The following is a 56,512-nucleotide window of genomic DNA, read 5'->3' as shown; positions in this document are numbered from 1 at the left end:
TCCACATAATTCATTACCGTTTTTTGGCTTTTGGAAAGAAGAGACGGCGATTTTGTCATAGGAAAAATCCTGGATCATTTCAAAGCCTCCGATGGTTCCACCCGAATCGCTTCACGAAGCTTCTCAAGTGCTCTCCTCTGCAGACGTGAGACATGCATTTGAGAGATATTCAGGCGCTCCCCTGTTTCTTTCTGGCTCAAATTCTCAAAATACGTGCATTTAAGGATTTCCTGCTCTCTTTCAGAAAGAACCGCAAATGCTTTCTGCAGAAGCATTCTCTTGTCAATTTGATCATAGCCGGCATCCTGTGTTCCCACGAGGTCCAACAGGGTTACTGTGCTGCCTTCCTGATCGGCTTCAATGGAACTGTCTACGGATAGGGCCTGGTAACTCTTGCCCATTTCCATCGTTTCCAGAACTTCTTCCTCCGTAACCTCCAGGTAATCAGCAATTTCCTGGATTTTCGGGGAACGCTGAAGCTCATTTGTCAGATCTTCTACAGCTTTTTTTATGCGGGGTCCAAGTTCCTTAATTCGTCTTGGCACATGGACGCTCCACGTTTTATCACGGATAAACCGTTTAATTTCACCTATGATGGTAGGGACCGCAAACGATTCAAACGAACGTCCAAAGTCGGCATCGTACCTTCGCAATGCAGCGAGCAGGCCGATCATTCCCACTTGGACCAAATCGTCATGAATGCTTTTTCCCTTGGAAAATTTTCGCGCTAGTGAGTGAACGAGATCTTCGTACTGATGTACGAGTTTCGTTTGCAATAGTTCATTTTGCGGATCGTTTTGCAGCTCGTGAATCCATTTATAAACTTCTTCTTTATTGTGTAGGTGCTGGTGAGGTCCTGTCGACATTTTCCTCCACCTCATCTCTGTGAAGATACTTCGTCATCATAACGATCACACCCGCCTCACCGCTGATTTCCACTTTGTCCATCAATGACTCAATTAGGAAGAGGCCCAGACCTCCTTCGTTCAATTGTTCTACGGATTTCCCTTCTACAGGTCCGAGTGATTGGTTTACATCATCGTAATCAAAGCTCTTGCCGTGGTCCACAACCATAATTTCGAGCCGGTTATCATACACCCCGCATCCGACGCGGATCTGTCCTTTTTCCAGCTCCGTATATGCATGATTTACAACATTGGTACAGGCCTCTGAGACAGCAATTTTGATATCCTCAATTTCGTCAAATGCAAATCCCATCCTGTTGGCAATACCAGAAATCGTCAGACGCACCACCCCGACATAATCGGTTTTGGCGGGTACCGTCATTTCGATAAAATCAGAGGCTTTATTACTCATCTGGCCTCCCCCTTTACCTCGTTGTCAATGTCCATTACCTCTGTCAGGCCGGTAATTTCAAATAAACGCTTAACCCTCTCGGTCATTCCGCGCAGCTTTAATGTCCCGTCGTTTTTCTTCGTGGACTTTAATGCTCCGACAAAAATGCCGAGCCCTGTACTATCCATATAATCAATGTTAGCCAGATCAATGACAATCTGGGTATTTTTCACCTCGGTCAGAGGAACCAACATCTCTTTTAGTTTTGGTGCGGTGTACGCGTCTACTTCTCCAGCTAGTGTTAAATAATGAACTCCATTCGTTTCTTCGTGTCTAATTTGCAAATTCATTTTTTTCCCCCCAGGATATTATCATAAACCCATAACACTAATTACCCGTTCTTAAAGGAGATTAAACCATTCTTTTTAGAATGAGCAAGGTAAAGTCATCTCTCAATTCAAATTCCTGAAGTCGCTCGAGCTCGTGAAATACCGAATCCACGATTTCCTGAGCCGGTTTGTGCATATTTTCACGGATGAGTGCAACAATCTCGTCTCGTTCAATAAACCCTTTGCTGGTCCTGCACTCCGTTACCCCGTCCGAAAGGAGAATAATCATATCCCCAGGATCGAGCTGCTTTTCATATTCTTTGTATTTCGTCGTTCTTGATACACCCAGCACAAGGCCTTTGGCAAACATGTCCTCAAACTCATCGGTTGCTGCTTTATAAAAAAAGCCGGGCTCGTGTCCGGCCCCGGCATAGTAGAATTTATGGACATCGGTGTCATAAAGCCCATATAGCATGGTTATAAACATGTTCGGGTGCACGTTCTGTTCAACGACTCTATTCAGATTTTCAAGAAGAAGGTTAGGCTGCATCCTTTGCTCGGGAAGACTGTCCATCGCGTATTTAATCATCGACATGCACAGCGCGGCAGGAATCCCCTTACCGATAATATCCGCTACAGCCACGCTGATTGACTTGTCATCCTTTACAAAATTAAAATAGTCCCCGTTCATTTTCTTGGCAGGAACGCTTTTGACACCAATGTCAAGAGAATCCACCGTCGGCACATCACTGATTAAAAGTGTCTGCTGCATGCTTGCCGCCACTTCAATTTCCGATTCCAACTGTCGCTGGCGGGTCCTCAGACTCTGATGTTCGCGATACGCAAAACCGTACCCGATCATGACCTCCAAAAGAAAATCAAACGCGTCCTTCATTTCCTCGGTCATGTCAGGAAATAACTCATTTAGTACATTTATATGATGGCTGACCACATCTTCAGGCGAGATCTGCTGTTCAATCAGCTTTCGGCTGAACTGCTGTCCTTTGTATAGGGCTGTCTCGTTTTTCCCATTAAGATACGTTGTCAGCAAGTCTTTATATCGATCTATGATGAAATCTCGGTCGTTCATTTAATACCTCCTAACGAAGCCACTTCGTCGCAAGGATTTCAGTTCCGGAGTCAATCGTGGAATCAATGGTAAACTCGTCCATTAAACGCTTTACCCCCGGCAGTCCGGCTCCAAGTCCCCCGGAAGTTGTATATCCGTCTTCCATTACCTTACGAATATCCCTGATTCCAGGGCCATTGTCCACAGCAATGATGCGGAGGCCTTTTCTTCCCATTTGTTCCACGGGCTCAAGGCAGATCTTTCCGCTTCCTGCATATAAATAAATGTTACGTGCCAACTCTGAAATGGCGGTAGTGATACGAGCCTGGTCTACGTTGCCAAATCCGAGTTCTTTAGCCATATTTCTTCCCAATTGCCTTGCGCTTACGATATCCCATTCATTGCAAACCTCTACACAGGATTGGATGTCCATGCTCACCCCTCCAGTTCCAGCTGCAATTTATCAAGCCCTTGTTCCAGGTCAAGAGCCGTCGGAACCTCTCTCATTGAAATCCCCAGGTCGATCAATGTAATTGCTACTGCGGGCTGGATACCGGTCAATACCACTTGCGCTCCCATCAGTTTTGACATGCGGACAACGTCTCCCAGTACTTTTGCAATGAAGGAGTCAATCATGTCTACAGAGGTCAGGTCAATTACTACACCTTTAGCACCGGTGTCATGTATTTTGTTTAACAGGTCTTCCTGAAACTGCAGAGCGGTCTGATCATCGAGCTCTACCTGAATGGTAATAAGAAGATACTCATGCAGCTTCAAAATAGGAATTCTCATTTTCCCCACTCCCTATTTTTCATTAACAATTTGTTGGTTTGTAACTTCCAGAGCTTTTGCCATCCCTTTTTGCAGCGTGCTTTTGGTAGGGAACAGGCTGAGGTCAATCCCAAGGCTTACAATCGTTTGCGCAATTTCAGGACGTATCCCGACCAAAATGCAGGTAGATCCCAAAAGCCGGACGGCATCCGCCGCCTGAATGATGTGGTGGGCTACCATTGTATCGACAACGGGCACACCGGTTATATCAATAAGAACCACCTGTGAACGGTATTGAATAACACCTTCCAGAAGGTTCTCCATTATTAACTTCGCGCGTTCCGTATCAATGGTTCCGATCAATGGCATCACGCTAATATGCTGAAAGACCGGAATAAGCGGTGCCGATAATTCCAGCAACGCGGACTTTTGAATGGAAACGGTACGCTCCCAAAGCCGGGATGAATTTTCAACCACTGAATTTAGAATGGGATCCATCCAGCGGTCCACTTGCCTATATATTTCAAACGCCGCATCTTTTTGAATATCTTCTTCGGTGATGATTTCCAAAACTATACGGCGAAAGGATTGCAGCCCTTGTGTTAAATATTCAAGCGGCATATTCGCACGCAAAACTTTATCGAAAAAACGTTTCAATGTCCCGTCCTCAGAAATATCTCCCTGGCTGATATGGCTAAACAGGAGCGATAAAAACTCCTTGTTCAACTGTTCACGCATATAGGGTGTTATGGCGCTTGTTGTCGATTTGTACTCATCAATTTCGTCAGACCACAACCCATCTATTTCCGTGCGTTTATTCAGGATCATATCGATGATGGCCGCATTCAAATTCTATACCCCCTTACGTCGGTACACTACTTTCATTATTCCACTTATCATTCATTCTTGCAATCTTTTGCTATATAGTTCGCTTGTAAACTGGATTTCCTGTTCCAACTTTCTCTGTAAGTTGTTTCCATTAAAAAAACCGCCACTTTCCCAGAAGAAAACGGCAGTTTTTAAAAGTCAATAAGACCAAGACTGATTTGTAACGCTTCATCAACGCGACGCATCATTTCATCGTCCAGATGCGTAATTTTGTCAGTTAGCCTTTGTTTATCAATTGTTCGAATTTGCTCCAGCAAGATAACGGAATCCCGTTCAAATCCGTACTTTTTCGCATTGATCTCTACATGCGTCGGCAGCTTCGCCTTTTGGATTTGTGCTGTAATGGCTGCAACAATAACTGTAGGACTAAATCGGTTACCGATATCATTTTGAATAATTAGAACAGGTCTGATTCCCCCTTGTTCTGATCCAACAACCGGGGAAAGGTCTGCAAAGTAAACGTCTCCGCGTTTTACGATCAAAGGCCTACACCCCGCTAACTAAGCGGTCTACGGTAATTTCAGCTTCCTCCTCTAAAAGAAAGGCTTCTGATGCAATGTTCAAATTAATTTTCGCCATTTCCATATAACCTTGTCTCATAGATTCACGAATGTGACGTTTCTTCTTTTCGCGAATATACATCTTGGTTGCCTGATGGATAAATTCGCTACGGTCCAAATTCTCATTCTTAATCATCCGGTCAATTTCATTGATAATCTGTTGAGGAAGACTGATAACGATCCTCTTTGTGTTCGCCAATTCGGACACACCTACACCTCCAGAGCAAAGCTTCTGCGATTTGCTACGATCATTCTTAACCACATATAATCTTATCATTTCACCAAAGGGTTTGCAAAACGATTTCAAAGTAAAATATTCTTCATGTTTTTTAATAGTCCTGCTAATATTCTGCTAAAAATTTAAAATTACATTCACTTTTTCTAAAATTCGACCCTGTTTCTTATAAATCCGGGGTACTCGTGATGTAATTAAACAAGGAATTTCGTAGTTTATCGTATCATTTTGAAGTGCTACATCATCCATGGAGATCTTTTCGCTTCCCTGTTCCCCAATGAGGGTGACAAGGTCACCAACCTTCATTTCAAACGGCAGGCGCACCATGCATTGATCCATGCAGATTCTGCCCACGAACGGAACCTTGATTCCGCCCGCAATCGCATGGCCCTGATTCGCGTAACGCCTTTGCCAGCCGTCGGCATATCCGACTGGAAGGGTGCCGATCCATTCTTCCTCTGTGGCCGTATAGGTGGCACCGTAGCTAACCGTATCTCCCGGCTGCACTTTTTTCACATGAACCAGCCGTGTATTTAGCGTAAACGCCTCTTTCAGCGGAAACGGCAATACATTCTTGAGTTCGCCAGAAGGGGCCAGTCCGTACATTGAGATTCCGATTCTCGCAATATTGAAGATTTGCTTTGGAAAGCGGAGACTCGCCGCACTGTTCCCACAATGGATGTACCTTGGCACAGCTCCCAATTCCTTCAGCCAGGCCAGACTTTCGGAAAACCGTTCAAATTGCTGTTCCACCAGAGGAGATTCCAGTTCATCCGCTGTGGCAAAGTGCGTAAATACTCCTTCCAATTGGAGGGAAGGATACTTTTCTATCGTTAAGACAAGTTCCTGTGTTTCCTCTTTATCTCTTGTTCCAATCCGCCCCATGCCGGTATCCACTTTCAGGTGCAGTGCTACCGGCTGGCCATCCTGCAGGTGGGCCGAAGCTTCCCTTGCCCAGGACGCCTGAAACACAGTGAGCGCAATATTATACTTGGCAGCAAGAACTGCATCTTCCGGCCTTGTTCTGCCCAATACAAGAATGGGTGCCTTGATTCCTTGTTGTCTGAGGGACAATGCCTCATCCAATAGCGCCACGGCAAGATATGTGGCGCCGGCCTCCAGCGCGGTTTTCGCCACCGGCACAGCTCCATGTCCATAGCCATTGGCTTTAACTACCGCCATAATCTCGGTGGTGTCTGGCAGCAGGCGCCGGAACGAGCGGATATTTTCTTCTATGCAGGATAAATCAATCTCCGCCCAGGTATCTCTATAAAACTCTTCAGTATCCAAACCTATCCGTCCCATCTATCTATATCATTTCATTCTAATCATTGGTCTATTCGTTATTCTACAACATCCACGGCAATTGTGTAAGAGCAAATAGAATAAAAATGGCTGATTCACCATTAAGGAATCAGCCGGCCACTTCTTTTATTATTTTGACCCTTGCGCGGAAACAGAACGGGCGATAGCCATCAGTTCTTCCTGATCCAGTGAGTTGGAGGCTAAAAAGAAATCAGTGCCTTTATACGTCCAGGAGATTGATTTGTCATTCATCGCACCCACCGTGAAGCCGAGATCGACCGGTTCTCCACCCGGCATCGTCAATCGTTCTCTCTTGGCGGCGGCTGTTTCTACCGCTACATTTTTTCGTTCAATCAATGTAAACGATTTTTTCTTTTCATCCGTGTAGCCGAGGACCACTTGTTTTTCCCCGTCGGCCATGACTTCTTTCTCATTCGTCAATTCAATATTTCCAGGACCCATATATTGCGGGTACAGCACTTCCATTTCTTTTTTTGGCTCACCGGCCTGGCTCATTGCCGGCAGCTCCAGCTGGGCGCCTGTCATGTTCGTTTCCATATCGAAGGCACCTTTATCAAACTTGGCATTGAACTTGACGTTTTTGAACTCCAGTTTAACCAGTTCCTTAGCATCCTTATCCATAATCCGGACCGAGCTCGGATCCAGGTCCTTATTTAAAATAATTTCCTGCTGATACAGGTTTTTGTTTTGATAGTTGGTTTTGGTATGGAAAACATACGAGTTTTCTTTTGCCTTAAACCCGCGGTCCGTGTCATTTAAAATATCGGCAGCTAGCGACTCAAACAAGTAGACCTGACTATTATTTTCCGGCCAATCGCTCTGAAATCTGAAACTTTTATTCAGCGCAGGCGTTAATACAAATACACCCTCTTTGTTTCTCAGGATCATCTGGCTCTGGTCCTTTTTGGCGTTTTTCAGGTTCACCCGGTAAAAGTTAGGTTTCTTGTGCCACACTTCAAGATTATACTGTAACGGTTTTTCGCCAGTATTCAGCGTCATGACGGCGTCCGCTTTATAGCCCGTCATTTCTTCCATTTTCTTATCCAGTGACGCTACAACATCTTCCTGGCTTTTTGCTCCGCAGCCTGCCAATCCGAATATGAACAGAAGCGCCATCAAGGATAATGATAGTGTCTTCTTCATTTTCTTATCCCCTTTGCCCTTTATTTTACAAAGGAGGTTCACCGCTGCTGTGTCCGACGCCAACAGGATGTCCCTCCCCACCGCATTACACTATATGTGGACAAAAGGGACATTATGCAGACTAGCTTGACAAGCAAACCAACTTACAGGACGGTTTCAAGAATAACCTGGGCCACTGCAAAGTCCTTGGAATGGGAGATGGAAAGATGAACACGTGCCTCCGAACCTGCCACAATGACCGGCTTTCCATTATCATTTTTGGTAATTTCGATATCCTGCCATGAAAGGTGCCTGCCGATTCCTGTGCCGAGCGCTTTGGCATAGGCTTCTTTAGCGGCAAAGCGGCCGGCCATAAATTCCGCCTGCCGTCTGCCGCTGAGCTTTTCAAACACAGCAAGCTCCCTTTCCGTAAGGATCCGTTCGGGAAAGCGGTGCTGCTTCCGGCATACTTCCTGGATTCTTGTGATTTCAACAATATCGATCCCTGTTCCTATAATCATCAGTCATTTCCTTTCCGGCATGGTATTTCTTATTTGTATTACCGTTATGCTAAGATTAATATACTACATTCAGGTGGTGATGCTGGTTGTTCGTAAGAGAGGAGAATTTCAAAACATTCATCAGGCTATATCCGGTAATATCGATCATAACAGCCGTTCATTTGATCGTTTTCCTGCTGGCTAACCTCGGGCCGCAGGCGGATTTTATTTATTATTACTTTACCGGGTCCAATTACTTTATTTCACAGGGAGAATACTGGCGTCTGTTCACGCCGATTATTACTCACGTCAGTCTCAGCCACGTGCTGTTCAACACGTTCTCTCTTGTTATTTTCGGTCCCGCTTTGGAACGTATACTGGGAAAAGGAAAATTTATCATTGGCTACTTAGGCGCAGGCATTATTGCCGATATCGCTACCTATTTTCTTCTTCCACTAAACTATGCCCACATCGGGGCCTCCGGTGCCATTTTCGGACTGTTCGGCATTTACCTGTATATCCTGTATGCCCGAAAAGAATATTTGGGGCGCGCGAATAAACAGATTCTCATCGTTGTTTTGGTTTTCAGCCTGATTACCACCTTCACAACGCCTGGCATCAACATCCTTGGCCACTTGTTCGGGCTCATTGCCGGCGCAGCTCTGGCTCCTGTATTAATGGCGTTTGTTCCACGACGGAGATAAAAGCAAAAAAAGACACCAAGCCAGCATGCTTCGGTGTCTTTTATTATAGATATTTTTTCATCGCTTCCTGAAGGGTGGACAAGAAAGAGAATTCCACTTCTGAATTCAGCTCATGCATTTGTCGGGCATGCCCGGGTTTTACACCGACAATTACTGATGCGATGCCGCCCATATAGGAAAGCACCCTGAACAAACTCTCCATTTGTTCCAATCCTTCGAGTGTAATAGAACCCACACCGGTAAAATCAAAAAGGATGGTATCAAGATCTTCACGATACGCACTTTTCAGCGTATTTCCTCTGATTGAATTGATTTTGCGGGGAGTGATGTCGCCAAACATGGGAATCAAAGCCACCTCATCCGACAGCGGAATAAAAGGACCTGAGAGTCTGTCAATCTCCTCTAACGCCTGTTGAAGCTCTTCCTTTTTTTCAAACAGTTCAAAATCCGTGCTGGACAACCTGCTCTGCAATCGATATACCATGTTTTCAAGATTTTTGTTTTGCTCGTTTTTTTTGATGCAGATCAAGTGGCCGTTCAAGTAATGATCCCAAGAAATGTAGAGATCGAAAAGCTCCAGCGGGTAGTTTTTGGTTTTCATGCTGATCTCCATGGGTTGTGCCCCATCAGAGGTCTGAAGAAAATTTTTCAGCTTTGCCACACTTTCCTCGTCCACAATCGAGGTAATGTTTTCAGTAATTGTAAAAAGGGCCTCCGCTTGTTTTGAAAAATTAAGGATGTGGAAATCGGTATTAATTTTAAAATATGGAACCGGTAATACATAATCAGTAACGGGCATTTTGCTTCTCTCCTGTACTATACACACTCAGCCAGCTGTGAAGCTCCTCCACATCTTTTATAATCACTGTTTTGTCAGAACAGTAGGGCCTGAGATCATACTTTTCTGCCAAACGGCCACCGACTAGGACAGTGGGACCATAATTCAAATCCTCCAATGCTTTTACATAGGTTTGCAGATTAGGCAGGTTATAGGCAATAGAAACCGAAAGCCCAATCACATCCGGCATCCATTTTTTTGCCGTATCCACCGTATATTCGAGCGGCAGATCCGCACCCATGAATCGGGAATGCCAGCCTTCCTCTTCAAATAATCCAGAAACCATTTTAAGGCCAAGGGCATGCTGCTCCCCTTCAAGGCATGAAAACATCGCTTTATGGTTTACACTGTGACGGTTCATTGCAAGGCTTTTGCCGGGACTGTAATGATATTGGGCCAGGACGAAATCACAAACGGCAGTAGCCAGATGTTCTTCTGCCACCGTAATATCATTTCGTTCCCACAATTCGCCAATATAGCGCATGGCCGGTGTCAGCAGCTCGTTATACAGTTTATATCTCGGGGTGTGCTTAGCAATCTGACGCAAAAGTTCGGTCGCACGCTGCTGATCTCCATTTAAAAGAAACTCCGCAAATTGCTGCGGTGAATGTTGTTGCACCGCAATCCCCCCTTTATGCCTTTTCTTTTAATACCCTTATTCCTTCTCCAAGATAGGACCGATAAGCTGAAACCCTGTCATCATCAGGCATATCGGCTAAAATCTTATCAATTTCATCAAAGTTATAAATTAAAAGTTCGGCTGTCATCCCGAACTTTTCAAGAATTCCATTGAGCCAGCTCGCATAGTCCGAAAAAAAGACTGGGTTTTTCAATTCGTAGGCTGTCTCTAAATGCTTCATATGGTGATAATTGTCTTCGATGGCTTTTTTCTTTCCCTTTTCTCCGTATCGGTTCTGGAGATCGGGATAATCTTCGTACATCTTTGTAACTACCTTATTAACAATATCATCTACTGGAATTTGTGTCATGTGGCTACCACCTTGTATTGTTTAACTGCCGGGATAACGGCGGCCAGCTCCTGGTCAGGGTACTTCTTTTCCATGTCATGGATGTCCTTGAACTGCTGGCTTCTTACCCATTCCAAATAATGCTCCTTTGTATCAAAGGTCAATTGAACGGTAATTTCCCCCGGCTTTTTTTCATTCTGAAGCAGCAGGAAATCCAAAAAGCCCACTGCGTCATCTACAAGACGGGATCGATTTCTGTATATGTTAATGACTTCTTCCGCTTTTTGTTCCGGTACATCGAATGTTGAGTGGACAATATACATGCTATACCCCATTTCATGAGTTAGTTACCATTTGTTTTATAACGTTCAACCAGAATAATCGTTTCCCCTTCCCAATTTATAGAAAACAAGCCTGTTCCCTATAACTTTCGCCCACGTATAACAAAAACAGGGAATAGCAGCTATGCTTTGCCACTAGTTGCACAAACAAGGAAAAATATGAGAAGGAAGGGGCGCAAAAAAAGAGAGGACTCTACCTCTCTTCTTCCGTGATCCTCTTTTTTCCAGTTAAACCAAGGATAAAATGGCCGTCATCATCAGTAAGATGAAAAGCGTGACTACCAATATCCTTACTTTCGTATTAATATCCATAAAAATCCCCAATCTGCCCTATTTGATAAAGGTATAATTCTTTTCGTATCTTCTCATCCGCTGCAAGGCTCTACGTCTTTTGTTCCTCATCCGGATCATCACCATCAAAGCAGTAAGCATAAGAAACCCGCTGTAAAAGAAAAGGGCTGTTCTTGTCGTTAACTGAAGGGCCAGTTTGCTGCCGGTCGCTTCTCCTGAAGAATGGGCAGCCATTTGACTGGCTTCCTTTTTCGGACTCGGCTGGAACAGCTGGACAGCAGCCAGTGAGTCACCCGCACTGTTTTTTAGTGTCAGCTCTCCCGAAGCTGATACATTTTTAAGCACATGCTCTCCAACCGGCAGGGTTACTTCAAGGTCCTCTTTTAAGGCGTGTTTCCTGCCGGCCGGATCTTCAATGAGTGTGCCTTTGGAAATCTTCTGCCTTTGGAAATGGCTGAAACCGTAATCAAATAATGATGTCGTATCGCTGTATGCCACCTTGGAGGTAGAAGCTTTTAAAACAACCGCAATAAATTCCATGCCATCCCTGGATACCGAGGTTACCAGTGTATGCTTAGACTTGTCCACATAACCGTTTTTCACCCCGGTCGTTCCCGGATAATCCCAAAGCAGACGGTGATGGTTCACGAGTGTGGTATCCCATCCCTTTACATGCCAGGGAAGGTTCTTGATTTTTACAATCCTTCGAAATTCACTGTTTTTCATGGCGTATTGCGTGATCTTTGCCATGTCTTCGGCCGTGGTGTAGTGATCCGGATTAAACAGGCCGTTCGGCGTCACAAAATGGGTATGCGTGGCTCCGGCCTTTTTGGCGAATTCATTCATTTTGTCGGCAAATGAAGGTACATCTCCAGCCAGGTATTCTGCAATGGCAACCGCCGCATCGTTACCGGAATTCACCATCATTCCTTCAACAAGTTTTCGTAATGGGATCTGTTCACCCTCGTTTAAATAGACGCGGGTCCCTTCAGTTAAGGTCGCATTTTTGCTCACTGTCACGGTTTCATCCATTTTTCCGGAGTCGATGGCAAGGATGGCTGTAACAATTTTGGTAACACTTGCTGGATACATTTTTTTATTATCCTTTTTATTATAAAGGACATTTCCTGTTTTTTGGTCAATTAAAATGGCGCTATTACTCTTAATGTGGGGTGCTTTATCTTGTTCAGCAAACACCGGCGCAACCGGCGCAAGCAGTCCTGAAAGAAAGCAGAGGTAAACAATAGTGTGGAAAAACTTCTTCATTTGCCGCGAACAACTCCCGTCTTCATACTACTCCCTTACTAAAGGGTTCGAACTAAACCTTACACTAATAATGGTCAGGCGAACAGTTTTCGTGTTATTTTTTCATAACATGTTAACATTCGACTTAACATTCGACAAAAGACGGCAAACCTCTTCTTTTTTTGTAGAAAATTAGCGGCAAATTTTTCAATGGTTTATTTAAAGCGGCTCTTTCGGCTGCGGCTCTTTAGCAAGTCGCCGGTCCATCCTTTCATTCTTAACCAAATATAAATGCTGGCGATTGAAAGGCCGATGAGACCCAGGGCAATCGCGTATCCTGCTTTCCAGTCGAGTTCTGGCATGTTTCGAAAGTTCATTCCCCAGATGGAGCCAAGCATCATGCCAGGTGTGAAAATGACGGTCATAACGGTCAGTGTTTTCATGATTTCATTTCCACGGTGGGAAGAAAGTACCTCCTCAAGCTTCAGCATCGTGTCAATATCGTGCTGGTAGTGGTTGATGAGATTTAGCGTACGCTCAATTCTGACGCTTGTCCTCCTGTACTCGGTCGTTTGGGTGATTTCATCAAAAAAGGCTTCCTCTGCCGCAAGCTTGATTTCTTCAACCGGTATCGTCAAATCTGTCCAAATTAACAGTTCCTGACGCAGGTCGTAAATACGATCCAAGAGAACTTGATTGTTGTTTTGCCTTAAATCGTATTGCAGTTCTTTCAGCTTGTACTCAAAATGATCGATTCCATCCAGATAATTGTTGAGCACTTCCCCCAGCAGGATAAAAAAACCTTCAACTGCGGTTTTGCATTGATGCATCTGCCGGATCATATCTTTCTTGATGGTACGGCCCAGCCTGACAACTTCCAATCCCACCGTCACAAAATAAGACCGGGTGATATAAAAATGAAAGAAGTCGTGATCAAATTCCTCTTCTTCTTTTTCATAAGTCAGGCAGCCATGGAGAACCGCTTCGTTTCCATAGTTTTCAATGCGAAGATAATTCGTGTTTTGTTCCTCTACATTTTCCAGCCACTGCGTACAATCCGGCAGCTTATGAACCATCTCTTTGATGTGTTCTGCTTTATGATCTATGGATTCTATTTCATACCATTTCCAGTTTTCCAAGAATCGATGGTTCATCTGATCTCTTCCTTTCTAGACGTAAACCTACAGCGAAAAGTCCGTAGCTCCCTTTTGTTTTGCCCAGCTCAGGCATTTCTGAACCAATTGCTGCCGGAGCTGACTTTCACATGAAGGTACACACAAATGCGTAATGGCCGCGGTTGGCCTTTCCGTAAATGAAGTCGGGTCTTTTTTGCTCAGTCTCACCACCGCATAGCCGTGTATCGCTCCCTCTTCCTCCGCCACAAAAATCTCCACGTCTTCACGCTGCAAAGAAGAACTCCATTGCTCCCGGGACCATTCATCCATGATTTTCTCCGTGTTTCCCACGAGTTCTTTCATATTTTGAAAATCGCCAGCAGTTCCTTTACGAATGGATTGGCTCATTGTTTTCCTCCAATAACAGGTTTTCTTTTTGCTCTTCGCCAGCTTTGTTGCTTTTGAAAGTGGTGATTTCCATTTTCGAGGAGTCTCGCACCTTGCACTACAAGAAACTTCAATGAAGACTCTGTTTCTAAAGCATCAAAACTTTAAGAAAAACCCTCATCTTAATTACCTTATTTACGTTTACTTACAAATTTCCCCCATGAAGCCCTTCCTGAAACTCTGACTGATATTTTGTGTTTCTTCTATATAATTATCTGTTCGTCCACCTATGAAAAAATCCTGCTGGCGTCACCAGCAGGATTGTGCGTTCATATTATTATGATATTTTTTTACTGCACACGATTTTTCGGTTGCAGTGATCCCAGGTGAACAGGGTTTTGCTGTCCTGCTGCAAGAGGGAGAGTGAAGAACTCGTGCATTCCACCACTTGAGAGTTCGGGATGGTATGTGTGATTTGCTGGCCGGTGTTAAGATCCACGTAAACGATCTTTTCCGATTTTCCTGTCGCAAGATCAAGTTCATACACCATGATTTCGTTCTCCACATGGTAAAGGGCTCGTGGAGAAATGCTAAGCGGATACTCCCTGATCACCTTTTCCTTATTGTTCAGCACGATGATTTTCTTTGGATCCCCATTCAAAATGGGCGCTGCAGAAATATAAACTTCTTCACCGATACAGAGAATGTCAGTCGGTGCTATATTTTTTCCAAGGTTTACCCTTTTTTTCTTATCGCCCTTGATGATGTAAAGGACAGCCTGATCTTCCTCTACGATGTAACAGGAAACATAAAGCGTGCCGTTGTTCTTTTCCACTTCCCACAGATACCCGTTCACTTTCCACTCCTTTAAAAGCTCGGGATCATCCTTGGAGAAGATCAGAATAGAGCCTTTGGACCCATCTCCTTCACAAGCCACCACCACGCTATCCTCAAATTCATAAAAGTTCGGACGTCCGTTGACAGGGTGACAGAGGCGCTTCTTCGTTTCATGGTTATGGGTGTAGATGGTATGGCGTCTTAATTTTGTTCCTTCAACCTGGCTCACCCAGTAATTTTTATGGTTGTCTTTATAAACATCGATATATGTTTGTGGATCATTCCATTGCAGTGTCGAAGAGTTCCCGGCTGTATCTGGATCATTCGAGACATATAGCAGTTCCTTGATGTCTGATTCGTTTGCTGATAATGAAAACATTTTTGCCATTATGTTCTCCTCCATTTCTAAATGGCCGGTATAACTTTCTTACCATCCGGACAAGTCTGTTAATTTATTTTTAATTGGTAAATCTAGCAAAAAGCAATTATTATCTGTTATATTTATCTTACCAGACATTTCTGTGGGTATGTATTGGGAAAAGTAGTAGTATTGGTACTTGATTAATGGGGGGTTTGCATGACAATTTTCCCAAGTTCGGAAAGGGGGATTATATGGTCGGTCAAAGAATAAGATATTATAGAAAAACCAAAGGCCTAACCCAGGAAGAACTGGCTCAGGGAATCTGTTCAGTGTCCTATTTAAGCAAGATTGAGAAAGGGGATGCAAAGTCCAGCGAAGAGGTTATTAACCTTCTTTGTGAAAAGCTGGGTATTTCGTCCGAGGAAGTGGACAGCAACGAGATCCTAGAGATGCTCAACGAGTGGAATATGATGATGGTGAACCGCCGGTTTGATGAGGCGGAGGAACTATTTGAAAAAATCCAGGACAAAATGAAGCATGTTAATGAACCTGACTTAATATTAAGATTCGAGTTATTTTTAGCAAGATACTATCTTGTTGGAGAAGTTCAAAATATAAATTCTGCTGAGAAACTAATTGGAAAAGTTGAAAAGCTAAAGGAACAACTTTCACCTGAATTAAAATTTTATTTTAATGTGGTCTCAGGAATGCTAAATATATTTTCGAGAAATTACCATTTATCTATACAGTTTTTTAAACAAGCAGAAGATATTTATAACACGAAAAATACAAATATCAATGAAAGTAATTTGGCAGTTTTATATTATTTAACAGCTTTAACATATGGTTACTTGATGAGAATAAATGCTGTAAATTCATATGCCTTTAAAGCAATCGGAATTTTTGATAAAGAGTATAATTACAGCAGAAGTGCGGATTGTCAGATATTACTGGCGATTAGTTATAGAAGAGTTCAGAACTATGACCAGGCTGAATACCACCTAAATCAAGCATTAAAATATTCCCGATCTTTTCACGATGATTTTACTTCCGGGGTTATTTATCATAATCTTGGATATGTTTTTTCTTGTAAAAGAGAGAGTGTTAAAGCAATTGATTTTTATAAAAAAGCTCTTCATTATAAAAAAGACTCTATAGACGTAGAACGGATTACCACAACAACATATCTTTTAGCACAGGAATATTTCAATATTAAAGATTACGAGCAAGCACAATATTGGATTAATAAAAGCTTTGAGACACTTGGGGAAGATTCTAAAAACGATGTTTATTACCATCTAAAGGTATTAGACTTTAGAGTTAAAGGGACTCAATCTAATGAGTTTGAATCCTTTATAAGCAAAGAAGCAATCCCTCATTTTGAAAAAAGAAACATGTGGGAATATGTCTCTATTGATTCAGAGCTGTTAGCAGATTGGTATTTTGATCAGAGCCAATATAAAAAGGCAAGCCATTATTACCGTATTGCAAATAATGCAAGAAAAAATATTTTCTAACAGGAGGAAAATAAAAAAATGAAAAAATTAATTATTGGTCTTTTTTTTGTCAGTTTGGTTTCAGTAGCATACCCTGTTTATAGTAACTTAGCTCACGATGATCTTCCAAGCGCAAAATCTGTTAAGTTTGTAGCTCATGATGATCTTCCTTGGCCTGGTACAGGTTTTATAAAGAACTCTGATACTTTACTTGCGCACGATGACCTGCCTCAGGTAATCAGCATGCGTGGATAAAAAGTTATCTCCCAATATAAACCCTCGTTCCAACCGGAACCATTCTGGACAGTTCGAGTACATCTTTATTGAACATTCGAATGCATCCTTTTGAGACGTTTTTTCCAATTGACGATGGGTCATTGGTGCCATGGATGCCATAGTGGGGTGCGGAAAGCCCCATCCACATGACACCAAACGGACCACCGGGATTAGGCTGCTTATTAATTATTGTATACGTTCCCACAGGCGTAGGAGTAAGCATCTTCCCCACTGCAATGGGATATCGCCTAATGGTTCTTCCGTTTCGCGTAACTGTCATTCTTTTTTTACCTACAGAAATGAAGATCTGATACGCCATTTATACCACCTCCACTGTTACAGTATGTCAGTGGAGGTGGTTCTGTTTGTATTGCCGTAAGCTTTAGGCCTTTTGGTGAAGATAACAGCTTTCCTCATGCTGTGTGGGCATCATTCCGGTCGCCATGAGAAAGCTTTCCGCCGTGGTCAAGCCGAAGTGTTTAAACGTTTGTTTAAGGATTTTCTGCTTTTCAACCGGATCCTCCGGCAGCTGTTGAAAGAAAGCATCCAATCCGCCATACTTCATGATTAGTTCATCGCACCGCTTGGCGTTTTCAATCGTTGCTTCAATTTTTCTTCTGTGTCTGACAATGCCTTCGTTATTCATCAAGTTCTCTATGTCGTCTTCCGTCATTGCCTTGACGTGCTGAATATCAAATTGGGCAAAGGCCTTCCTGAAATTTTCACGTTTATGTAGAATTGTGCGCCAGCTCAGCCCCGCTTGGAACATTTCGAGTGTAAGGCATTCAAATAATTTGTTATCCTCCGTTACGGACACCCCCCATTCTTCATCATGATACGTTGAAAGCATCTCGCTCTCTGTACTCCATTTGCATCTTACCCGCTTCTCCATAAGCCGTTCCCCCTATATAAAACAAAACCTGGCCGGTCAGGTCAGGTTTTTCATGTTAATCTGTTTTTCGAATATCTTTGAATGGATAGATGACCACTTCGGATTTGCCCTCAATGGAATCGATATTAATCAGGCCAAGGCCGTTTCGGGAATCCATGCTGTTCAGCCGGTTATCTCCCATAACAAAACATTTCCCTTTTGGAATTTTGATTGGGCCAAAGTCTTCTGTCAAATAGACACCGAGGGTTCTTGCCTGTTTTTTATTCTGGTTCAAATACGGTTCTTTCACGGGCTTTCCATTGACCAAAAGCTTATCTTTCTTTACCTGGATGGTATCGCCTTCCACTCCGATCACACGTTTTACATAGCGTTTGTCATCGCCTTTGATGATAACAATGTCACCGACTTTCGGCTCGGTTACCGAGTAGATGATTTTATTGACATAGAGTTTATCGTGATTATGCAATGTTGGAGACATGGAAGCTCCCTCAACCATATAAGGCGCGAAGAAAAAAGTTTTAATAATATAAACAAGAACGAGAGCAAATACAATGGACTTAATCCAGCTGAAGAGTTCATTTCCTTTTTTCTCTTTTTGCTCCATACGGTTCACACCTTTCTTCATTAAGATTGAAACAAATTTTAAACGGTTTATCTTCTTATTGTACCGTATAATTTATAAAATGGTCACGCAATTTATGTCCACTCCCCCTTGTATGGCAGACGGTATGAATGACTATCACTTATTGTAACAAAAAGGGGGGAGACGCAATCACTTTTGAAAGATTTTACAAATTTATTTAGGTATTACTAAGTAATGTATAGTAATTTATATTTAAAAAACCGGAAGAAATTCTCTTCCGGTCTTCCTATTATGGTTCAATGAATTCAATCCAGCCGCCCTCCGGAAGTTCATAAAAAACCGTCTTCCAGCCGTTGTTCAAAAGAAATGGCCCTTCCAAAGTGAGAATACCCTTGTTCTGTAATCGGTGAATCATGTCCTCCATGCTTTCGATTTGAAAAGCGGTATGGGCACCGTCGTCCTGATTCTCTTTCTGCTGAATCAGTTCAATCTTCCATTCATCATTTCCAACAAACAGAAGGTGCTCCCCCTCCCAATCCGATTCAAAGATGACCTTCATATTGAATGCCTTTAGGTAAAAATCTGCAGCTTTCCACAGGTTTCGGACGATAATGCCGTAGTGATGAACTCCAATCGTTTTCATTCTAGATGATCAAATTCATGTCACCAAACTCGTGCCAAAAATACTTTTGACCGATGGCTTCTTTATAGGAGACATGAAGGTGCTGCACAGGGACAAAGGCAGATAGAAGGTCGAGATGGCTTGCTTCCGGTTCATGCAGTCCGGTGATCAGTCCGTCCGCCACTTGAAGCTTCGTGGTCCCGGTAATATATAAATTGGTCCAGCCTCTGGCTGCTTTTAGGTGGCCTTTGGTATCGACAGCTGATTCCAAAGCGCGGACTACAGTTGTTCCCACTGCAATCACTTTATGGCCATTACTTTTGGCCTGCCGGACTGCTGCCGCCGTCTTTTCAGGAATGCTATACTCCTCCAGGTTTTCCCTCGGTTCCAGATGCCATTTATCGTCCATTAAATAACTCAAGCCGGTATGCAGTTCAACATACTCAATTCTTACCCCTTTTTTCTGAAGGCGGAAAAGGAGCTCCCAGCTGAATGCACGTCCGGCAGAAGGCATTTCCACCGAACCTGGAGACGTCGCAAATACCGTTTGGTAATAATCCAGATCCCACGGTGTTTCGATGTATTCATACCGTACCGGCTGCCCGATTTGGTAGATCTGATCATAAAGGGCAGTGCAGCACAGGTTAAACGCCAGCAAGGAGAAGGGACTGTCGGTTGCTGCTGTTACAACCGTTGCGGACAATACAGGAGAAAAGTGAATGGTGTCACCGTTCTTCACCTCGTCAGCAAGTATGAGAGCTTCCCAGTTTTGATCACTTTTTTTGTGTGCCAGCCGTACCTCGATCACTGTGCCATCCGCCAGATTTCCCTTTAAGACCGCCGGGATGGTTCGGCTTGCATTCAGCACAAGAACGTCCCCCTCCTGTAAATAGTGATCCAGTTTGTAGAAATGGGAATGGCTGGTGGTTCCCTCTTTTTTATCAATCACCATCATTTTTACGTAATCCCGGCGGATGCCCCGCCGCTCTGGCGGCATACTGGCATTTAATTCGTCGGGAAGAACAAAAGAAAGGGCCGCGCTCATCACTGTTCACTTCCTTCCAATGTGAATTCCTGGGCACTGAATCGTTTTCCGTTTTCTTTGGATGCTTCAGATGCCAAGTATCCGAACACATGAACAAGGTCATGAGGATCTGCCAATTTGTAATCACAGTCCGGGACGGCCAGGGCATGCATTTCAGTATCCATTTCCCCCGGATCGACCATGTTGACTCTCACTCCGGTTTCTCCTACCTCATCTGCCCAGGTTTCAGTCAAACCTTCCAGCGCAAACTTGGAAATGCCGTACGCCCCCCAGCCGGCAAACCCGGTGTGTCCCGCTTCAGATGTAACGTTGATGATACTGCCACTGTTGCGCTTCAGCATGTCTGGAAGCACCCGCCTTGTCACAAGGAATGGCCCGAGAGAATTAACCCGGACGACTTCAGCGAAGTCTTCTTCCGGATAGTCCAAAAGATAAGGCATCGGGCTCGGTCCGAGCATGGAGGCATTGTTAATCAATACATCGATGTGCCCGAAGTGCTCCTCTGTCAGTGCCACAAACCGTTCCACGTCCTTGGATTCCGAAACGTCCGCTGTCACCGCGAGAACATCAGCTCCGTACGCTTCTGCCTCCTTTTTCACTTCCTGTAGTGGACTTTCTCTTCTTGCGCAGATCGCCAGGTCGTTTCCCTCCTTTGCAAAATATAGAGCAAGCGCCTTTCCTAATCCCTGTGAAGCTCCGGTAATCATCACTACTTTTTTCATTGTTGTTACCTCCTTTTTATACTTTTTATACATTTATGTTTAATAAGTATCTTAATTATAATTGTTTGAAATTTCTAACGTCAACACTTTTTATTTCTCTTTTTCCGACAAAAGAAAAAAACCCTTATCTATCAAGGGTTTTTTTGGTTTTTATTTTAAATAGAAAGAAGCTCCGTTAATCACTTCGGCCTCTTTTCTCTCTTTAATGTTCTCCATTAGCTGAAACAGTGCTTCATCCTTGCGTTTCGCTTCAATCATGCAGTCGACTTGCTGGACACTTCCCTTTATTCCGTCCAGGAAACGAAAAAATAGATCCGGATCAACAAAGTCCGCATGGTGCCGGAATTCCTTTTCACTCTTCGGGCTGGAGATATGAATTTTTAGCGGCAGGGGTGAATGGGACCATGTGTGTACTACCCTCTCCCAGTTCTCCTGCCAATTATCATTATGGTGGTGGGCCAGATGATGATGATAATCAAAGACCAGGGGAATGCCCAGCTTTTCGCAAAGATACAAGGTATCTTCAAGGGTAAATGAGGAGTCGTCATTTTCAAGCATGATCATCTCCTGAAGCCGGTGCGGCACATACATCCAGTTATGAATAAAACGCTCCAGGGCCACATCCGTTTCCTTGTAGTTGCCGCCCACATGCATCACACAGCGGTGGACCGGATCAATGTTCATGCCCTTAAGGATTTTATAGTGAAGGTTGAGCGTTTGTATTGAATTCTTTAATATTTCATCCTTCGGGGAATTGATCACCACAAAATGATCCGGATGGAAATCAAGCCTCATCTCATGTTTTTTTGCGAAATCTCCAACTTCCCGAAGTGATTCTTTTAATGGCAGCATGTATTTCCAGTCGAGCAGCTCCTTGTGGTTAGCCAGCGGAATCAGCCGGGAGGTCATTCTGTAAAAATGAATGTCATGGGCGGCATTGTGCCGTAACAGACGAAGCGTGTTCTCCAGGTTGGATTTTGCGATCCGCTCCAGTTTTCTGAGTGCTGCCCCGCGGTCTTCAATCTGTGAAAAACGGGCATATGTCATCGTCTGGGATGGAGAGGCATTTTGCAGCTCCATGCTCATCGCTACATAGCCCAGCCGTATTTTTGTCATGCCTGTCACCTCACTTCTACTAACAGTATGTCCAAAAAAAGGATTTCTTTTATCAAACGTGTTATAGACAAATTCTTGAAACAGGTATATATTCGATGGCAGAACAATAAAAGACAGAGGGATTGCAGGATGGAAAAAAAGAAATTTTACCTTATATTGATTTCATTAAGTATCGTAACGATTATCTGGGGCCTCAATGTCATTATGATTAAATACCTTTCAGGAATTTTCCCGGTTGTGCAGCTGTCTGCCTGGAGAATTTCAATGGCCGCTCTATGCTTGCTTATCTTTACCTATTCCAAATGGAAACCAGGAATCAAAAAACTGACGTTGTCGGCCTGGGGACTCATCTTTCTGGTCGGCTTTACCTCGATCTTCCTGCATCAGCTTTTGATCTCACAGGGACTGCGGTTTACGTCAGGCTCAGCCGGTTCACTCATCCTTGGGCTAAATCCGCTGACAACCTCTCTTTTGGCGATGGTGTTACTTGGTGATCAGTTCAACCTTAAACGCTTTATCGGCATTGGACTCGGCTTTACAGGCGTCCTTATTGTCGTCGGCCACCCAGGTTCAGCCGGAACTGATCCCGTGAAAGGGAACCTGATTGTATTTCTCTCCATGCTCGCTTATGTATCTGGCGGCCTGTTGATCAAACAAGCGGTAAAACAGGCATCCGTCTTTCAGGTAACAACCTTCAGCCACATGTTTGGCGCATTGCTTTTACTGATCATGTGGTTCCTGTTCCCTGTTGAGCCGTCGGTTTATCATGCAAACCTTTTCGCTTTTGGAGTGATGGTGTTCTCCGGCTGTATTGCCACTGCCCTTTGTACGTCCTGGTGGAACATGGCGATCTCAGAGATTGGTCCAAGCAAAACCACCTTATTTTTGAATGTCATGCCGATCAGCTCCTTGTTCTTCGCCGCCCTTTTTCTGAATGAAAAGATCCACTTGTATCATGCGCTCGCCCTTTTGCTCATTGTGGCAGGTATTTACCTCGGACTGTCCCGCCAGAAAGGAACAGCACTTCCCGCAAAATCCATCAGCATCAATAAGGCCTTGTAAAAAAAACTGCCTGGAATCCAGGCAGTTTTCGTTTTATATTTAGTTCAGATCGATATCACCGGTATCGGTTTTAATGCTGATTTTCGGACCACCTTTTCCCGCTTCCGGGCTCTGAATAAAAAATGCCGAGTATTCCCAATGGAAAATACAAGGTACAAACAAAAAACAACCAGGTGGCATACACCTGGTTGCTTACTACTACTGTTCTTTCGTTTCCATAAAATTGACGGCACCCACCTGTTCTGTCTGCTGTTCCTCTGCCTGTTTTTCGGTACCGGCTCCATCGTCAATGGCTACCGTATCGCTTCCGTAATTTTTTACCGTCACAAGGGCGGCATCCAACATTTTGCGAGTTTCTTCATCGTCCGCTTTGCCCTTTCCTTCTACAGTAACCGTTGCCTTCGTTCCCGAACGGTCAGCATGGAGGGTTGTATCCTCCGGCACAGCCGGCACTAGCTTTTTGTCTTTATAGCCTTCTTTCATCTGATCCATGGCTTTCTCCAGGTTTTCGGCCGGTTTTGCGAAGGTGGTCGCATTGCTGTCTACCAAAAATTCATCGCCCGTTGAGGTCGTATAAGAAAAAGCGGGACCTCCCCTTACTCCGTCCACATCCAATTCTTCCTTTGAACCCAGATTGGAAAACTCATAACCTGGTTTTCCATCCGTTTCAAACTTCACCTTGGAATAGCCTTCACTATAACCAAACGTGTAGCCCAGTACTTTCGGAAGCAGTGCTTCTTCAGAAGAAGAGACAGAGCCTGCTGGAAGATTAACAACAACTGCTCCTTCTTTTTCCGACAGCTTTGCCTGGTTCAGCAGTGTTGGCTGAAGGCCGACCTTTTCCGGATGGAAAGAACCTAGCACATCCTCCACTTTATCAGCATACGTTCCTCCTCCCTTTACAAGAAAGGAGAGCGGGACCACAAGCTCCGCCTGATCATCGCGATAGGCAACGGTCACCAGGGATTTTCCTTCTTTTAGCTGCTGATTCAGTTCATCCTTCATGAGAGGAGAGTGATAGTTTTCATCACTTGATGCCTCGACCGTTACAGGAGGTGCTTCCTGATCTCCATTGGCTTTTTTATCCGCCGGCAGCTCTTTTTGCGTTGATGGGGCAGTACTACCTTGATTCTCATCCTGCGGTTTTTCAATTTTCGGTTCCGGCCGGTCCTTTTCTTTCTCCTTTATGGGAGCATTATTTTCATGTTCGCTTGGATCCACTCTTTCTGCAGGCGGCTCCGGATCCCTCGCTACTACATTCGGTTTTACCTGGTTTCTGCTTGGCAGCGTACGTTCCGGCGGGCTTGGTGCCGAAGCTTCTTTTTTGAAAAAAGGCAACGGCATGAGAAGAAAGACAACCGCCAGCAAACAAACCATGGCCAGCCCTGGCATCATCCACGTTTTTTTGACTGTTGTTTTATGTACAGACGATGCGGTCAGCTTTCCTTCGATTTCATGAAAGATGAATTCTTTTGAACGTTTATCTTTAACAGATGGCATTTTCTCCAGTTGTTTTTGAATCTCTTCTTCTGTCCATTTAGACGATTCCATCTTTCCATTCCTCCTCCAAACCAGGCCTCTGGTCGAGCAGCCCTTTAAGTTTCTTAAGGCCCCGATGCTGTGTAGTTTTTACCTTGCTCTCCGTCCAGCCGAGAATTGCGGCTGTTTCTGTTATTGAAAGCGACTGGATATAACGCAGAACCAGTACCTGCTGCTGCTGGATCGTACAGCTGCCTAATGCGCGGTACAGTTCTTTGACCGACTCTTTTTGTGTGACGAACTCATCCGGAAGTGGCTGAAGGTCCGCAAGCTGATTTTCCTTCTGTGACAGGTTGAAAAAAAGAAGCTTTTTCTTCCGCCGGTTTTGCTTGCGAATCCAGTCAATCGTGACATGCCTGGCAATCGAGTACAGCCACGTTTTTTCCGAGCTTTTTCCCTGAAACGTTTGGTATGCTTTTAACACCTTGATATAAACTTCCTGAACAATATCTTCCGCTGCCTCCCTGTCTCTGACCATATAAAAAATAAACTGAAACAGAGATTGATGATAGTCACCATACAACCGGTCAAACGAGTCATTCACTGCGTTGCCCCCCTGTCTAACTACTCATTAGTCGATACACCTGATCAAAAGGTTGCAAAAAAACCCAAATTTAAGTTTACCCCATTTCCTGTAAATGGCAATGTGTAACCAGTTGATAAAATACGAGCTTATTTGACAGACAACCGTTTGTAATGAGGATAACGTGGATCATTTCGACACAATCATTTATAACCCGGGAAATTATTCGCTTTTATGGCACAAAAAAATCGGGAGACATGGTTTACTCCCGACTGGTTGATGAAGAAATGCCCCTGATAAAAAACTCCTCAATCATTTCCCATGTTTTTTTATATTTTTCTTCTTCACCAAGCAGTGAAGAATGAAGCGCATTGCCGTCACGGATGGCCCAAAAAATTTGGGCAATGAATTCAGCATCCATGGGTTTGAATTCGCCTGACTCCTGTCCCTCTTTTATAATTTCCTGGATAAAATCAGTGAATTCCTGATACCGTTCTTCCATCAACTTCTTTAAATCCTCCTGACGGGCACTGTACAGCCAAAACTCGGTGTAGAGCCTGAAGGATTTTCGCCGTTCATCCGTGAGCTGCTGTTTCTGAAACCGCTGAAACAAAAACCTCAATTTTTCAGTGGCCGTCTTTAAGGTATGGTACTCGCTTTGAACCTCCAGGAAAAAGTCCTTTGTTTCTCCCTGAAGAAGCTGCAAATAGATTTCTTCCTTGCTGGTAAAGTAGTTATAGATGGCTCCTTTGCTTAAATTGGACACTCTCACAATATCGTCGATCGTGGTCGCCTCATATCCTTTTTCACCAAAACAGCGGAGTGCTCCCTGCAAAATTAAGTTTTTCTTTTCCTCTTTATACTGTTCTGAAACCTTTGGCATGCTTTTTCCTCCAATGTACTGATCTCATGGTTGTATGCACACCTTTTTCTGTGTGAACCTCCAAAACCCTTTTAATTTCTGAAAATCCGGGGTGTTAAATTGTTTTTGACATATGCACCTGTTGAATGGCCGTGTTGAACCCTTCATTCTGAAACGCCCGGCATGCAAGTTCGTTGCTTTTCGGAAAATTGAAGGTCGTGCGCTTGCAATCCGTAAGGGCCGGTTGAAACACAGAATGCAGCAAACACAGGATCACATCTTCTTTTTCATTAAATTCCGGTTTTCCTTCGCACTGATATAGGACGATACTCTCAATCTTGCCCTCACTGTTTCTCACGCTTCGGTACAGCGCATACCCCACGGATTCTTCACCCGATTTGACTACCACTGCCTCTGCGCCTGCCAGACCTTGTGCTTGTGTCTGCCATGGCGAAAAATGCTCATAAAAATCGAGAGTCACTATCTCCTGCGGAAGAGCACGAACCACATCATAGCTTCCGCTGTAGGAGAAAGCATCCCTGGAAAGACTTTCGTTAGAAACATAGAAAATCAGGTCATCCGTTTTTTTATATCCTATTTTCTCATAAAGCTTAATGGCCTTTGTATTTTCGGAGATCGCCTCAAGCATGAGACAGCCGACTCCTTCCTGATTATATAGATCCATGCAGGCGTTCATCAGTTCTTTGCCGATTCCTTTTCCTCTGTAGTCCGGAATCACGCCTGTGCCTCCATTCCAGGAAACCTTCTGGCCATTGATCGTTCTGAAACCATTCAGGACAAACCCTACCGGTTGGTCCTGGTCATAGGCAACCAGGGAACGTTCCGGTGATATCTCTTCATTGGCCATCTTTTTAATCAGAGCATCCACCGTAAGATGAATATCGGTAAAATAATACCTAAACCCCTCATTGAACAGATGAACCGCTTCTTCAATACTTAACATGCTGAACCTTTTGAATGTCAACAATCCAATCTCCTCCAATAAAATGACTAGTCGTTTTATTTTATTTTTACACCAACTCACCCTTCTAATCAACAACATTTCATCGACAAAAGGCGCAATATAAAAAAGCTAAAGCAACCGGTTTACGCTGCTTTAGCTTTCTTCAATGGTTTTCGCTTATTAATAGATTTTGCCGCTGTCTTCTCCAGGCAGATCTCTGTCGTAATAACGGGAGTTCAGCGTGTTGTTGGTTCGGAATGTGTCGTAAACGTATTCCCGGCGTTCCTTATCTCCATCCACAAGAACAAGAATATTTCCGCTTTCCACATAATTGTTGTATTCCTCAGCTTCATCTTCAGGAATGCCCATACCGACCAATGCACCGACCAGGCCGCCAGCTCCAGCCCCAATGGCCGCTCCGCCCAAAGTAGCTGCGATTGGACCAGCAGCTACAATCGGTCCGATTCCGGGGATCGCTAGGGCTCCTAGTCCGGCCAAAAGACCGCTCACACCTCCAAGGACACCGCCTGTCGCCGCACCTGCAGCAGCGCCCTCTCCGGCTTTGGTTCCCGTTTCGTCTTCAATATGGCGCCGTTCCTCTTTATCCCGGGCGATTACAGAGATGTCATCTTCCTCATAACCTCGTTCTCTCAAAGAATTAATCGCCGACACCGCTTCTTCTTCCGTTGAAAAAACGCCAACTACTTTTTTCTCATCCATTTGCAATCCCTCCAAGTTTAGACTCTTTTCACTTGTGTCTGTTCCCCGGAACGTTTAATTTAAAACTATTTATTCTTCGATCAACTTCTTCAGGTGCTCATAATACTCGTTCAGCTCTCTGGATTTGGATGCAAGAAATTCTTTTTTATCCTGCTTGGTTTCCATGGCGTCCTGGCCCACGGAAACAATATCGTCAAAGACTTCTGTCGTCTGTTCTCCTACTTCCACATCTTCTTTTAGAAGCTGGCTGATCTCAGTGATTTTCTGTAGTCGGTCTTCATTAAAGTCTTCATTTTGAAGCTGTTGCCCCAAAAGAGAATACAGCACATCTACGCGTTCTTTTGTTTGTGGTTTTAGCATATTGGCACCTTCCTTTTTTTCCTGTAACACTTGTCTCCGTTAATTTACCCTTATGTCAAAAAGCTAATCTTTTTTTGCATGGTCAAGAGGACAACTTCTTCCTTTTAAAGGAAAAAAGTGATGGGTATCGAAATTAATATACACAAGCTTTGAAGGAGGAACACTGCTATGCATCATGTTGATCACCAGGCAGAGAAACCGGAAATAAAGACCTTTGATGAATTTTGGGTTTTTTATTTATCACAACACTCCAAGAAAAGCACAAGGGCCTGGCATTTTACAGGTAAATCCCTTGTCTTTATTTTTCTCGCACTCGGCGCCACGTTAAACGCCTGGTTCTTGCTGGCTGCACCAATTACAGCGTATAGTCTGGCCTGGTACAGCCACTTTTTTATCGAAGGAAACAAACCTGCCACTTTTGGCCATCCTTTCTGGTCTTTGCGCGCTGATTTTAAAATGTTTTTCTTTACGCTCACCGGAAGAATGGAGCATGAATTGAAAAAAAGATCCTTGTAACTCCTGTTTTCCAAAGCCCTTATCTGTATTTCCGGGGAAATTCGCTAAATTTCGCCGTCTTAAAACCCGGCAAATTCCACCATTGTCCCAGTAGATGTCCAAACCCTTCCAGCTAATTTTCATATTCTATATGGCAAGTAACTTTTAATAAAAATGCTGGATGAAAGGAGATCTACACATTGTCTGGTTACAGAAATAAGCGTCAAGGATTTGGCTACGGCTATGGCGGCGGATTTGGCGGCGGCTATGGCTACGGCCCGGGATTCGCTGGTGGATTTGGAGGCGCTGGGGTTGGCGGCGTAGGATTCGGCGGCGCAGGCGGATTTGGCTATGGATATGGATATCCGGGCTGGGGCGGCTGTGGTTTTGGCCGCGGCTTTGCGATCATCGTCGTTCTGTTCATTCTGTTGATTATCATCGGCTGTTCGTGGTGCGGGGGCGGCCATGATGGCGGCGGCTTCCTCAGCGGTTGCGGAAAAGGCGGCTGCTAATCATCCCTGGAGACAAGATTTTATATCTTGTCTCTTTTTTTGTTTACCTGCAAAAAAAGCAGTATGCTCCCGGCACACTGCTTGAATGACACTATTCTTTTTTCGTTTCCATAAAAGGCCACCAGTTTGCTTTTCCGAAGATTTTGACCATCACGGGCACAAACAACGGCAAAATAACAAACGCATAAAGCAGCAGCCCGCTTAAAATAATGGTTGCAATCTGGAGAAGGGAGAGAACTCCTGAAGGTAACATCGCGGCAAATGTTCCTCCCAGTATGACCACCGCCGAAATGATTACCGTCCCCATATTCTTCATGGATAGCAGCATGGCTTCTTTAACAGAAAGCGATTTATATTCGTTGAACCGGTCCATCAGGAAGATGCTGTAGTCTACGCCAAGAGCCACCAGAATGACAAAGGCAAAAAACGGCACTGCCCAGTTAATGCCGGAATACCCGAGCATGTTCACAAAAATCGATTCGGTAAACGCCATGGCTGTGTAGTACGTCAGAATCAATGAAGCGATAATGTACAGCGGCATGATAAAGGAACGCAGCATAATGATGAGGATGATCGCGATTCCCACAAGCATCAATACGACGGTTCTGGAATAGTCGGATGCAGATATATCGTTCAGATCCGAATAGATACTTGTGACGCCGCTGATCCCAAGCTTCGCATTTTCAAGGTTGGTGGCGGTACTGGCCCGCTTTACGGCTTTCTTGATTTCATCCACCTGGCCGAGCGCATCCTGGGAATAAGGATTTTCCTTAAAAATCACGTCCAGTGTGGTCAATTTCCGGTCACCCGGCATGTACTCGTCAAACACCTGCTGAAACTCTTTTTCTTTTAAAACATCCTCAGGCAAGAACCAGCCTGCCATCTCGGGATCTTTTGCGGAAGACAGGGACTGAAGATAATCATTGGCCGAGTCGATTCCTCCAGATACCTTCTTTATGCCTTTGGCGCTGGAATTTAGCCCGTCAGACAGCTCTGCCAGCTGGGAATCCATTTGCCCGAGGCCGCTTTTCAGCTGTTCCTGCCCACCGGCAATCTTCGCAAGTCCGCCCTGTACTTCAGGCAGTTTTGCAATTACCTGCTGCTGGCCGTCCGCTGCTTTATTGATTCCTGATTCAAGTTCGCCAAGGCCTGTCGAAATCGAACCAAGACCGTCAGCCAGTTGCTTTTGACCAGAAACCACCTTGCCGAGACCATCGTTTGCTTTACTCATATTGGTCTTAACGTTATTCAGGTTTCCGTTCAGCTGCACGAGCCCGCCGGCCATCTTGCCGAGTCCGCCCTGCAGTTGGGTGAAGGTGCCTTTAATGGCCTGATATTGCGGGTCTCTGTTAATATCCTGGTTTGGATCTTCACTGCCGTATTTGGATTCAAGATGAGCAAAACTGCCTTGCAACTGGGAAAGACCGTTTGCTGTGGTCTTCAGCTGCTGCCCCACTTGTGCATAACCGCCTTGCAGCTTTCCGAGTCCGTTCTCCATCGTCTGATAGCCGGAAAGAAGCTGTTGACTGCTGTTGGCCAGCAGATCCGCACTCGATTTCGCCTTCTCTACGCCGGCCTTCAAATCTCCTGCACCTTGGGAACCGTCACGCATCCCTTTTTCAATTTGGGAAAGCGCACCGGATAAGTCGCCGATTCCTGACTTCAGTTTATTGGTGCCATTTACTAGTTCACCAATTCCATCAGTCGTTTGTTTCATTTTCGGCTGGGAATCACTAAGCTGTGAGCTTGCTTTAGAAAGGCCGCCGCTGATTTTCTTCAATCCGTCATTCCCTTTGGATAGTCCGTCATCCAGTGACTCTGCCTGTTTGGTAACCTGCAATTCTTTTAATTGCTCACCTACCGGACGGGTGGCGCTCCGCACCTGGTCAACACCGTTCACCTGCTCGACTTCCCGGCTGATCTTTTCAATCGTTGCCATGTACTCCGAGCTATCCAGCGGTTGGTCGTTTTTCAGTACAATTTTGGCAGGAAGAGACTCTCCCGGGCCAAAGCTTTCTGAAATCACATTAAAAGCTTTAACGGAATTATACTTATCCCCGATTTCATCCAACGAATTGAATGATAGATCGCCGTCATAGGTTGCCAGAAAAGGAGTGACGATCGCAGCAACAATAATGAGGGTTGCGAGTGGTCGCTTAAATGAAAATGAACCGGCCGCTCCCCAAATTTTGCTTTGCTTGTGCTCCATTGCCGCTTTCGATGGCCAGAACAGCTTGCTGCCGAGAACCATCATAAAAAACGGCACCAGTGTTAATAGAGCAAGCAGCAGCACAGCTACCCCGATCGCTACAGCTGAAGCAGATTGATAGAGTTTAAAAGTGGAAAAACCAATCGCTGCAAATCCGATCATCACGGCAAGGCCGCTGAAAAACACGGTTCTGCCTGCCGTTTTATACGTAGCCAAAATCGCATCAGGCAAGCTTTCATGCCTGCCCATCTCTTCTTTAAACCGGCTGAGCAGAAGGATGCAATAATCGGTCCCGATTCCGAAAAGAACCGCCACCAGGAAAATTTGCGTGAATGTGGACAGCGGGAAATTCCAGCGGTCCACCAAAAAGGCTACAATCGACTGCGCCGCAATATACGAGATTCCGACGGTCACGAGCGGAATGAGCGGTGCCACAAAAGAACGGAAAACAACAAACAGGACGGCGAGAATGAAGACGACGGTTATGTATTCCGTTTTCTTTAATCCTTCCTGTGAACTTGCCACCACATCCTCATCGATCATCCAGCTGCTCGTAAAGTAGTGAGGAACATTAACATCCTTTAACTCGCTATAGAGGGAGTCGGAAATCTCAGCTGCTTCCTTGTTCGCGGTATTGACCGTCACAAGGGAAAGAACGGTTTTCCCATCCTTGGACGCCAGCTGATCCTTCAGCTCCTTATTATCAAAATGGGTGAGAACCTCCGTAATCCCCGCATTTTCTTTATCTTGTTTCAATTGATGCATTGCGGTTTTTATTTCTTTGAGGTCACCATTGCTCAGCTTCTCATTTTTGTGAAACACAAGCGCAACCTGTGATTCATCCGCTGATTTCTCTTTCTTGTCTACATCATCAAGAAGCTTCTGTGCAAAGCTGGAAGAATACCCGTCCGGCACGTTGATCTGCCCTTTTTCACGAACCAGCTCCGCCATATTGGGCGCCAGCAGCACCAGAGCCGCGACCAGAGCAATCCAGACAACGGCAATAACCCACTTTGCTTTTAGCACAGCTTTCATTCTGTTTCCCCTCTCCTATTCTTCATTCACCTGAGATGCCAGCTTTTCATAAAGCGTTAAGAAGGTTTCTATCTCTTCATCACTGAACGTTTTTAAATAAGGAGACACCACTTCAAACACTTTTTCTTCTCCACACTGAAAAACATCAGACCCTTCCTCTGTCAATTTTAGATAAACGATTCTCCGGTCCTTTTCATCTCTGAGCCGGTGAATGTATCCTTTTTCCGCCAGCCTCGTGACAATGGCGGTAATGGCACTTTTTTGCACACAAAAGGCTTCTGCCAGCTCTGTAGTAGTACAAGAACCAAACCGTTTGATATAGCTCAGTGTCATTTGCTGCTCAACGGTCAATACATCCTGAAGCTGTTCCTTGATCATCGAGCCAAACCGCTTGTTCACTGTGAAAGAAGCCGCTTCATACCGACCGAAAATGCTTTTCCATTTTCCAACATCCATTCTATTCACCTCTGTTTTCTATTAGACCATAACTAGTTCAAGAGTTGAACTGTTCAAGACAAGAACAAGATGACAATTTGGTGACAGGAGTAACGCTGTTGCTCTTGGGAGTTGATTTCCGTTTCAGATGCTCGCTTTCCGCAGGGCGTGCGGTGAGCCCGTCGGCGCAAGCGCCTTCCTTGGTCTCACCTGTCCCGCTTTCCCTGCTGGAGTCTCGCACCTTACACTTCAATCAACAAATCAATGAAGATTCTTTAACAGCAATGTTCTCACAGCAACAATGACCTTTAGTAAGCAGAAAAAAACCGCCCTTGTAAAAAGGACGGTCCTTATTGCTTCTTATGCAATCTGTTGTGCTTCTTTAAATTCTTTTTCGACTTCAGCCGATGGCTTTGCTGTCAGAAGGCTGACGGCGATAATGACAATTCCACAGACAATGAACCCGGGAATAATTTCATATACAGCTTCAAGCGCTTTGACTTGTTCCCAAATAATCACGGTAAGTGTACCGGAAATCATTCCGAAGAACGCTCCCCATTTCGTCATGCGTTTCCAGTACAGGCTAAGAAGAACAACGGGTCCGAAGGCCGCTCCAAAACCGGCCCACGCATAACCCACAAGATTGAGAATCGTTTTGTTCGGATGAAACGCCAGAAGAAGCGCGATCAGAGATATACCCAGAACCGCCAATCGGCCAACCAGGACCAGCTCTTTGTCCGAAGCGGATCTTCTGAAAAAAGCTTTATAAAAATCCTCGGTTACCGCGCTGGATGTCACGAGCAGCTGAGAAGAAATCGTACTCATGACCGCGGCCAAAATGGCTGCCAGCAGAAACCCGGTGATTAATGGATGAAATAATACATCGGACAATACGATGAACACCGTTTCCGGCTTCTCAAGCTTTCCGCCGTTTGCGTGGAAATATGCTATTCCCACAAGCCCGGTAAACATGGCGCCTACAATGGAAAAGATCATCCAGCCCATGCCGATTCTTCGGGCACTTTTCATTTGTTTTACAGAGTTAATGGCCATAAACCGGACGATAATATGCGGTTGCCCGAAATATCCGAGCCCCCAGGCTAATAGAGAAATAATGCCAATAATGCTTGTTCCTTTGAAGGCATCAAGCAATTCAGGATTAATGGAGTGAATCTCAGAAAAGGTAGTCCCTGTTCCGCCAAGGTTGAAAATAGTGACGACCGGCACTAGGATCAACGCAACAAACATAATGGTGCCTTGCACAAAATCAGTCCAGCTGACCGCGAGAAAGCCACCGAACAACGTATACAACACCACCACACTGCCAGTCAGCCAGATGCCAACTGAATAATCGAGATCGAACGCTGATTTAAAAAGTTCGCCCCCTGCTACCATACCGGATGACGCATAAAATGTAAAAAAGATTAAAATAACAATTGCCGATGTTATGCGCAAAATCCGTGAAGTATCCTTAAACCGGTTTTCAAAATAATCCGGAATGGTAATGGAATTGTTCGCAATTTCTGTATAGGTACGCAGCCGCGGAGCAACAAACAGCCAGTTCAAATAAGCTCCTAATGTTAATCCGACCACAATCCAGCCTGCGCTTAATCCCGAAACATACATCGCCCCGGGAAGACCCATCAACAGCCAGCCACTCATATCCGATGCTCCGGCACTGAGTGCTGTAACTGCCGGCCCCAGATCCCTGCCGCCCAGCATATAATCCGATAAATTGGCCGTCCGGCGATAGGCAAAATAACCGATCAAAAGCATCCCCACCATATAAATGGCGATGGAGATCATTACTCCGTATTCCATTGTCTCTCCCCCTTTTTCTGTCCGCCTTCATCTGATAACGCTTTCACACACAGGCGGATTTCCCCTGTCCTTCAGCAGCCGCCACCAACTGGCTCTGAAACACAGCTCTTTTTTAAATTATCACAGGCCTTTCGTTTAAACAATGCTTGAAATTCACCAAAAAACATGCTCAATGCTTGTCCGAAAAAACAAAGTACAAACCGGCCAATAACAATACCAATCCAATCATCTTTTTATATGTAAAATGAATCGCTTCATTGCCAAACCAGCCGTTGTGGTCAATGATTACACTCATCATGAGCTGGCCGATAATAACAGCGGTAATGGCGCTCGTCACTCCAATTTTCGGTACGGCAAGAATGACGATAAACACATAGATGGCTCCCAGTATGCCACCGATCAGGTTCCATTTCGGCACCTGCCAGACAGTGCTCAAGCTTCCGTTTCCCCAGATCAGCATAATCACCAAAAGCATGACCGTTCCTGTAAAAAAGGAAACAAATGCCCCTTCAATGGAGCCGATCCTTTTTCCGAGCGTTCCATTTACAGCGGCCTGCATGCCTTGTCCCATGCCGGCAAGCAAAACAATCACGAGCATTATGATTTTCCCCATGGATGTTCTCTCCTCACTTTTATCATGCTGCCTAATCTTTTCCCCACATAAAAAACACCACACATAACGTGGTGTTTATCGATTAATCAGGCTTGAAAATATAATCAACCAGCTCTTGAAAGACGTTGACATTGTCCGTCAACAGGAACGCCGGAAGAAGCAAAATGGCAAACAGCACAAGAAGATTAGATCCGATCCCTCGAATAACAATCTTTTTTAGCATATTCATTTATTCTCACTTCCTTTTGGCTTATTATAACGCTTGCTGCCTAAATAGTCAAAATTTTTCGGTAAATACAATTTGATCTTTCAACCATTGTATTTTTGTTTCCCTGCTTTTAGAAGCAAAATCAAAGGGGGGGTAATTATACTTACCCTTTTGCGGTGAGAAACGAAACATTCCCAGGACAAAACCTGCGCCCAAACTACATCTCCTCCTAGTCACCTGAAATCTGTTAAAATACCTGCATATAAGGAAATACTGAGTATAGAAAAGATCGCTCAAGCAGGTTTCATCCTCTTTCCTTGTGGAAAAAGACCAATAATATAAACTTTCTATAGAAAGGAAAACGCCATTGAAAAAAGGATTGGAAGTCTTACTTCGACTTGGGATTACTCTTCAAGTGTTAAAAACAGCCATCGCAGCCGCGCTTTCCTGGACCGTATCTTCCCATCTCTCTCAAAATGACTACCCCTTTTTCGCCCCGCTGGCCGCTGTTCTGACCATGCAGGTCACCATCGCCGGCTCTCTTCAAAAAGGGTTTTACAGGGTGTGCGGCGTCATAGGTGGCGTGATTATCAGCATGCTGATCGGGTATTTTCTTCAAGTAAATGCTGGCTCCATCATGCTTGTTGTCTTGATAGGCATGGCCGTAACGACCGCCTTTAAGATGCCTGCCGGTGTAACGTCACAGGTGTGCGTCAGCTCGATCCTGGTTCTCGCTTTTGGACAGGGTTATGCGTTCAGCCGAATCATTGAAACGTTCATTGGTTCCGCGATCGCCGTTCTGACCAATGCGCTGCTTGTTCCTCCGAATGCCATTCCGGCAGCAGAAGAGCTTCTTCTTAAACTATCCAATCAGGCTTCCAGGACATTAAAGGATCTGGTCGTGCTGTGGGACAGGGATCCGGCTCACCGCCGGGATATTCAGCAGGAAGTCAAGGAACTCACAGAACGGAACGAGAAAGGAATCGAAGCCGTCATTCTCGCGCGTGAAAATCTTCGTTTCACCCCGTTTTTCACGAAACGAAGAATCCGGCTCACCCATCTCGAAACGGGCATGAAACATCTTAATCACATTACCCTGCAAATCCGGGGCATTGCGCGCGGCATCCGGGACTTATCATCGATTATTGATACAAGCACCGACTCTGAGGAGATTAAGGAACTAAACCGGGCAATTGAACAAACAGCGATTTGTGTTACTCATTATGGAGAAACGGTCATTAATCCATCGGCTGATAATTTGTTGATTCTGATCTCAAGCTTAAAAGAGGCACAAGAAACTCAATCCCGTTGCCTGGTGATTCTGAAACGGTATGAATCACTGACCATTTTGCGGGATGTGGGGGCGATCCTCACTGACTTGAACCGCATCTTGAAAGAGACAGGCGGCCAGACCGTCATCAGCACCGGCCGGGTTTTCTAACAAAAAAAAAGCAGGAAGGCTATTCCCAAGCCTTCCTGCTTTTTTTATTTTTTCATATTCTCATAGTGGCTGATGATCGCCTTGGACAGCTCAGAGGCTGCTGGTATTTCTGTAAACTGCTCGATTGCCTGCTCCAGTCCTTTGGAAGCAATCGTCTCCTGAACGGTTACTGCCTCGGGATCTTCTTTGTAGTCATACAGCAGAGCGGCTGCAATGACTTTGGTTAAAGAAGCTGGAATGTCTCCGGTCAATTCATGATACTGCTTCGCAGGGCTGACGAGGCGGTCTTTCGGTCCAAGTTTACGGATCGGAGAGCGGCCCACACGGGTCACCTCATCCGAAATATACGGGTTCGTGAACCGGTTTACAATCTTGGCAGCATACGCTTCATGCGCTGCACGCTCAAAGCCGTATTTGCTGATGAGCATGTCTCCGGTTTCCTTCACTGCACCCTCAATCACTTCTTTGATTGCCGGGTTGTTCATGGCTCCATCAATCGTTGGCACACCCGCATGATAACCGAGATAGGCAGCTGCCGCATGCCCGGTATTTACGGTGAACAATTTACGTTCAATATACGGCTTCAGGTCATTTACATACGTAATGCCTTCCACATCCGGTTTGGTTCCCACAATTTTGGTTTGATCCACAGCCCATTCATAGAAAGGCTCCACCTTGACCATTAGTTTGTCTTCGTTGGATTGGTTTGGCACGATGCGGTCGACCGCTGCATCCGGAAATCCAAACCGGGATTCAAACTGTTTTTTTTCATCTTCATTCAATTTTTCAAACACCTTTTCCTTTAGAAGGGTGCTTCCGCCGATCATGTTTTCACAGGCGATGATGTTCAGCGGTGCGTCACTTGCCGCTGCCCGCTTTCGCAATCCTTCTGCGATGGTTCCGGCGATAAAAGGCAGAATGTTTGGCCCGACAGCAGCTGTTACCAGATCAGCCTTTGCGACCATATCCACTGCTTTTTCAGCATCAGTACTGCTGTTTATCGCACTAACGTTTTTGATGATTTGCTCTTGCTGGCTTTGATCTGCAAGAACAACGGTATATTGCTTTCTTTCATTTAAAAGTGAGACAAGTTCGTCATTTACGTCCACGAACACTGTTTCATAGCCTGACTGGTACAATAAATTGCCAATAAATCCTCTGCCGATGTTGCCTGCTCCGAAATGTACTGCCAGCATGTTACTCAACATCCTCAAAGAATGACATGATTTCTTCCTTGGAAGAAGCATTCACAATACCCATGACGTTTTCTTCCGCGGAACAGACAATCGCAATTTTGGAAAGAAGCTCAAGGTGCTCATCGCCTTTTCCGGCAATACCAATCAAGAGCTTAACATCGCTCCCTGGTGCAAATTCCACACCGCCAGGCACTTGGATGATTACAATTCCTGATTCCTTTACTGATTTTTTGGCATCCTCTGTTCCATGAGGAATGGCTACATAGTTCCCCATGTACGTAGAAGTTAATTCCTCTCGCTCAAGCATTTTCTCAATATAGTCCGGTTCAACATAGCCGTTTTCCACAAGCAATTTTCCGGTCAGGCGGATGGCCTCTTCCTTGTTGTTCACTTCTGCTTTCAGTACTATGTTTTGATCGTTTAGAATCGTTGACATGTTAACCTCTCCTTATTTCCTGTAGTTTTTCGTCATAAAACTGATGAAGCTTTTCTGTAAGATAAGACAATATGTGTTGTTCTTCCTTTGTTTCAAACCGCGTGATGCTCTCCTGATCTTCAATAATAAGAGAGCTGATAGTACTCAGTACCTCCAACCCCTGACTGGTAAACGCCTCTGGAGCAAGCAGCAGTAAAATGCGGTTAATTTCAATGGCCGATTGATCCATGGCCGTAACCGTCACTTCAGATTGCAGCTCAAAAATCGTGAAGGAGGGTTTTGCGATGTGCGGGCTTCGCGCATGAAAAAGTGCCAGTGACGTATTCGGGATCCCCAATCCGCCTAACCTTTCACGCTCGATCAATGCATCAAGGACACCTTCGCTATCCTGTAAAACCTCTAGAGCCTTTAATGTTTCGCATGCCTCTCTCAACACGTCTTCCACATCTTGCCCGCTTCCCGAAAGAAAGAGTTGAAACCCGCGAAGTACATCGGTAACAGCATCCGTATAATGCTTGATGTTTTCCATTTCGGCCAGTACCTGCAGGGGATCCCGATCCTGTTTTACAGTTTCTGATGGAACACGTTCTGTTGTTTGCTGCCTGCTCTTTGTTTCGGCAACCCATTGTCTGACCTTCTTTAGCTCTTCCTGATCGGGAATTGGGCTGACGACAATATGCGGCAGATGATAATCCGGCAGGTTAACTGTTGAGATGACAAGATCATATGAAGTGGTATCCATATGGTTCAATTCAAAGAGCGAGGCGTTTTTCAGTTCGCTGATCTCCGGAATTTCCCGCTTGAGCACGGTAGCCAGCATTTTGGATGTTCCAATCCCGGTGGAACAAATGACGAGTGCCTTCAGATCATTGGACTCGCGGCCGTTCATCAGTGCCGATCCAAAGTGCATGACCAGATAGGCGATTTCCTCATCCGGAACGTCCAGATCTGGAAAGATAACGGATACCGCTTCCCTCACTAAGTCAAAGAGATCTTTATAATCGGTCTTAATCTTCGGCAGAAGCGGGTTGGATATGCCCATTTGTTGCTTAATGCGGTAGAGGGCAGGTTTTAAGTGGGTAACCAGCCCCTGAAAAAGCGATGTGTTCTGCAGCAGGTCGGTACCCGTTTTGTCAGCGATAAAGGTAATCAGGCTCTTGGCTTTTACCGCCGTTTGAAAACTGGACTCCTCCAGCAGGTATTCTTTGTCCCGCCGGAGCTTGGCCCCCTGAAGATGCATCGTAATGTAGCCGATTTCCGCTTCAGGGATGTCCGTGTTGAATACCCTCTTCAGCTTGTTGATGATCTTCTCTGCTGCTTTATACTCTGGCTCAAGCTTCAGTCGTTCCAGAAACGCATCATCCATGTTGATGTTTTCACCCTGAAGAATCCGCTCAATCGCCAGAGATAAATGAACGACAAGTCCGATATAGGCGCTGTCGGCAATTGGATAGGGAAGCTCTTCGTTCACTTCCTCGATGGCGTGCTCTACCATAATGAGCCGGTTCTTTTCCACCAGGCCAAGCAGCCGTTCAGAAATCGAATCGGCCGTTTGCAGGGAACGCTTCTGGATATTTTCCTTAACAAGTGACAAAAAGTCAGTTTCGTTAAGGTTCTGCGCGATGATTTGGCTCATCGCTCTCCGTTTGGCGCTCTCATCTCCGGTGATTTCCACCCCATAGCCTCGTTTTCTCACAAGGGTCAGGTGAAACTCATTCAGCCGCCCTTCGAGTTTCGTCAGGTCATTGCTGATGGTGGCAATGGTGACGTTGAGGTCGTGGGCCAGGGAAACAAGCTTCACCGGTTCCTTCGCTTCGAGCAGTGTGCAAACGATAATCATCTGCCGTTCATCCGGCGTGTATTCGTTATACGACAGTTGAAAGAGCGCCATCCTCAGCTCTTCCATGTTTTCCTCGGATCCGACAATCTGGATGCCGACCCCTGACTTTTTAACGAGCTCTAAATTATAGCTTTTCAGCGTATTTTCCAATTCTTTTAAATCGCGGTGAATGGTGCGGGTACTGACATCAATGGCATCCGCAAGATCTTTGACTGTCATCTCTTCCTTTTTGGATAACAAGATCTCGAATATCAGCCGTTCTCTTGCCGATATATACATGTTCCTCACTCCCATAAGCAGGTGCAGGTTTGGTGAATCTTTTGTTAGATTGATGACAACTTTTAAATTGTATACCCTATATTTATAATAAATCTTTAAAAACCCTTGAAACAACAAAATGAAAAAGCATTTTCGTCATTCGGGTTGTTGCCAACATTTAAATACGAAGCGAAGGGAAGCCGGACACAGTGTCCGGCTTCCCTTCGCTTATTTTTTGGCTGATTCCAATTTGCTCATCAGCTCATCATATTTGGGTGAGTTCAAGAAGTTTTCCACTGAGATGTGTTTCGCACCCGGAAGCTTAGTCTTAGCACGATCGGTCAAATCTTTATGCGTGATGACCACATCGGCATCGTCAGGCAGGTTGGAAATGGATGTGTTGGACACGGCAACATCGAGTCCGGCTTTCTTCACCTTGTTTTTCAGGATAGAGGCACCCATCGCACTTGAGCCCATTCCTGCATCACATGCGAAAATAATCTTGGAAACATCAGTGTACTCATTATCTTCTGCTTGCTCTGCTGCGGGCTCTGACACAGCTTCAGCCGGAGCAGCACCCTGTCCCTCTTTCAGCTCATTCATCAGCTCGTCATATTTCGGGCTGTTCAGGAAATTCTCCACTGAAATGTGCTCTGCACCCGGAAGCTTCGCCTTCGCACGGTCTGTCAAATCCTTGTGTGTGATGACGATATCCGCATCGGACGGAAGGTTGTTGATGGACGTATTGGATACCGCGATATCCAGTCCTGCTTTTTGAACTTTATTTTTCAGAATGGAAGCACCCATCGCACTTGAGCCCATTCCTGCATCACATGCAAAAATAATTTTGTTCACATCACTGCGTGTTTTCGCAGCTACTGGCTCTTCTTTTTTCGCTTCAGGTTTGTTGATTAGAGAAGAAGCACGGCTTTCTTTACCTTTTAGTGCAGATGTTTTCTCTGCTGCTTTTGTCAATTCGTCATCATCGTCATCTGTTTTCTTGGAAGTTTTCAATATAACAGACGAGATCAAGAAGGATACTGCGGTTGCTACAAGCACCCCTGCGAGTACGCCAAGATAATGTCCTCTTGGTGTCATGGCAATCAGTGCGAAAATGCTTCCTGGTGATGGAGCAGCCACAAGACCTGCATCAAAGAGCAAGAATGTGAATACACCGGATGCACCACCGGCAATAACGGATAAAAGGAGCATTGGCTTCATTAAAATGTACGGGAAGTAAATCTCATGAATTCCGCCCAGGAAGTGAATGATTGCTGCTCCCGGTGCAGATTGTTTCGCCATTCCTCTTCCAAAAAGAATGTATGCCAGAAGCACACCAAACCCAGGTCCAGGATTGGACTCCAGCAAGAAGAGAATAGATTTTCCGGCTTTGGCCGCCTGTTCAATACCGAGCGGGCTCAAAATACCGTGGTTGATCGCGTTGTTCAGGAACAATACCTTTGCTGGTTCAATAAAGATACTGGCCAGTGGCAATAGGTGAGCGTCAACGATCGCCTGCACGCCTGCTGCCAAGGTTTTGTTCAATGTTAATACGACCGGCCCGATGCCTTTATAGGCAACGAGGGTAAGAATACCGGCAATGATACCGGCAGAAAAGTTATTGACAAGCATTTCAAAACCGGATCGGACTTTTCCATCGATCATCTTGTCGAATTTCTTGATCGCCCATCCGCCAAGAGGACCCATAATCATGGCACCTAAAAGCATTGGAATGTCAGCACCAACGATAACCCCCATGGTTGCCGTTGCACCAACTACACCACCGCGCAAATCGTAGACGATGCGTCCGCCGGAAAACCCAATCAGTAGCGGAAGCAAGTAAGTGATCATCGGTGAGACCAGCTTCGCCAAGTCTTCATTCGGAATCCATCCGGTTGGAATAAATAATGCGGTGATAATACCCCAGGCGATGAATGCCCCGATGTTTGGCATGATCATACCGCTCAAATGGCTGCCAAAGCGCTGAATTTTCACTTTAGCGCCTGACTTTTTCTCTTCAGGATTAGCCATATCTATCAAAACTCCCTTCATGTATCGCTTTTAAATTAATTAGTAAATAGGACTTATGTATTAATTGTAAAGCGGTTACAGTCTTTCTACAACGGAAAGAAAACGGGGTTTTGTCACGATACTTGTTGTCATTTCTTTAATTCCCCTGATCTGTGGCAACAATACTAAACATTAAAACCCTTTAGAACAAAGAACGGATGAGTTCTGTATAGTACCGTCTTAGTTCTTCTTTCAAACTTGACGGCTCAATGGCAGAAAGACTTCTGCCGAATCCAGCAAGATAGGAAACAATAAAATCAATCTCTGCAGGTTCATAGGTTCCGGTAAGATAAAGCTCTTCCTCCCTTTCCGTGATTTTCATGGAAGGGAAATTCTCCTGCTTAAATTTCTCCGCACCTTCGGAGGTGATTCGGCAGCTGAAGGATATGGCTTGATCGGTCGGCTTCCATAGGCGATGAGCATTGTGAATGGTTATCTCTTTTAAATCGAATCCATGTTCAACATTTGCATCTTTTAGAGAGATGACACGGTCACACCGAAACACCCGGTATGCGGTTTTCTCCACATCATACGCCTGGCAATACCAATACCCTTTCCTCGCATAAAGTGCAATGGGCTGGATGGAACGGCTTGTTGGTCCCTTTGCCCCAGCATATTCGATTCGAATGACCTTTTGTTCTATCGCTGCCATCAGGATCTCTTCCAAGTAATGCCCTTCGTGCGTCTGATTCCCATGAAAAAACGAGAGTCGGTTCTGCATGTTGTCAATTTGTTCCCTCTGTTTTGGAGAGACACTTTCCAAGAATTTTTCAGAGATCGATTGAAAAGTGACCCGAAACGGAGAGCGGGCAAGACTTTTGATCGACTGCATCGCAAAATAAAGCGCAAAAACTTCATGGCTGGTGAATGTAATCGGAGGCAAATTCATCGTTCGCACCAAGCGATAGCCTCCATAACGTCCATATTCCGCATAAAGCGGAACACCCATCTCCTCCAGCGCTTCAATGTCACGGAGCGCCGTCCTCTTTGAAATATCGAATTCGTTTATCAAGTCATTTAACGTGAATCGCTGTTTTTTGTTGATATAACGCAGCATCTGATTGATCCGTTCTGCTTTTTTCATTTTCCTCACCTTATAGGTGCCACGATCTGTCACCTTATTTTTATACACTTAAAGTGTAAAAGACAAAATCCAAGGAGGCAACCCCATGAAACTGGAAGTGATCCCTTTTTTATCATTGAACGGCAGAGGTGCAGAGGCCATCACGTTTTACGAATCGTATTTAGGAGCCGAAGTATTATTCAAAAAAACATACAAAGAGATGACAGAGATGGACCCTCGTTTTACGTATAAAGAAGGCGAGGAAAACTACATTACTCATTCTGTATTGCAAATCGGATCCAATAAAATCATGATAGCGGAAGAGGAAATGGATCCCGCCCACCCCTGGCAGCTCGGCAACAGCTTTTCCCTATGTATCCAGTCCAAAGATTACCCCGTCATAGAGGCAATTTATGAAAAACTCACTCAGCACGAAAAAGTCCAGGTCCTGACACCTTTTGAAAAAAACTCATTCAGCCCTGGCTATGCACGTGTCAGAGATCCATTCGGGATTGTGATTCAGCTGACTGTCACACGGCATAATTTTTAATTAAAGGATTAAATCAGCCTGAAGAAATATATTGGATGAATCTTCCCCTCCGAATCAACTTTCGTATTTTTGCAGGATATCCAACCCTTACTATTAAATTAAATATGTATTGAGAATTCGAAAAGAGGAGTGAGCGGGTGGATCAATCAGTATTGATGGCAGCATCTGATGCATTTGGACTCAATTGCAAATGGCTTACACACATAGGCGGCAACGTAAATGATGTCTATAATTACCCAGCAGAAAACAGTAATCCTTCCCGGATATTACGCCTGACGCATAAACGATGGCGTAATGAAGATGAAACCGCCGCAGAATTGCATTTCATGAACTATTTGTATGATAATGGCGTTTCTGTACCTAAGATTTTGACTTCGCAAGCAGGAAGATGGGTTGAACCAGCAACCAATGGATATCATGCTTGCATGTTCGTTAAAGCTCCTGGCCATACCCCTGTCGGTGAAGATTGGAACTCGAATATGGTTGTCAATTGGGGGCGATTGATAGGACAAATGCATATACTCACCCAATCTTATACCCCATTAGAAAATCTAAACCGCCGTGATTGGAAGCAAGAGTCCTGGATGGATTTAAGGCAACTGCCTCAGAAAGAAAAAATAGTCTGCCACAGAGCAACTGAGCTGTTAACCTGGTTAAATACGCTTCCCATGTGTTCAAAGAATTACGGCCTTGTACACTGTGACCTCCATGCCCGCAACTTTTTTGTTACAGATGAAGGTGCTCTCACAGCCTTTGATTTTGACGATTCATGCTACCATTGGTTCGCTTATGACATTGCCGTTATCCTGTATTCGGTCATGAGTAAATTTAACCAACAGGAAGGAAAGCGAGAGTCCCTAGATGATTATATGTCTCTTTTTCTTTCCTCGTTTTTAAAAGGCTACCAAGAGATACACCATTTCGATGATTGGTGGCTAGAAGCAATGCCCCGCTTCCTAAAATATCGCAGGTTGGTGGTTTACAACTATCTTCATCAACGGTATGACTGGAAAACGGCAGACAAAGAAAAGAAGGTGAAATGGTTAAGCCTTAAAGCAGAAATTGAAGCAGATGAATCCATACTAACTATTTAAAAAGACCCAATCCCTCTTGAAGGAATTGGGTCTTGCTTGAATTATTTCCTATTCAACCGTTACACTTTTCGCAAGGTTACGCGGCTTATCCACGTCACAATCACGGTGAAGCGCAGCGTAGTAGGCAATCAATTGAAGCGGTACAACAGATACGAGCGGAGTAAGGTATTCATGTACTTCTGGAAGTACGATACGGTCTCCTTCGTCCTTTGTTGCTTCTGTACTGATCACGCAAGTGTTGGCTCCGCGTGCCGCTACTTCCTTCACGTTACCGCGGATGCTTAGATCCACGTGCTGCTGAGTGGAAAGCGCGATAACCGGTGTGCCATCTTCAATCAATGCGATCGTACCATGCTTAAGTTCTCCTCCGGCAAATCCTTCAGCCTGGATGTAAGAGATCTCTTTCAGCTTCAGAGAGCCTTCCAGGCAGACAAAGTAGTCAACCGCACGGCCGATAAAGAAGGCATTGCGTGTTTCGGAAAGGTATTCCTGAGCGACACGCTCCATGGTTTCTTTTTGGTCGGTTAATGATTCAATCGCATTTGCCACGATCGCAAGCTCCTGAAGCGGGTTGAAATCAAGTTCAATTCCCTGCGCACGAGCCGCATCAACGGCAAGGATCGCCAGAACAGCGATTTGCGCCGTATACGCCTTGGTTGAAGCTACGGCAATCTCAGGCCCTGCATAAAGGTTAAGCGTATAGTTCGCTTCCCTTGAAAGGGTGGATCCTGGAACGTTTGTAATGGTCAGTGCCTTGTGTCCAAGCTTCTTGATCGCTACAAGCACTGCACGGCTGTCAGCTGTTTCTCCGGATTGGGAGATGAAGATGAACAGCGGCTTCTCGGAAAGAAGCGGCATGTTGTAAACAAATTCACTCGCAATGTGTACTTCAACCGGTACCTTTGCAATATTTTCGATCAATTGCTTACCAACAAGACCGGCGTTATAGCTGGTACCGCAAGCTACGATGTAAATGCGGTCGGTTTCTTTCATGGCCAGGCGGATATCATCGTCAAGCTTCAGGTTTCCGTCTTCGTTCTGGTAGTGCTTGATGATGTTACGCATAACGAACGGCTGCTCGTCAATTTCCTTGAGCATATAGTGAGGGTAAGTACCCTTTTCAATATCGCTTGCATCAAGCTCGGCAGTGTAAGGCTCACGAGAGACTTCCTGGCCGTCGAGCGTTTTAATGGTATATGAATCACGCGTCACGATGACGATTTCTTCGTCCATAAGCTCCACGTATTTGTCAGTTTGGGAAATCATCGCCATAGCATCACTTGCTACAACGTTAAAGCCTTCCCCAACACCAACCAAAAGCGGGCTTTTATTTTTTCCAACATAGATGGTGTCTGGATCTTGGTTATCAACCAATGCAATGGCGTAAGAACCTTTGATGACAGAAAGAGCATGGCGGAAAGCTTCTTCAACGCTTTCGCCTTCGTTCACGAATTTCTCGATGAGCTGCACGACAACTTCTGTATCTGTATCACTTACGAATGTTACATCCTGTAAGTATTCTCGTTTTACTTTTCCGTAGTTCTCGATTACACCGTTATGAACCAGTGTGAAACGTTCAGCAGAACTTTGGTGTGGATGAGAGTTCACTTTGCTTGGCGCTCCGTGGGTTGCCCAGCGGGTATGTCCGATCCCCATTGTTGATTCAACGCCTGAGTCAACGATGTCGCGCAACACAGCAATTCTTCCTTTTTCCTTGAAAACCTGCACGCCGTCCTGATCAACTACTGCAATTCCTGCAGAGTCATAACCGCGATACTCCAGCTTTTCAAGTCCTCGAAGCAAGATTTCCTTCGCATCCTTATTACCTACATAACCTACAATTCCGCACATTTAATTTATCCTCCCTTAGGTCAGGAACAGCTCTTTATCTGATGCTGAACCCGCCGGACAGGGGGACTGTGAGCGGGGCTCACAGCCCCACCTATGTTTATTTTTTATGGTAATTAGCCACTGCTTTTATTTTTGTACAGGAAGTCGCCTTGCCTGTTTTAGATAAAAGCTAACGAAAGTGACTGATTCCGAGAGGCATCCGCCGAATGATCGATGAACCTCTTCCTCGTCAACTATTTTCTTTTCGTCCGAAAATAGTTCAGGCGCTTTTTATTTAACTTACCACTCTGTACTCCTTCCCGTTTCTGAGTCAAGATAAACTTTATGATAGCCTGTTTTTTACCAAGCGTCAATTGGTGGCCAGGTAGCTTAATAAATATTTAATAAAATATGCATAAGCGAATCGCTAGGTGATACGCTTATGCATACTTTTCGTGTCTATTTAGTCAAATGAGGGTGCCTTTTGTTAAACAAGCTCCGCCTTCACCACTTCAACAATCTCTTCAGCGTAGGTTTGGCACTGCTCTTTTGTCGGAGCTTCAACCATAACGCGGACGAGCGGTTCTGTTCCGGACGGACGGACAAGAACGCGGCCGTTTCCATTCATCTCGTCTTCCACCTTGTCGATGGCAGCCTTCACTGTATCATTGCCCTGCAGCTTTGTTTTATCTGCGACTTTCACATTGATCAAAAGCTGAGGGAATTTTTTCATTTCATTGGCAAGCTCGGATAATGGACGCTTGGTTTGCTTTACGATGCTTGCCAATTGAATAGCAGAGAGCATTCCGTCACCTGTTGTTGTATGGTCAAGGAAAATGATATGTCCGGACTGTTCACCCCCGAGGTTATAGCCGTTCTTTCTCATTTCTTCCATGACATATCGGTCACCAACCGCTGTTTGGACCGATTTTACCTCTTTTTCTTCGAGTCCTTTATAGAAGCCAAGGTTGCTCATGACCGTAGAAACGATCGTGTCATTTTTAAGTCCGCCTTGTTCTTTCAGGTATGTGGCACAAATAAACATGATCTGGTCGCCGTCTACAATCTCACCGTTCTCATCAATCGCAATCAGACGATCGCCGTCCCCATCAAAGGCAAGACCCATGTCTGCTCCTTTTTCCTTCACCAGTTCGGCCAGTTTTTCGGGATGGGTCGAGCCCACTCCGTCATTAATGTTCAGGCCGTTCGGGTTGGTTCCCATGGTCGAAATATCAGCTTCCAGGTCCGCGAATAGATGCGGCGCAAGAGAAGAGGTCGCTCCGTGGGCGCAGTCAAGCGCAATATGAAGGCCGGAGAAATCTCCCTCAACCGTCTGTTTAAGATACTGAAGGTACTTCTGACCGCCTTCAAAGTAATCGCCAACAGATCCGATATCTCCGCCTGACGGACGCGGAAGTTGATCCTGCTCCTGATCGAGCAGTACCTCAATTTCAGCCTCCTGTTCATCAAGAAGCTTGAAACCGTCTGACCCGAAAAATTTGATTCCGTTGTCTTCTACCGGATTGTGAGAAGCGGAGATCATGACCCCTGCCTGAGCGCCAAGCGCCTTTGTCAAATAGGCGACGCATGGTGTAGAGACAACACCCAACCGCAATACTTCAGCTCCGGTGGATAATAGGCCCGCAACCAATGCTCCTTCAAGCATATGTCCGGAAATTCGTGTATCCCGTCCAATCAGAACTTTTGGCTTTTGAGTTTCCTTTGTTAATACATATCCCCCAAAGCGGCCCAGTTTAAATGCTAGTTCCGGGGTAAGTTCTGTATTGGCAACGCCTCTTACCCCGTCTGTTCCAAAGTATTTTCCCATGATTTAATTCTCTCCTTCAGTCTGTGATTCGGTAGGATTCGATTTTTCCTCTGATTTTGATTTTGCTACGGCTGGGTTCTCTTTTTTTCCATCGTCTTTATTGGTGGTGCTGTTCTCGTCAGGCTGTGCAGGCGTGTCGTTGTTCTGCTCGTTTGTACTATTATTTGTCTCGGAAGCAGGTTTTTCAATGGAAATAGTCGCTTCAGAAACCTCTGTATCCATCTTCAGGTTCTTGGAATTTGAGGCATGGATGGTTACTGTGTGTTCCCCTGGTTCCAGGTTGCTCACATCGACATAGGCCGTAATGTCAGAAGCATCCAATCCATCGATGGTCTTCTTGCTTCCTGAGATGGTCACATCCATTTTCCCGTCAGAAGGCGATACGAAGGAAGCCGGCTGCTCACTGTCTTCTCCGCGGATTTCAATGGGAACGTTTTTTAACGTCTTTGTTCCCGTATCTTTCTCCACGTCAACGTTCACCTTCACTTGCTTTGGGTTGACCGATTCTGCTCCGTCCGGAAGAGGTACATCCACATCAACCATTGAATCTTTCTTTATTTTTGATAAATCTACATCAACATCGCTGATTTCATTAATTTTATCCAGAGCGGAAGATGGCCCTGACAGTGTAACCTCTTTTGGATCAAATGTGATCCCTGCAAGGGTCAAGCCTTCCGGGAGATCTCCTTTTTTATTGATGCTCAGCGGAACGGTCTTTTCCGGCTTGGAGATCGGCACCGTCACATTGACTGACTTCGGATCAATCAGCACATCCACAAGGTTCCCCTGGCTGTCATACGCTCTTAAAGGTACTCTTGTTTCCACATTGTCTTTTGCATTTGAAACATCGACCGACGCCCGTACGCTTTCAATGCTGCTGATGTAATCATCCGGCCCGGTCACGTAAACAGATTTCGGTGAGAAGTCGACCTTGCCGGTTTCATATCCTTCCGGCAGCTTTGCTTTGTTTTTAAGATCAAGACTTATCGGAATCTGCCTGGTTCGTTTTTGATGAAGCGTTACCTTCACTTGTTTTGGGGAAGGCACAGCATCGAGTTCATCCGGTACATTTTTCAATTTGACCGGAACGGTATGAGTACCTGGTCCTAACTTGGTCAGATCTATATAAACTTGTATTTTCCGGTCGACCTTCAAAGCCTTGGTCACCAGGTTGGACTCACCCGTAAGTTTGACATCCACGGATCGAGGCATGTCAGTAAGTACATATTTATTTTCATCGAAGTATGGGACAATTTCTACTCCGTTCACGGTTTGAGTGTTTTTGGACACCGATGTAAAAAGAGCATTCCTGCTGGTCTGCTGCTGGTCTTCCATCGATATCACGGTGTAAAGCATGAGAGCCAGAAGAAAAGCGATGATCTTTACGAACCAATTGCTTCTAAGGAGTTTGTCCATTTTTCTTCCCCCTCCAATTCCAGCGTGATGAGGAAGCCGAGCGGCCCGAACCCATGAGTTCGGCAGTTAATAAATTTTTTAAAGATTCCTCATCCAGGTTACGGTGAATTTCCCCGTTCTTGGTAATGGAAACTCCACCCGTTTCCTCTGAAACAACCACTGTTATCGCATCGGTCACTTCGCTGACTCCAATGGCTGCCCTGTGTCTTGTACCAAGTTCCTTGGACACAAATGGACTTTCCGTAAGCGGTAAATAGCAGCCTGCTGCTATAATTTCATTTGGCCGCAAGATAACGGCTCCATCATGCAATGGAGTATTGGGTACAAAAATATTGGTTAAGAGCTCTGAAGTGAGTTTGGAATGGATGGGAATTCCCGTTTCCACATAATCCGTCAGCCCCGTTTCCCGTTCGAACGACATGATCGCTCCGATACGGCGTTTGGCCATATAGCCGGTAGCCTTCACGATGGCAGCAATGGATTTTTCCATTTCCTCTTCCTCAGCCCCGCCCGCTCTTGAAAACAGTTTACCGCGCCCAAGCTGTTCCAGTGCGCGCCTCAGTTCAGGTTGAAAAATAATAATAATCGCGAGCAGTCCATATGTAATGGCCTTATCCATCAGCCAGCTCATGGTCCTCAGTTCAAAGAAGCTGCTGGCAAGCCAAACGGCTACGATTATAACAATTCCTTTTAACAGCTGTACCGCTTTTGTTCCGCGGATCAGCATGATCAATTTATAAAAAACATAGGTAACCAGTAAAATATCAACAATCTGGCTAATATAGTTACCTAAGCTAAAACTTCCAACAGGTAACATGACATCACTCCACTTCGGGAACTACCCTTTCTGTTAATGTAGTGCAACAATGGTCATAATATACAACATCCCTTATTATAGCATATCCAGACCTTTCCTTTAAAAATTCAACGCTATTTGAATCTGTTTAATTGGCGTAATAAAGGAAAAAGCCAGCCTTCGCTTCAGGCGGCTTATCAACTACTCTATAATCATTCGATGTGCAATCCTATTTTTGTTCCTGTCCGGTAAAGAACGTTTTTAGTTTATACCAAACCCATTCTACTGCCTCATGAATTTCCTGGCTGTCCCCGGTGATTTGTCCGGCAGAAGCCATATATTTTTCTCCCTTTATAACCACCACATTGCCCTCGACCTTGCCTTCGACCTTAATGTCGCCATTTTCAACGACCAAATCTCCTTTGACCGTTTCCCCTTTTGGCACGGTTACTGTATGGGCAGCAGAATTCACCTTTATATTACTGGCTGCTGAATGCACCGCAAAATCATTCTCCGTATTCCAGCCTGCCATCACGGAGCCAAACATTAAGATTAAGAAAACAGCCGCGGCGGTTAAGACGGGATAACGCCTGATCCATTGTGCCGGCATACTCCGCTTTTTCACTTCCGGCAGCTTTTTCATCACATTTTCTGTAAAATGTGCAGGCGCCACCACAGGGGATGCTTCTTTCATTTCATAAATAATTTCCTTTAATGCATGATAATGCTCTTTGCAGCTCTCACAGCTTTCCATATGACGCTCCAGCTCTGTCTGTTCCTCTGCTGTAATTTCCCCATCAAGGGCTTTATCAATGAGATCCATATATTCTTCTGATTCACATGACATTATGTTCACCTCGATTTCGCAACCTTTTTGTATGCCTTTTTCAACGCTTCTCTTCCCCGATGGATTCTGGTTTTCACGGTAGGAACCGGCAGGTCCATCACAGAACTGATCTCCTCGAGAGACATGTCCTCAATGTACTTCAGCAATATGGCTGTTCTGTATTTTTCAGGAAGCTTCATGATTTCCTGCTGCAGATGGTCATGTTTTTCTTTTTCTTCCACTTCTTCTTCCGGAAGCGGATCCGCATCTGCTACCTGGCTGTACAATGTGGCACCTTCCGTCCCCGGAATTTCTGCATCCATGGAGTAATCCGGCTTTTTTTTCCTCAGCCGGTCAATGCATAAATTTGTGGCGATCCGGTACAGCCAAGTTGAAAACTTATAGCTTCCGCTGTATTTATCTATGTTCACAAAAGCCCGTACAAAGGCCTCCTGTGCCAGATCTTCTGCTTCATGCCTGTCGCCGACCATTCTATAGCACAGCCGGTAGATCTTATCCTTATAGATCTCCACCAGGCCTTCAAAAGCCTCCCAGTTACCCGATTTAACCTGAGTAACCAGGCTGTTTATTAATGATTCCATTTCAATTGTCCACCACCAGTTATGGTTCGTATTTTTCTACGTATCGAATACAAAAAAGTTTCAAGTTCTTAAAAAAATAAAGCAGTTTTAATTTTAGCATGAAACGGTAAGACTATCGAAAATATTTTTATACATTTTTTACAAATAAAGTTTCACAATGGATAATTGCGGGAATACTGGAAATTAAGATAATCTATAAGGAGCGTGTATCTATGGACCGCAATATCCTACTTAGAGAAATTGAAGTATCTCGAAAAAAAATGAATGAAATGTCTAAATTTATGCCATTAATCGCTGATGAAATCGTTGAAATGAGCCAACATATAGATGCCCTCTTAAATGAATTCCAAAAAGCGAACGTAAAAAACAGCTACTCTTAAAATGAACTGCACCCCTTTTGTTAGACACATCTAACAATAGGAGGTGCAGTTTTTTCATGACCAAGTATTCTTTGGAGACAAAATTAGCTGCTGTTCATGCTTATCTTCAGGGGGGAGATTCCTTTAAAGAGACCGCTCATAAACACAGTGTGACTTCATCAATGTTAAAAGAATGGGTGGCCAAGTTTCGAAAACACGGAGAAATGGCTTTTAAAGAATCATACACAAATCATTCTATTGAGTTTAAAATGGACGTACTTCACTATATAAACGAAACGGGAGTATCTATCTCAGAAGCTGCCGCCCATTTCAACGTGGCTTCTCCCAGCACCGTTTGGAATTGGTGTCAACTTTTTGAAACGCAAGGGATTGAGGCTCTTTGATCAAAGATAAAGGGGCGTTCATCCATGAAAAAAGATTCAAAAAGAAAGCAGCCATCAGAAGGATCCGTCGAAGCTCTACGAGCTGAAAATGAGAGATTACGCATGGAGAATGCATACTTAAAAAAGTTACAAGCCTTAATTCAAGAAGAGGAAAAATCACAGAACAAGTCAAAGCGGAAGTGATTGATGAGTTAAGGCATGAATATAAAGTCATTGACCTCGTTGAGGTCGCAGGCATTCCACGAAGCACGTATTATTACTGGATGAAACAAAAAAATCGTGCAGATAAATATCATGAAGTGAAAGCTGTTATTCAACACATTTTTAATGAGCACCAAGGTCGATATGGCTATCGTCGGATCCGATGGGAATTACAAAATCAAGGCTATTCACTTAATCATAAAACGGTCCGTCGCTTAATGAATAAAATGAAGATCAAGTCTCTGGTGAAGGTGAAGAAATATCGCTCCTATCGTGGAAATGTTGGAAAAATCGCTCCAAATGTTATAGCACGTAAATTCCAAGCAGTGAAACCGAATGAAAAGTGGGTAACCGATGTGACGGAAATTCAATTACATGGTGAAAAGCTATATTTATCGCCAGTTCTTGACCTATATAATGGAGAAATCGTTGCCTATCAGATGGAACACCGTCCGGTTTACTCTTTGGTTTCAAAGATGCTGGATAAGGCATTCAAACAATTGAAAGAGAACGATGCCCCCATCCTTCACTCTGATCAGGGATGGCATTATCAAATGAAACCGTACCAGCATGCATTGAAAGAAAAAAATATAACACAAAGCATGTCCCGTAAGGGCAACTGTCTTGATAACGCCGCCATGGGGAGTTTCTTTGGCTTATTGAAAAGTGAATTGCTTTATCTCAAAGAATTTGAAAGTATGGAACACTTTAAAAAAGAATTGGAACAGTATATCGATTACTACAATAAAAAACGGATAAAAGCAAAATTAAAAGGCATGAGCCCGGTTCAATACCGGACTCATGCCGAAGTAGCTGCTTAAAATTTCGTGTCTAACTTTTTGGGTTCAGATCAAAAATAGAGCAGCTGTTTTTAATTTGTTTATTATAGAAGCTTTTCACCAAAAAGGGAGCCCATCAAGGCGACCGCTACTGTCGCTGTTTTATTTCGTTCATCCAAAATCGGGTTGACCTCCACAAATTCCGCGGAAGTAATGAGCTGTGATTCAGCCAGCATTTCCATCGCCAAATGGCTTTCTCTGTAGCTGATTCCGCCGAGAACCGGTGTACCCACTCCCGGGGCATCCTGGGGATCGAGCCCGTCAAGGTCAAGACTGAGGTGAACTCCATCTGTTTTTGCGGACAAGTACTCAATCGTTTCCTCCATCACCTTCGTCATACCGATCCGGTCAATCTCATGCATCGTATACACCTTGATCCCGCGTTCCTTGATCAACGTCTTTTCTCCCTCATCAAGAGAACGCGCCCCGATGATAACGATATTTTCCGGTTTAACTTTCTGTTCGTATCCCCCAATGCGAGTTAACGATTCATGGCCAATGCCCAAACTTGCAGCAAGAGGCATACCATGAATGTTTCCGCTTGGTGAGGTATCTGCTGTGTTCAAGTCTCCATGGGCATCATACCAGATGACCCCAAGGTTCTCATAGTGGTTGGAGATGCCTGCAAGTGTTCCGATCGCGATACTGTGGTCCCCTCCCAGAACAAGCGGAAAGCGGTTCTCCTGAATAACATTCGAAACGGCCTGAGCCAGGTTCTCACTGGCAGAAGCCACCTCTTCCAGGTTCTTCAGGTTTGTTTCAATGGTTTCCTCGATCGTTCCCGGCCGGGCAATCTCAATATCCCCAAAGTCGAGAACGTTGTATTCAATATCCTTCAGCCGTTCCACAATGCCTGCATATCGAATGGCGCTTGGACCCATATCTACTCCCCGCCGTGTTTGCCCTAAATCCATTGGTACCCCGATAAGTGTAATATCCTTCTTCATTTGTAGGCCTCCCCCTAAGCTGCGTTTCAATATTCTATCAATTAATTTTAGCCTGTCCTTTACAGGTGGTTCAACTGGACAAAAAATTGCATAGATATACCCGGTAGTAAGCGCTTTCTATAGATTGAGTGGATAATTATTAGATAAGATAGACAGTTGGATCCAATCAAGGAATAGGAGTCTGGCATTCGGCAATAAAAAAAGCCTTTGGACAAAAGTCCAAAGGCTTTACGTTTATTATGTATGGTGGAGCCTAGCGGGATCGAACCGCTGACCTCCTGCGTGCAAGGCAGGCGCTCTCCCAGCTGAGCTAAGGCCCCATCTTGTCTTTATTAGAATGTGTATGGTGGGCCTAAATGGACTCGAACCATCGACCTCACGCTTATCAGGCGTGCGCTCTAACCAGCTGAGCTATAGGCCCAAAAATAAAATGGAGCGGGTGATGAGAATCGAACTCACGACCAGAGCTTGGAAGGCTCTTGTTTTACCACTAAACTACACCCGCATATTAACCTTATTGTAATGTTATGTCCATGCTTTCTGTCTTTTATTCAGAAAGTGGTGAGCCATGAAGGACTCGAACCTTCGACCCTCTGATTAAAAGTCAGATGCTCTACCGACTGAGCTAATGGCTCATGTTGTTATGTCCGTCGGTCCCCTGTCTCTTCCCCTAAAAGTTAAAGCAAGGAGAATATACGTCGAGACAACTCGCCGTTCAACCACGAAGCGTAGTTCGTGACTGAGCTAACGGCTCATGTTGCTTACCAAAATCGTTTAAAAAAATAAGTGGTGGAGGGGGACGGATTCGAACCGCCGAACCCGGAGGGAGCGGATTTACAGTCCGCCGCGTTTAGCCACTTCGCTACCCCTCCACATAAAAAAAGGATCCCGGTATTTCTTATTAAAATGGTGCCGGCTAGAGGACTTGAACCCCCAACCTACTGATTACAAGTCAGTTGCTCTACCAATTGAGCTAAACCGGCGTTGTAAACAATGGTGATAAAAATGGTGGAGGATGACGGGTTCGAACCGCCGACCCCCTGCTTGTAAGGCAGGTGCTCTCCCAGCTGAGCTAATCCTCCAAATGGAATATTATTGGTTCTTTTCTTCAAAAGAACTTGGTTCTTTTCATTTTCATGAAAAAACTTGGTGACCCGTACGGGATTCGAACCCGTGTTACCGCCGTGAAAGGGCGGTGTCTTAACCGCTTGACCAACGGGCCG

General features: G+C 44.8%; 62 protein-coding genes, 8 tRNA genes and 1 pseudogene (1 of these 71 cut by a window edge). 11 read left to right on the top strand and 60 right to left on the bottom strand.

Going from position 1 to position 56,512, the window contains the following annotated elements:
* From AS030_RS22305 to acpS, 13 genes are all read right to left on the bottom strand, one after another.
* Positions 1-78, bottom strand: the 5' portion of a protein-coding gene (locus AS030_RS22305) for a protein phosphatase 2C domain-containing protein (protein ID WP_061975891.1). It extends 531 nt beyond the left edge of the window; the window shows 78 of its 609 coding nt (coding positions 1-78); the start codon lies at positions 76-78; the stop codon falls past the left edge of the window.
* The gene (sigB, locus tag AS030_RS22300) at positions 75-866 is read right to left on the bottom strand and encodes an RNA polymerase sigma factor SigB (protein WP_061975890.1); all 792 of its coding nucleotides are present in this window, start codon (positions 864-866) and stop codon (positions 75-77) included. Before sigB ends, AS030_RS22305 begins: the two co-directional genes overlap by 4 nt.
* Positions 832-1,317 (bottom strand): anti-sigma B factor RsbW, encoded by a 486-nt coding sequence (rsbW, locus tag AS030_RS22295; RefSeq protein WP_061975888.1) that lies wholly within the window; start codon positions 1,315-1,317, stop codon positions 832-834. Before rsbW ends, sigB begins: the two co-directional genes overlap by 35 nt.
* Positions 1,314-1,646 (bottom strand): STAS domain-containing protein, encoded by a 333-nt coding sequence (locus tag AS030_RS22290; RefSeq protein ID WP_061975886.1) that lies wholly within the window; start codon positions 1,644-1,646, stop codon positions 1,314-1,316. Before AS030_RS22290 ends, rsbW begins: the two co-directional genes overlap by 4 nt.
* Before the next feature lie 61 nt (positions 1,647-1,707).
* A complete protein-coding gene (locus tag AS030_RS22285; RefSeq protein WP_061975883.1) occupies positions 1,708-2,715 on the bottom strand; it encodes a PP2C family protein-serine/threonine phosphatase in 1,008 nt (335 codons plus the stop codon).
* A gap of 10 nt (positions 2,716-2,725) precedes the next feature.
* The gene (locus AS030_RS22280; RefSeq protein WP_061975881.1) at positions 2,726-3,127 is read right to left on the bottom strand and encodes an anti-sigma regulatory factor; all 402 of its coding nucleotides are present in this window, start codon (positions 3,125-3,127) and stop codon (positions 2,726-2,728) included.
* Positions 3,128-3,129: 2 nt separating this feature from the next.
* Positions 3,130-3,486 (bottom strand): STAS domain-containing protein, encoded by a 357-nt coding sequence (locus AS030_RS22275; protein ID WP_061975879.1) that lies wholly within the window; start codon positions 3,484-3,486, stop codon positions 3,130-3,132.
* Between the two features lie 12 nt (positions 3,487-3,498).
* Entirely contained in the window at positions 3,499-4,314 is an 816-nt protein-coding gene (locus AS030_RS22270) for an STAS domain-containing protein (RefSeq protein ID WP_061975877.1), read from the bottom strand.
* A 170-nt stretch (positions 4,315-4,484) separates the two neighbouring features.
* A complete protein-coding gene (gene ndoA / locus AS030_RS22265; RefSeq protein WP_007200228.1) occupies positions 4,485-4,835 on the bottom strand; it encodes a type II toxin-antitoxin system endoribonuclease NdoA in 351 nt (116 codons plus the stop codon).
* 4 nt (positions 4,836-4,839) lie between these two features.
* On the bottom strand, positions 4,840-5,121 hold the full coding sequence (locus AS030_RS22260) for a CopG family ribbon-helix-helix protein (RefSeq protein ID WP_061975875.1): 282 nt from the start codon (positions 5,119-5,121) through the stop codon (positions 4,840-4,842).
* Positions 5,122-5,265: 144 nt separating this feature from the next.
* Positions 5,266-6,453, bottom strand: a complete 1,188-nt coding sequence (alr, locus tag AS030_RS22255) for an alanine racemase (protein ID WP_061975872.1) — start codon at positions 6,451-6,453, stop codon at positions 5,266-5,268.
* A 129-nt stretch (positions 6,454-6,582) separates the two neighbouring features.
* Positions 6,583-7,617, bottom strand: a complete 1,035-nt coding sequence (locus tag AS030_RS22250; RefSeq protein WP_061975897.1) for a LolA family protein — start codon at positions 7,615-7,617, stop codon at positions 6,583-6,585.
* Positions 7,618-7,760: 143 nt separating this feature from the next.
* Positions 7,761-8,117: a holo-ACP synthase gene (gene acpS / locus AS030_RS22245; RefSeq protein WP_061975870.1), complete on the bottom strand. Its 357-nt coding sequence runs from the start codon at positions 8,115-8,117 to the stop codon at positions 7,761-7,763.
* Between the two features lie 86 nt (positions 8,118-8,203).
* Between acpS and AS030_RS22240 the strand changes: the two genes are divergently transcribed.
* Positions 8,204-8,800: a rhomboid family intramembrane serine protease gene (locus AS030_RS22240; RefSeq protein WP_061975868.1), complete on the top strand. Its 597-nt coding sequence runs from the start codon at positions 8,204-8,206 to the stop codon at positions 8,798-8,800.
* A 43-nt stretch (positions 8,801-8,843) separates the two neighbouring features.
* Here the strand turns inward: AS030_RS22240 and AS030_RS22235 are convergent, their stop codons facing one another.
* The 8 genes from AS030_RS22235 to AS030_RS22200 all read right to left on the bottom strand — a co-directional run bounded on the left by AS030_RS22235 (position 8,844) and on the right by AS030_RS22200 (position 15,210).
* A complete protein-coding gene (locus AS030_RS22235; RefSeq protein WP_061975865.1) occupies positions 8,844-9,599 on the bottom strand; it encodes an STAS domain-containing protein in 756 nt (251 codons plus the stop codon).
* The gene (locus AS030_RS22230) at positions 9,586-10,257 is read right to left on the bottom strand and encodes a cobalamin B12-binding domain-containing protein (protein ID WP_061975863.1); all 672 of its coding nucleotides are present in this window, start codon (positions 10,255-10,257) and stop codon (positions 9,586-9,588) included. Before AS030_RS22230 ends, AS030_RS22235 begins: the two co-directional genes overlap by 14 nt.
* 13 nt (positions 10,258-10,270) lie before the next feature.
* Positions 10,271-10,627, bottom strand: coding sequence for a hypothetical protein (locus AS030_RS22225; protein WP_061975861.1), 357 nt, complete (start codon positions 10,625-10,627; stop codon positions 10,271-10,273).
* On the bottom strand, positions 10,624-10,929 hold the full coding sequence (locus AS030_RS22220) for an antibiotic biosynthesis monooxygenase family protein (RefSeq protein WP_061975858.1): 306 nt from the start codon (positions 10,927-10,929) through the stop codon (positions 10,624-10,626). The genes AS030_RS22225 and AS030_RS22220 overlap by 4 nt, the downstream gene beginning before the upstream one ends.
* A 348-nt stretch (positions 10,930-11,277) precedes the next feature.
* On the bottom strand, positions 11,278-12,504 hold the full coding sequence (locus AS030_RS22215) for a D-alanyl-D-alanine carboxypeptidase family protein (protein ID WP_061975856.1): 1,227 nt from the start codon (positions 12,502-12,504) through the stop codon (positions 11,278-11,280).
* A gap of 194 nt (positions 12,505-12,698) precedes the next feature.
* Positions 12,699-13,637, bottom strand: a complete 939-nt coding sequence (locus tag AS030_RS23895; RefSeq protein ID WP_061975853.1) for a magnesium transporter CorA family protein — start codon at positions 13,635-13,637, stop codon at positions 12,699-12,701.
* A 27-nt stretch (positions 13,638-13,664) separates the two neighbouring features.
* Positions 13,665-14,006: a GNAT family N-acetyltransferase gene (locus AS030_RS22205; protein ID WP_061975851.1), complete on the bottom strand. Its 342-nt coding sequence runs from the start codon at positions 14,004-14,006 to the stop codon at positions 13,665-13,667.
* 316 nt (positions 14,007-14,322) lie between these two features.
* Complete coding sequence (locus AS030_RS22200) at positions 14,323-15,210, bottom strand: hypothetical protein (protein ID WP_061975849.1); 888 nt, start codon at positions 15,208-15,210, stop codon at positions 14,323-14,325.
* Positions 15,211-15,434: 224 nt separating this feature from the next.
* Here AS030_RS22200 and AS030_RS22195 point away from each other — a divergent pair, with 224 nt between their 5' ends.
* Complete coding sequence (locus AS030_RS22195; RefSeq protein ID WP_061975847.1) at positions 15,435-16,700, top strand: tetratricopeptide repeat protein; 1,266 nt, start codon at positions 15,435-15,437, stop codon at positions 16,698-16,700.
* A gap of 18 nt (positions 16,701-16,718) precedes the next feature.
* Positions 16,719-16,934 carry a hypothetical protein gene (locus tag AS030_RS22190; protein WP_061975845.1) on the top strand — a complete coding sequence of 72 codons (216 nt, stop codon included), beginning with the start codon at positions 16,719-16,721 and terminating at the stop codon, positions 16,932-16,934.
* 4 nt (positions 16,935-16,938) lie between these two features.
* On the opposite strand, the gene AS030_RS22185 is transcribed toward AS030_RS22190, so the two are convergent.
* The 7 genes from AS030_RS22185 to uvsE all read right to left on the bottom strand — a co-directional run bounded on the left by AS030_RS22185 (position 16,939) and on the right by uvsE (position 21,935).
* The gene (locus AS030_RS22185; protein WP_061975843.1) at positions 16,939-17,274 is read right to left on the bottom strand and encodes a L,D-transpeptidase; all 336 of its coding nucleotides are present in this window, start codon (positions 17,272-17,274) and stop codon (positions 16,939-16,941) included.
* A 63-nt stretch (positions 17,275-17,337) separates the two neighbouring features.
* Positions 17,338-17,847 (bottom strand): DNA-3-methyladenine glycosylase I, encoded by a 510-nt coding sequence (locus AS030_RS22180; protein ID WP_061975841.1) that lies wholly within the window; start codon positions 17,845-17,847, stop codon positions 17,338-17,340.
* Positions 17,848-17,902: 55 nt separating this feature from the next.
* Positions 17,903-18,451 carry a signal peptidase I gene (gene lepB, locus AS030_RS22175; protein WP_141687143.1) on the bottom strand — a complete coding sequence of 183 codons (549 nt, stop codon included), beginning with the start codon at positions 18,449-18,451 and terminating at the stop codon, positions 17,903-17,905.
* A gap of 268 nt (positions 18,452-18,719) precedes the next feature.
* Positions 18,720-19,073, bottom strand: coding sequence for a VOC family protein (locus tag AS030_RS22170; protein ID WP_061975837.1), 354 nt, complete (start codon positions 19,071-19,073; stop codon positions 18,720-18,722).
* 1 nt (position 19,074) lies between these two features.
* Positions 19,075-20,097, bottom strand: a complete 1,023-nt coding sequence (locus AS030_RS22165) for an S-adenosylmethionine:tRNA ribosyltransferase-isomerase (RefSeq protein WP_074440651.1) — start codon at positions 20,095-20,097, stop codon at positions 19,075-19,077.
* The gene (locus AS030_RS22160) at positions 20,097-20,819 is read right to left on the bottom strand and encodes an SDR family NAD(P)-dependent oxidoreductase (RefSeq protein WP_061975833.1); all 723 of its coding nucleotides are present in this window, start codon (positions 20,817-20,819) and stop codon (positions 20,097-20,099) included. The genes AS030_RS22165 and AS030_RS22160 overlap by 1 nt, the downstream gene beginning before the upstream one ends.
* Positions 20,820-20,969: 150 nt before the next feature.
* Complete coding sequence (gene uvsE, locus AS030_RS22155; RefSeq protein ID WP_061975831.1) at positions 20,970-21,935, bottom strand: UV DNA damage repair endonuclease UvsE; 966 nt, start codon at positions 21,933-21,935, stop codon at positions 20,970-20,972.
* 129 nt (positions 21,936-22,064) lie between these two features.
* On the opposite strand from uvsE, the gene AS030_RS22150 reads away from it, so the two are divergent.
* Positions 22,065-22,997, top strand: a complete 933-nt coding sequence (locus AS030_RS22150) for a DMT family transporter (protein ID WP_061975829.1) — start codon at positions 22,065-22,067, stop codon at positions 22,995-22,997.
* Positions 22,998-23,195: 198 nt separating this feature from the next.
* Here AS030_RS22150 and AS030_RS22145 read toward each other — a convergent pair whose 3' ends face one another.
* The 6 genes from AS030_RS22145 to AS030_RS22120 form a co-directional block, all read right to left on the bottom strand.
* Positions 23,196-24,548, bottom strand: coding sequence for a hypothetical protein (locus AS030_RS22145; protein ID WP_061975827.1), 1,353 nt, complete (start codon positions 24,546-24,548; stop codon positions 23,196-23,198).
* Positions 24,535-25,080: an RNA polymerase sigma factor SigX gene (locus AS030_RS22140; RefSeq protein ID WP_061975825.1), complete on the bottom strand. Its 546-nt coding sequence runs from the start codon at positions 25,078-25,080 to the stop codon at positions 24,535-24,537. Before AS030_RS22140 ends, AS030_RS22145 begins: the two co-directional genes overlap by 14 nt.
* Before the next feature lie 241 nt (positions 25,081-25,321).
* Entirely contained in the window at positions 25,322-25,942 is a 621-nt protein-coding gene (locus tag AS030_RS22135; RefSeq protein WP_061975824.1) for a TetR/AcrR family transcriptional regulator, read from the bottom strand.
* 94 nt (positions 25,943-26,036) lie between these two features.
* On the bottom strand, positions 26,037-26,909 hold the full coding sequence (locus AS030_RS22130; RefSeq protein WP_074440650.1) for a GNAT family N-acetyltransferase: 873 nt from the start codon (positions 26,907-26,909) through the stop codon (positions 26,037-26,039).
* A 156-nt stretch (positions 26,910-27,065) separates the two neighbouring features.
* Positions 27,066-27,605 carry a general stress protein gene (locus tag AS030_RS22125; RefSeq protein WP_061975820.1) on the bottom strand — a complete coding sequence of 180 codons (540 nt, stop codon included), beginning with the start codon at positions 27,603-27,605 and terminating at the stop codon, positions 27,066-27,068.
* 69 nt (positions 27,606-27,674) lie between these two features.
* Complete coding sequence (locus tag AS030_RS22120) at positions 27,675-27,965, bottom strand: hypothetical protein (RefSeq protein WP_129478465.1); 291 nt, start codon at positions 27,963-27,965, stop codon at positions 27,675-27,677.
* A 168-nt stretch (positions 27,966-28,133) separates the two neighbouring features.
* Between AS030_RS22120 and AS030_RS22115 the strand changes: the two genes are divergently transcribed.
* Both AS030_RS22115 and AS030_RS22110 read left to right on the top strand, forming a co-directional pair.
* Entirely contained in the window at positions 28,134-28,481 is a 348-nt protein-coding gene (locus AS030_RS22115) for an Mpo1-like protein (RefSeq protein ID WP_061975816.1), read from the top strand.
* Positions 28,482-28,660: 179 nt separating this feature from the next.
* Entirely contained in the window at positions 28,661-28,972 is a 312-nt protein-coding gene (locus AS030_RS22110) for a YjcZ family sporulation protein (protein WP_061975814.1), read from the top strand.
* A 91-nt stretch (positions 28,973-29,063) separates the two neighbouring features.
* Here the strand turns inward: AS030_RS22110 and AS030_RS22105 are convergent, their stop codons facing one another.
* From AS030_RS22105 to AS030_RS23880, 6 genes are all read right to left on the bottom strand, one after another.
* On the bottom strand, positions 29,064-32,216 hold the full coding sequence (locus AS030_RS22105) for an efflux RND transporter permease subunit (RefSeq protein WP_061975812.1): 3,153 nt from the start codon (positions 32,214-32,216) through the stop codon (positions 29,064-29,066).
* A gap of 15 nt (positions 32,217-32,231) precedes the next feature.
* On the bottom strand, positions 32,232-32,672 hold the full coding sequence (locus tag AS030_RS22100; protein ID WP_061975810.1) for a MarR family winged helix-turn-helix transcriptional regulator: 441 nt from the start codon (positions 32,670-32,672) through the stop codon (positions 32,232-32,234).
* A 339-nt stretch (positions 32,673-33,011) separates the two neighbouring features.
* Positions 33,012-34,472, bottom strand: a complete 1,461-nt coding sequence (gene putP / locus AS030_RS22095) for a sodium/proline symporter PutP (RefSeq protein WP_061975808.1) — start codon at positions 34,470-34,472, stop codon at positions 33,012-33,014.
* Positions 34,473-34,641: 169 nt separating this feature from the next.
* Complete coding sequence (locus AS030_RS22090; RefSeq protein WP_061975806.1) at positions 34,642-35,085, bottom strand: DMT family transporter; 444 nt, start codon at positions 35,083-35,085, stop codon at positions 34,642-34,644.
* Positions 35,086-35,167: 82 nt separating this feature from the next.
* Entirely contained in the window at positions 35,168-35,314 is a 147-nt protein-coding gene (locus AS030_RS23885) for a hypothetical protein (protein ID WP_156412606.1), read from the bottom strand.
* 48 nt (positions 35,315-35,362) lie between these two features.
* Positions 35,363-35,509: a hypothetical protein gene (locus AS030_RS23880; protein WP_156412605.1), complete on the bottom strand. Its 147-nt coding sequence runs from the start codon at positions 35,507-35,509 to the stop codon at positions 35,363-35,365.
* Between the two features lie 151 nt (positions 35,510-35,660).
* On the opposite strand from AS030_RS23880, the gene AS030_RS22085 reads away from it, so the two are divergent.
* On the top strand, positions 35,661-36,734 hold the full coding sequence (locus tag AS030_RS22085; protein ID WP_061975805.1) for an FUSC family protein: 1,074 nt from the start codon (positions 35,661-35,663) through the stop codon (positions 36,732-36,734).
* 44 nt (positions 36,735-36,778) lie between these two features.
* On the opposite strand, the gene AS030_RS22080 is transcribed toward AS030_RS22085, so the two are convergent.
* From AS030_RS22080 to AS030_RS22060, 5 genes are all read right to left on the bottom strand, one after another.
* On the bottom strand, positions 36,779-37,930 hold the full coding sequence (locus AS030_RS22080) for a mannitol-1-phosphate 5-dehydrogenase (protein ID WP_061975803.1): 1,152 nt from the start codon (positions 37,928-37,930) through the stop codon (positions 36,779-36,781).
* Position 37,931: 1 nt separating this feature from the next.
* Entirely contained in the window at positions 37,932-38,366 is a 435-nt protein-coding gene (locus AS030_RS22075; RefSeq protein ID WP_061975801.1) for a PTS mannitol transporter subunit IIA, read from the bottom strand.
* Between the two features lies 1 nt (position 38,367).
* The gene (locus AS030_RS22070; protein ID WP_061975799.1) at positions 38,368-40,485 is read right to left on the bottom strand and encodes a BglG family transcription antiterminator; all 2,118 of its coding nucleotides are present in this window, start codon (positions 40,483-40,485) and stop codon (positions 38,368-38,370) included.
* 207 nt (positions 40,486-40,692) lie between these two features.
* Positions 40,693-42,495, bottom strand: coding sequence for a PTS mannitol transporter subunit IIBC (locus AS030_RS22065; protein WP_061975797.1), 1,803 nt, complete (start codon positions 42,493-42,495; stop codon positions 40,693-40,695).
* A gap of 181 nt (positions 42,496-42,676) precedes the next feature.
* A complete protein-coding gene (locus AS030_RS22060) occupies positions 42,677-43,618 on the bottom strand; it encodes a helix-turn-helix transcriptional regulator (protein WP_061975794.1) in 942 nt (313 codons plus the stop codon).
* A gap of 85 nt (positions 43,619-43,703) precedes the next feature.
* Here AS030_RS22060 and AS030_RS22055 point away from each other — a divergent pair, with 85 nt between their 5' ends.
* Together AS030_RS22055 and AS030_RS22050 are read left to right on the top strand one after the other, a co-directional pair.
* On the top strand, positions 43,704-44,147 hold the full coding sequence (locus AS030_RS22055; protein WP_061975792.1) for a VOC family protein: 444 nt from the start codon (positions 43,704-43,706) through the stop codon (positions 44,145-44,147).
* A 137-nt stretch (positions 44,148-44,284) separates the two neighbouring features.
* Positions 44,285-45,241 carry a phosphotransferase enzyme family protein gene (locus AS030_RS22050; protein WP_061975790.1) on the top strand — a complete coding sequence of 319 codons (957 nt, stop codon included), beginning with the start codon at positions 44,285-44,287 and terminating at the stop codon, positions 45,239-45,241.
* Between the two features lie 48 nt (positions 45,242-45,289).
* Here the strand turns inward: AS030_RS22050 and glmS are convergent, their stop codons facing one another.
* From glmS to sigW, 6 genes are all read right to left on the bottom strand, one after another.
* On the bottom strand, positions 45,290-47,092 hold the full coding sequence (gene glmS / locus AS030_RS22045) for a glutamine--fructose-6-phosphate transaminase (isomerizing) (RefSeq protein ID WP_061975788.1): 1,803 nt from the start codon (positions 47,090-47,092) through the stop codon (positions 45,290-45,292).
* Between the two features lie 466 nt (positions 47,093-47,558).
* A complete protein-coding gene (gene glmM, locus AS030_RS22040) occupies positions 47,559-48,899 on the bottom strand; it encodes a phosphoglucosamine mutase (RefSeq protein ID WP_061975786.1) in 1,341 nt (446 codons plus the stop codon).
* A 3-nt stretch (positions 48,900-48,902) separates the two neighbouring features.
* The gene (locus tag AS030_RS22035; protein WP_061975783.1) at positions 48,903-50,315 is read right to left on the bottom strand and encodes a CdaR family protein; all 1,413 of its coding nucleotides are present in this window, start codon (positions 50,313-50,315) and stop codon (positions 48,903-48,905) included.
* Positions 50,299-51,132, bottom strand: a complete 834-nt coding sequence (gene cdaA / locus AS030_RS22030) for a diadenylate cyclase CdaA (protein ID WP_061975781.1) — start codon at positions 51,130-51,132, stop codon at positions 50,299-50,301. Before cdaA ends, AS030_RS22035 begins: the two co-directional genes overlap by 17 nt.
* 208 nt (positions 51,133-51,340) lie before the next feature.
* Complete coding sequence (locus AS030_RS22025; RefSeq protein ID WP_061975779.1) at positions 51,341-51,958, bottom strand: anti-sigma factor family protein; 618 nt, start codon at positions 51,956-51,958, stop codon at positions 51,341-51,343.
* A 5-nt stretch (positions 51,959-51,963) separates the two neighbouring features.
* Positions 51,964-52,539 (bottom strand): RNA polymerase sigma factor SigW, encoded by a 576-nt coding sequence (gene sigW / locus AS030_RS22020; protein WP_061975777.1) that lies wholly within the window; start codon positions 52,537-52,539, stop codon positions 51,964-51,966.
* A 212-nt stretch (positions 52,540-52,751) separates the two neighbouring features.
* On the opposite strand from sigW, the gene AS030_RS23295 reads away from it, so the two are divergent.
* Both AS030_RS23295 and AS030_RS23290 read left to right on the top strand, forming a co-directional pair.
* Complete coding sequence (locus tag AS030_RS23295) at positions 52,752-52,919, top strand: aspartyl-phosphate phosphatase Spo0E family protein (RefSeq protein ID WP_082635932.1); 168 nt, start codon at positions 52,752-52,754, stop codon at positions 52,917-52,919.
* Between the two features lie 56 nt (positions 52,920-52,975).
* Positions 52,976-54,324: pseudogene (locus AS030_RS23290) on the top strand (IS3 family transposase).
* 62 nt (positions 54,325-54,386) lie between these two features.
* Here AS030_RS23290 and rocF read toward each other — a convergent pair.
* From rocF to AS030_RS21965, 9 genes are all read right to left on the bottom strand, one after another.
* Positions 54,387-55,289, bottom strand: coding sequence for an arginase (gene rocF, locus AS030_RS22005; RefSeq protein WP_061975774.1), 903 nt, complete (start codon positions 55,287-55,289; stop codon positions 54,387-54,389).
* Positions 55,290-55,533: 244 nt separating this feature from the next.
* Positions 55,534-55,609: transfer RNA gene (locus tag AS030_RS22000), tRNA-Ala, on the bottom strand.
* Positions 55,610-55,633: 24 nt separating this feature from the next.
* A tRNA-Ile gene (locus AS030_RS21995) sits at positions 55,634-55,710 on the bottom strand.
* A 10-nt stretch (positions 55,711-55,720) separates the two neighbouring features.
* Positions 55,721-55,794, bottom strand: a tRNA-Gly gene (locus tag AS030_RS21990).
* A gap of 54 nt (positions 55,795-55,848) precedes the next feature.
* Positions 55,849-55,924 (bottom strand) — tRNA-Lys (locus AS030_RS21985).
* A gap of 152 nt (positions 55,925-56,076) precedes the next feature.
* Positions 56,077-56,161: transfer RNA gene (locus AS030_RS21980), tRNA-Tyr, on the bottom strand.
* 35 nt (positions 56,162-56,196) lie between these two features.
* Positions 56,197-56,272 (bottom strand) — tRNA-Thr (locus AS030_RS21975).
* Between the two features lie 23 nt (positions 56,273-56,295).
* Positions 56,296-56,371, bottom strand: a tRNA-Val gene (locus tag AS030_RS21970).
* 65 nt (positions 56,372-56,436) lie between these two features.
* A tRNA-Glu gene (locus tag AS030_RS21965) sits at positions 56,437-56,511 on the bottom strand.
* Position 56,512: the final 1 nt, after the last annotated feature.

The organism is Fictibacillus enclensis, from assembly GCF_001457035.1.
Classification (GTDB): domain Bacteria; phylum Bacillota; class Bacilli; order Bacillales; family Fictibacillaceae; genus Fictibacillus_C; species Fictibacillus_C enclensis.
This window is presented reverse-complemented; position numbering and strand designations above follow the sequence as displayed.

Bases quoted from the DNA above. Each gene is read 5' to 3' on its own strand.
- sigB (WP_061975890.1), bottom strand. From the start codon at position 866: ATGTCGACAGGACCTCACCAGCACCTACACAATAAAGAAGAAGTTTAT.
- rsbW (WP_061975888.1), bottom strand. From the start codon at position 1,317: ATGAGTAATAAAGCCTCTGATTTTATCGAAATGACGGTACCCGCCAAA.
- AS030_RS22290 (WP_061975886.1), bottom strand. From the start codon at position 1,646: ATGAATTTGCAAATTAGACACGAAGAAACGAATGGAGTTCATTATTTA.
- AS030_RS22285 (WP_061975883.1), bottom strand. From the start codon at position 2,715: ATGAACGACCGAGATTTCATCATAGATCGATATAAAGACTTGCTGACA.
- AS030_RS22280 (WP_061975881.1), bottom strand. From the start codon at position 3,127: ATGGACATCCAATCCTGTGTAGAGGTTTGCAATGAATGGGATATCGTA.
- AS030_RS22275 (WP_061975879.1), bottom strand. From the start codon at position 3,486: ATGAGAATTCCTATTTTGAAGCTGCATGAGTATCTTCTTATTACCATT.
- alr (WP_061975872.1), bottom strand. From the start codon at position 6,453: ATGGGACGGATAGGTTTGGATACTGAAGAGTTTTATAGAGATACCTGG.
- AS030_RS22250 (WP_061975897.1), bottom strand. From the start codon at position 7,617: ATGAAGAAGACACTATCATTATCCTTGATGGCGCTTCTGTTCATATTC.
- acpS (WP_061975870.1), bottom strand. From the start codon at position 8,117: ATGATTATAGGAACAGGGATCGATATTGTTGAAATCACAAGAATCCAG.
- AS030_RS22235 (WP_061975865.1), bottom strand. From the start codon at position 9,599: ATGCCCGTTACTGATTATGTATTACCGGTTCCATATTTTAAAATTAAT.
- AS030_RS22225 (WP_061975861.1), bottom strand. From the start codon at position 10,627: ATGACACAAATTCCAGTAGATGATATTGTTAATAAGGTAGTTACAAAG.
- AS030_RS22220 (WP_061975858.1), bottom strand. From the start codon at position 10,929: ATGTATATTGTCCACTCAACATTCGATGTACCGGAACAAAAAGCGGAA.
- AS030_RS22215 (WP_061975856.1), bottom strand. From the start codon at position 12,504: ATGAAGAAGTTTTTCCACACTATTGTTTACCTCTGCTTTCTTTCAGGA.
- AS030_RS23895 (WP_061975853.1), bottom strand. From the start codon at position 13,637: ATGAACCATCGATTCTTGGAAAACTGGAAATGGTATGAAATAGAATCC.
- AS030_RS22205 (WP_061975851.1), bottom strand. From the start codon at position 14,006: ATGAGCCAATCCATTCGTAAAGGAACTGCTGGCGATTTTCAAAATATG.
- AS030_RS22200 (WP_061975849.1), bottom strand. From the start codon at position 15,210: ATGGCAAAAATGTTTTCATTATCAGCAAACGAATCAGACATCAAGGAA.
- AS030_RS22195 (WP_061975847.1), top strand. From the start codon at position 15,435: ATGGTCGGTCAAAGAATAAGATATTATAGAAAAACCAAAGGCCTAACC.
- AS030_RS22190 (WP_061975845.1), top strand. From the start codon at position 16,719: ATGAAAAAATTAATTATTGGTCTTTTTTTTGTCAGTTTGGTTTCAGTA.
- AS030_RS22185 (WP_061975843.1), bottom strand. From the start codon at position 17,274: ATGGCGTATCAGATCTTCATTTCTGTAGGTAAAAAAAGAATGACAGTT.
- AS030_RS22180 (WP_061975841.1), bottom strand. From the start codon at position 17,847: ATGGAGAAGCGGGTAAGATGCAAATGGAGTACAGAGAGCGAGATGCTT.
- lepB (WP_141687143.1), bottom strand. From the start codon at position 18,451: ATGGAGCAAAAAGAGAAAAAAGGAAATGAACTCTTCAGCTGGATTAAG.
- AS030_RS22170 (WP_061975837.1), bottom strand. From the start codon at position 19,073: ATGAAAACGATTGGAGTTCATCACTACGGCATTATCGTCCGAAACCTG.
- AS030_RS22165 (WP_074440651.1), bottom strand. From the start codon at position 20,097: ATGAGCGCGGCCCTTTCTTTTGTTCTTCCCGACGAATTAAATGCCAGT.
- AS030_RS22160 (WP_061975833.1), bottom strand. From the start codon at position 20,819: ATGAAAAAAGTAGTGATGATTACCGGAGCTTCACAGGGATTAGGAAAG.
- uvsE (WP_061975831.1), bottom strand. From the start codon at position 21,935: ATGACAAAAATACGGCTGGGCTATGTAGCGATGAGCATGGAGCTGCAA.
- AS030_RS22150 (WP_061975829.1), top strand. From the start codon at position 22,065: ATGGAAAAAAAGAAATTTTACCTTATATTGATTTCATTAAGTATCGTA.
- AS030_RS22145 (WP_061975827.1), bottom strand. From the start codon at position 24,548: ATGGAATCGTCTAAATGGACAGAAGAAGAGATTCAAAAACAACTGGAG.
- AS030_RS22135 (WP_061975824.1), bottom strand. From the start codon at position 25,942: ATGCCAAAGGTTTCAGAACAGTATAAAGAGGAAAAGAAAAACTTAATT.
- AS030_RS22125 (WP_061975820.1), bottom strand. From the start codon at position 27,605: ATGGATGAGAAAAAAGTAGTTGGCGTTTTTTCAACGGAAGAAGAAGCG.
- AS030_RS22120 (WP_129478465.1), bottom strand. From the start codon at position 27,965: ATGCTAAAACCACAAACAAAAGAACGCGTAGATGTGCTGTATTCTCTT.
- AS030_RS22115 (WP_061975816.1), top strand. From the start codon at position 28,134: ATGCATCATGTTGATCACCAGGCAGAGAAACCGGAAATAAAGACCTTT.
- AS030_RS22105 (WP_061975812.1), bottom strand. From the start codon at position 32,216: ATGAAAGCTGTGCTAAAAGCAAAGTGGGTTATTGCCGTTGTCTGGATT.
- AS030_RS22100 (WP_061975810.1), bottom strand. From the start codon at position 32,672: ATGGATGTTGGAAAATGGAAAAGCATTTTCGGTCGGTATGAAGCGGCT.
- putP (WP_061975808.1), bottom strand. From the start codon at position 34,472: ATGGAATACGGAGTAATGATCTCCATCGCCATTTATATGGTGGGGATG.
- AS030_RS22090 (WP_061975806.1), bottom strand. From the start codon at position 35,085: ATGGGGAAAATCATAATGCTCGTGATTGTTTTGCTTGCCGGCATGGGA.
- AS030_RS23885 (WP_156412606.1), bottom strand. From the start codon at position 35,314: ATGAATATGCTAAAAAAGATTGTTATTCGAGGGATCGGATCTAATCTT.
- AS030_RS22080 (WP_061975803.1), bottom strand. From the start codon at position 37,930: ATGCTGGCAGTACATTTCGGAGCAGGCAACATCGGCAGAGGATTTATT.
- AS030_RS22075 (WP_061975801.1), bottom strand. From the start codon at position 38,366: ATGTCAACGATTCTAAACGATCAAAACATAGTACTGAAAGCAGAAGTG.
- AS030_RS22070 (WP_061975799.1), bottom strand. From the start codon at position 40,485: ATGTATATATCGGCAAGAGAACGGCTGATATTCGAGATCTTGTTATCC.
- AS030_RS22065 (WP_061975797.1), bottom strand. From the start codon at position 42,495: ATGGCTAATCCTGAAGAGAAAAAGTCAGGCGCTAAAGTGAAAATTCAG.
- AS030_RS22060 (WP_061975794.1), bottom strand. From the start codon at position 43,618: ATGAAAAAAGCAGAACGGATCAATCAGATGCTGCGTTATATCAACAAA.
- AS030_RS22055 (WP_061975792.1), top strand. From the start codon at position 43,704: ATGAAACTGGAAGTGATCCCTTTTTTATCATTGAACGGCAGAGGTGCA.
- glmS (WP_061975788.1), bottom strand. From the start codon at position 47,092: ATGTGCGGAATTGTAGGTTATGTAGGTAATAAGGATGCGAAGGAAATC.
- glmM (WP_061975786.1), bottom strand. From the start codon at position 48,899: ATGGGAAAATACTTTGGAACAGACGGGGTAAGAGGCGTTGCCAATACA.
- AS030_RS22035 (WP_061975783.1), bottom strand. From the start codon at position 50,315: ATGGACAAACTCCTTAGAAGCAATTGGTTCGTAAAGATCATCGCTTTT.
- cdaA (WP_061975781.1), bottom strand. From the start codon at position 51,132: ATGTTACCTGTTGGAAGTTTTAGCTTAGGTAACTATATTAGCCAGATT.
- AS030_RS22025 (WP_061975779.1), bottom strand. From the start codon at position 51,958: ATGTCATGTGAATCAGAAGAATATATGGATCTCATTGATAAAGCCCTT.
- sigW (WP_061975777.1), bottom strand. From the start codon at position 52,539: ATGGAATCATTAATAAACAGCCTGGTTACTCAGGTTAAATCGGGTAAC.
- AS030_RS23295 (WP_082635932.1), top strand. From the start codon at position 52,752: ATGGACCGCAATATCCTACTTAGAGAAATTGAAGTATCTCGAAAAAAA.
- rocF (WP_061975774.1), bottom strand. From the start codon at position 55,289: ATGAAGAAGGATATTACACTTATCGGGGTACCAATGGATTTAGGGCAA.